This window comes from Vibrio sp. SS-MA-C1-2, assembly GCF_021513135.1.
Lineage (GTDB): Bacteria > Pseudomonadota > Gammaproteobacteria > Enterobacterales > Vibrionaceae.
In genome coordinates this window covers 519,045-576,715 of the sequence record NZ_CP090981.1, presented here as the reverse complement: position 1 = coordinate 576,715, position 57,671 = coordinate 519,045, and the positions used below count along the sequence as shown (strand labels likewise).

Annotated in this window: 42 protein-coding genes, 3 tRNA genes, 3 rRNA genes and 3 pseudogenes (2 of these 51 cut by a window edge); 20 read left to right on the top strand and 31 right to left on the bottom strand. The window is 41.8% G+C overall.

All coding sequences use genetic code 11. The features are described from left to right. Positions 1-776: pseudogene (locus L0B53_RS07210) on the bottom strand (YifB family Mg chelatase-like AAA ATPase); it reaches 765 nt to the left of the window's first position. A gap of 522 nt (positions 777-1,298) precedes the next feature. Here L0B53_RS07210 and ilvG point away from each other — a divergent pair. The 5 genes from ilvG to ilvA are packed head-to-tail and all read left to right on the top strand — an operon-like array spanning position 1,299 to position 7,601. Continuing rightward, the gene (ilvG, locus tag L0B53_RS07205) at positions 1,299-2,945 is read left to right on the top strand and encodes an acetolactate synthase 2 catalytic subunit (RefSeq protein ID WP_235061462.1); all 1,647 of its coding nucleotides are present in this window, start codon (positions 1,299-1,301) and stop codon (positions 2,943-2,945) included. Further along, a complete protein-coding gene (gene ilvM, locus L0B53_RS07200) occupies positions 2,945-3,190 on the top strand; it encodes an acetolactate synthase 2 small subunit (protein WP_235061461.1) in 246 nt (81 codons plus the stop codon). The genes ilvG and ilvM overlap by 1 nt, the downstream gene beginning before the upstream one ends. Before the next feature lie 12 nt (positions 3,191-3,202). Continuing rightward, positions 3,203-4,150 carry a branched-chain amino acid transaminase gene (locus tag L0B53_RS07195; RefSeq protein WP_235061460.1) on the top strand — a complete coding sequence of 316 codons (948 nt, stop codon included), beginning with the start codon at positions 3,203-3,205 and terminating at the stop codon, positions 4,148-4,150. A 39-nt stretch (positions 4,151-4,189) separates the two neighbouring features. Continuing rightward, positions 4,190-6,031, top strand: a complete 1,842-nt coding sequence (ilvD, locus tag L0B53_RS07190; protein ID WP_235061459.1) for a dihydroxy-acid dehydratase — start codon at positions 4,190-4,192, stop codon at positions 6,029-6,031. A gap of 4 nt (positions 6,032-6,035) precedes the next feature. Next, on the top strand, positions 6,036-7,601 hold the full coding sequence (gene ilvA / locus L0B53_RS07185) for a threonine ammonia-lyase, biosynthetic (RefSeq protein WP_235061458.1): 1,566 nt from the start codon (positions 6,036-6,038) through the stop codon (positions 7,599-7,601). A gap of 84 nt (positions 7,602-7,685) precedes the next feature. Here the strand turns inward: ilvA and glmU are convergent, their stop codons facing one another. The 18 genes and pseudogenes from glmU to rpmH form a co-directional block, all read right to left on the bottom strand. Beyond that, entirely contained in the window at positions 7,686-9,053 is a 1,368-nt protein-coding gene (glmU, locus tag L0B53_RS07180; RefSeq protein ID WP_235061457.1) for a bifunctional UDP-N-acetylglucosamine diphosphorylase/glucosamine-1-phosphate N-acetyltransferase GlmU, read from the bottom strand. A gap of 220 nt (positions 9,054-9,273) precedes the next feature. Continuing rightward, positions 9,274-9,696, bottom strand: a complete 423-nt coding sequence (locus L0B53_RS07175; RefSeq protein WP_235061456.1) for a F0F1 ATP synthase subunit epsilon — start codon at positions 9,694-9,696, stop codon at positions 9,274-9,276. 18 nt (positions 9,697-9,714) lie between these two features. After that, positions 9,715-11,118: a F0F1 ATP synthase subunit beta gene (gene atpD / locus L0B53_RS07170; RefSeq protein WP_235061455.1), complete on the bottom strand. Its 1,404-nt coding sequence runs from the start codon at positions 11,116-11,118 to the stop codon at positions 9,715-9,717. Positions 11,119-11,154: 36 nt separating this feature from the next. After that, positions 11,155-12,021 carry a F0F1 ATP synthase subunit gamma gene (gene atpG, locus L0B53_RS07165; protein ID WP_235061454.1) on the bottom strand — a complete coding sequence of 289 codons (867 nt, stop codon included), beginning with the start codon at positions 12,019-12,021 and terminating at the stop codon, positions 11,155-11,157. A 46-nt stretch (positions 12,022-12,067) separates the two neighbouring features. Continuing rightward, a complete protein-coding gene (gene atpA / locus L0B53_RS07160) occupies positions 12,068-13,609 on the bottom strand; it encodes a F0F1 ATP synthase subunit alpha (protein ID WP_235061453.1) in 1,542 nt (513 codons plus the stop codon). A 16-nt stretch (positions 13,610-13,625) separates the two neighbouring features. Then, positions 13,626-14,159 carry a F0F1 ATP synthase subunit delta gene (gene atpH / locus L0B53_RS07155; RefSeq protein ID WP_235061452.1) on the bottom strand — a complete coding sequence of 178 codons (534 nt, stop codon included), beginning with the start codon at positions 14,157-14,159 and terminating at the stop codon, positions 13,626-13,628. 17 nt (positions 14,160-14,176) lie between these two features. Beyond that, positions 14,177-14,647, bottom strand: a complete 471-nt coding sequence (gene atpF / locus L0B53_RS07150) for a F0F1 ATP synthase subunit B (RefSeq protein WP_235061451.1) — start codon at positions 14,645-14,647, stop codon at positions 14,177-14,179. A gap of 59 nt (positions 14,648-14,706) precedes the next feature. After that, positions 14,707-14,940: a F0F1 ATP synthase subunit C gene (atpE, locus tag L0B53_RS07145; RefSeq protein ID WP_235061450.1), complete on the bottom strand. Its 234-nt coding sequence runs from the start codon at positions 14,938-14,940 to the stop codon at positions 14,707-14,709. A 57-nt stretch (positions 14,941-14,997) separates the two neighbouring features. Continuing rightward, complete coding sequence (atpB, locus tag L0B53_RS07140) at positions 14,998-15,777, bottom strand: F0F1 ATP synthase subunit A (RefSeq protein WP_235061449.1); 780 nt, start codon at positions 15,775-15,777, stop codon at positions 14,998-15,000. Positions 15,778-15,785: 8 nt separating this feature from the next. Next, the gene (locus L0B53_RS07135; protein WP_235061448.1) at positions 15,786-16,160 is read right to left on the bottom strand and encodes an ATP synthase subunit I; all 375 of its coding nucleotides are present in this window, start codon (positions 16,158-16,160) and stop codon (positions 15,786-15,788) included. Between the two features lie 562 nt (positions 16,161-16,722). Then, entirely contained in the window at positions 16,723-17,343 is a 621-nt protein-coding gene (gene rsmG / locus L0B53_RS07130) for a 16S rRNA (guanine(527)-N(7))-methyltransferase RsmG (protein WP_235061447.1), read from the bottom strand. Then, positions 17,344-19,233, bottom strand: a complete 1,890-nt coding sequence (mnmG, locus tag L0B53_RS07125; RefSeq protein WP_235061446.1) for a tRNA uridine-5-carboxymethylaminomethyl(34) synthesis enzyme MnmG — start codon at positions 19,231-19,233, stop codon at positions 17,344-17,346. A gap of 435 nt (positions 19,234-19,668) precedes the next feature. Further along, on the bottom strand, positions 19,669-20,112 hold the full coding sequence (gene mioC / locus L0B53_RS07120) for an FMN-binding protein MioC (protein WP_235061445.1): 444 nt from the start codon (positions 20,110-20,112) through the stop codon (positions 19,669-19,671). Positions 20,113-20,372: 260 nt separating this feature from the next. Continuing rightward, positions 20,373-21,740 carry a tRNA uridine-5-carboxymethylaminomethyl(34) synthesis GTPase MnmE gene (gene mnmE, locus L0B53_RS07115; RefSeq protein WP_235061444.1) on the bottom strand — a complete coding sequence of 456 codons (1,368 nt, stop codon included), beginning with the start codon at positions 21,738-21,740 and terminating at the stop codon, positions 20,373-20,375. A gap of 218 nt (positions 21,741-21,958) precedes the next feature. Further along, entirely contained in the window at positions 21,959-23,569 is a 1,611-nt protein-coding gene (gene yidC, locus L0B53_RS07110; RefSeq protein WP_235061443.1) for a membrane protein insertase YidC, read from the bottom strand. A 2-nt stretch (positions 23,570-23,571) separates the two neighbouring features. After that, positions 23,572-23,832, bottom strand: a complete 261-nt coding sequence (gene yidD / locus L0B53_RS07105) for a membrane protein insertion efficiency factor YidD (RefSeq protein ID WP_235061442.1) — start codon at positions 23,830-23,832, stop codon at positions 23,572-23,574. Then, a pseudogene (gene rnpA / locus L0B53_RS07100) lies at positions 23,799-24,121 on the bottom strand (ribonuclease P protein component). The gene yidD and the pseudogene rnpA overlap by 34 nt, the downstream one beginning before the upstream one ends. Positions 24,122-24,174: 53 nt before the next feature. Next, positions 24,175-24,309: a 50S ribosomal protein L34 gene (rpmH, locus tag L0B53_RS07095; RefSeq protein ID WP_235061441.1), complete on the bottom strand. Its 135-nt coding sequence runs from the start codon at positions 24,307-24,309 to the stop codon at positions 24,175-24,177. Between the two features lie 497 nt (positions 24,310-24,806). Here rpmH and dnaA point away from each other — a divergent pair, with 497 nt between their 5' ends. From dnaA to gyrB, 4 genes are read left to right on the top strand one after another with little or no spacing between them, the layout of a single operon-like run. Continuing rightward, complete coding sequence (dnaA, locus tag L0B53_RS07090; RefSeq protein ID WP_235061440.1) at positions 24,807-26,207, top strand: chromosomal replication initiator protein DnaA; 1,401 nt, start codon at positions 24,807-24,809, stop codon at positions 26,205-26,207. Positions 26,208-26,209: 2 nt separating this feature from the next. Next, positions 26,210-27,310, top strand: coding sequence for a DNA polymerase III subunit beta (gene dnaN, locus L0B53_RS07085; protein ID WP_235061439.1), 1,101 nt, complete (start codon positions 26,210-26,212; stop codon positions 27,308-27,310). An 18-nt stretch (positions 27,311-27,328) separates the two neighbouring features. Next, the gene (gene recF, locus L0B53_RS07080; protein ID WP_235061438.1) at positions 27,329-28,423 is read left to right on the top strand and encodes a DNA replication/repair protein RecF; all 1,095 of its coding nucleotides are present in this window, start codon (positions 27,329-27,331) and stop codon (positions 28,421-28,423) included. A gap of 4 nt (positions 28,424-28,427) precedes the next feature. After that, positions 28,428-30,848 carry a DNA topoisomerase (ATP-hydrolyzing) subunit B gene (gene gyrB / locus L0B53_RS07075; RefSeq protein WP_235061437.1) on the top strand — a complete coding sequence of 807 codons (2,421 nt, stop codon included), beginning with the start codon at positions 28,428-28,430 and terminating at the stop codon, positions 30,846-30,848. Between the two features lie 168 nt (positions 30,849-31,016). Here gyrB and glyS read toward each other — a convergent pair whose 3' ends face one another. The 3 genes from glyS to tusA all read right to left on the bottom strand — a co-directional run bounded on the left by glyS (position 31,017) and on the right by tusA (position 34,487). Beyond that, the gene (glyS, locus tag L0B53_RS07070; protein WP_235061436.1) at positions 31,017-33,083 is read right to left on the bottom strand and encodes a glycine--tRNA ligase subunit beta; all 2,067 of its coding nucleotides are present in this window, start codon (positions 33,081-33,083) and stop codon (positions 31,017-31,019) included. Between the two features lies 1 nt (position 33,084). Next, entirely contained in the window at positions 33,085-34,002 is a 918-nt protein-coding gene (gene glyQ, locus L0B53_RS07065) for a glycine--tRNA ligase subunit alpha (protein ID WP_235062193.1), read from the bottom strand. A gap of 242 nt (positions 34,003-34,244) precedes the next feature. Further along, positions 34,245-34,487 carry a sulfurtransferase TusA gene (tusA, locus tag L0B53_RS07060; protein WP_235061435.1) on the bottom strand — a complete coding sequence of 81 codons (243 nt, stop codon included), beginning with the start codon at positions 34,485-34,487 and terminating at the stop codon, positions 34,245-34,247. A gap of 267 nt (positions 34,488-34,754) precedes the next feature. On the opposite strand from tusA, the gene L0B53_RS07055 reads away from it, so the two are divergent. Next, complete coding sequence (locus L0B53_RS07055) at positions 34,755-35,678, top strand: LysR family transcriptional regulator (RefSeq protein ID WP_235061434.1); 924 nt, start codon at positions 34,755-34,757, stop codon at positions 35,676-35,678. A 106-nt stretch (positions 35,679-35,784) separates the two neighbouring features. Here L0B53_RS07055 and L0B53_RS07050 read toward each other — a convergent pair whose 3' ends face one another. The 3 genes from L0B53_RS07050 to fadB form a co-directional block, all read right to left on the bottom strand. Further along, positions 35,785-36,765, bottom strand: coding sequence for an MDR family oxidoreductase (locus L0B53_RS07050; protein WP_235061433.1), 981 nt, complete (start codon positions 36,763-36,765; stop codon positions 35,785-35,787). Between the two features lie 330 nt (positions 36,766-37,095). Continuing rightward, positions 37,096-38,259, bottom strand: a complete 1,164-nt coding sequence (gene fadA, locus L0B53_RS07045; protein WP_235061432.1) for an acetyl-CoA C-acyltransferase FadA — start codon at positions 38,257-38,259, stop codon at positions 37,096-37,098. A gap of 2 nt (positions 38,260-38,261) precedes the next feature. After that, positions 38,262-40,457, bottom strand: coding sequence for a fatty acid oxidation complex subunit alpha FadB (gene fadB, locus L0B53_RS07040; RefSeq protein WP_235061431.1), 2,196 nt, complete (start codon positions 40,455-40,457; stop codon positions 38,262-38,264). A gap of 266 nt (positions 40,458-40,723) precedes the next feature. Here fadB and L0B53_RS07035 point away from each other — a divergent pair, with 266 nt between their 5' ends. From L0B53_RS07035 to L0B53_RS06995, 9 genes are all read left to right on the top strand, one after another. Further along, positions 40,724-41,338 (top strand): YigZ family protein, encoded by a 615-nt coding sequence (locus L0B53_RS07035; RefSeq protein WP_235061430.1) that lies wholly within the window; start codon positions 40,724-40,726, stop codon positions 41,336-41,338. A gap of 46 nt (positions 41,339-41,384) precedes the next feature. Then, positions 41,385-42,842 (top strand): TrkH family potassium uptake protein, encoded by a 1,458-nt coding sequence (locus L0B53_RS07030; RefSeq protein WP_235061429.1) that lies wholly within the window; start codon positions 41,385-41,387, stop codon positions 42,840-42,842. Between the two features lie 4 nt (positions 42,843-42,846). Continuing rightward, positions 42,847-43,371, top strand: coding sequence for a menaquinone-dependent protoporphyrinogen IX dehydrogenase (gene hemG / locus L0B53_RS07025; protein ID WP_235061428.1), 525 nt, complete (start codon positions 42,847-42,849; stop codon positions 43,369-43,371). A 687-nt stretch (positions 43,372-44,058) separates the two neighbouring features. Then, positions 44,059-45,604 (top strand): 16S ribosomal RNA (locus tag L0B53_RS07020). A 71-nt stretch (positions 45,605-45,675) separates the two neighbouring features. After that, a tRNA-Ile gene (locus L0B53_RS07015) sits at positions 45,676-45,752 on the top strand. Positions 45,753-45,796: 44 nt separating this feature from the next. After that, positions 45,797-45,872: transfer RNA gene (locus L0B53_RS07010), tRNA-Ala, on the top strand. Between the two features lie 331 nt (positions 45,873-46,203). After that, positions 46,204-49,099: ribosomal RNA gene (locus L0B53_RS07005) — 23S ribosomal RNA — on the top strand. Between the two features lie 149 nt (positions 49,100-49,248). Next, a 5S ribosomal RNA gene (rrf, locus tag L0B53_RS07000) occupies positions 49,249-49,364 on the top strand. Together the 16S, 23S and 5S rRNA genes with 3 tRNA genes alongside form the textbook arrangement of a ribosomal RNA operon. A gap of 105 nt (positions 49,365-49,469) precedes the next feature. Further along, a tRNA-Asp gene (locus L0B53_RS06995) sits at positions 49,470-49,546 on the top strand. 431 nt (positions 49,547-49,977) lie between these two features. Here L0B53_RS06995 and L0B53_RS06990 read toward each other — a convergent pair. Together L0B53_RS06990 and L0B53_RS06985 are read right to left on the bottom strand one after the other, a co-directional pair. Beyond that, a pseudogene (locus L0B53_RS06990) lies at positions 49,978-50,529 on the bottom strand (LysR substrate-binding domain-containing protein); the annotation flags it as partial. A gap of 41 nt (positions 50,530-50,570) precedes the next feature. Beyond that, positions 50,571-50,849, bottom strand: coding sequence for a LysR family transcriptional regulator (locus L0B53_RS06985; RefSeq protein ID WP_235061427.1), 279 nt, complete (start codon positions 50,847-50,849; stop codon positions 50,571-50,573). Positions 50,850-50,987: 138 nt separating this feature from the next. Here L0B53_RS06985 and ilvC point away from each other — a divergent pair, with 138 nt between their 5' ends. Beyond that, positions 50,988-52,472 carry a ketol-acid reductoisomerase gene (gene ilvC / locus L0B53_RS06980; protein WP_235061426.1) on the top strand — a complete coding sequence of 495 codons (1,485 nt, stop codon included), beginning with the start codon at positions 50,988-50,990 and terminating at the stop codon, positions 52,470-52,472. A 164-nt stretch (positions 52,473-52,636) separates the two neighbouring features. Here ilvC and ubiK read toward each other — a convergent pair whose 3' ends face one another. The 4 genes from ubiK to L0B53_RS06960 form a co-directional block, all read right to left on the bottom strand. After that, a complete protein-coding gene (ubiK, locus tag L0B53_RS06975) occupies positions 52,637-52,897 on the bottom strand; it encodes a ubiquinone biosynthesis accessory factor UbiK (RefSeq protein WP_235061425.1) in 261 nt (86 codons plus the stop codon). Between the two features lie 171 nt (positions 52,898-53,068). Next, a complete protein-coding gene (locus L0B53_RS06970) occupies positions 53,069-56,134 on the bottom strand; it encodes a multidrug efflux RND transporter permease subunit (protein ID WP_235061424.1) in 3,066 nt (1,021 codons plus the stop codon). Positions 56,135-56,145: 11 nt separating this feature from the next. Then, complete coding sequence (locus L0B53_RS06965) at positions 56,146-57,252, bottom strand: efflux RND transporter periplasmic adaptor subunit (protein ID WP_235061423.1); 1,107 nt, start codon at positions 57,250-57,252, stop codon at positions 56,146-56,148. A 29-nt stretch (positions 57,253-57,281) separates the two neighbouring features. Then, positions 57,282-57,671 carry the 3' portion of a TetR/AcrR family transcriptional regulator gene (locus L0B53_RS06960; protein WP_235061422.1) on the bottom strand. 174 nt of this gene lie beyond the right edge of the window, so 390 of the gene's 564 nt are visible here — the last part of the coding sequence; its start codon lies off the right edge, out of view; it ends in the stop codon at positions 57,282-57,284.

Sequence of the window (57,671 nt, the reverse complement as noted above, 5' to 3'; positions counted from 1 at the left end):
GTTAATGAGGTCACCGCTGCAGTTTCTAACGCCTCTTTTTTACTCATATCAGGAAGAAGGTCGATCAATCGAGACGCTAACATGGTTTTTCCCGTTCCTGGTGGACCAATCAACAATAAGTTATGTCCACCCGCTGCGGCAATCTCTATTGCTCGTTTTCCTTGTTGCTGGCCAATAATATCCTGCATATCTTTATTATTATTCTTATTATTAGATTGGCTAGAGACAATACCCACATGGGAAGACTCAACCAACTGTAATTCCCCCTGTCCAGCAAGATAAGCCGCAACACTAATCAGATTAGAGGTCGACTTATGGTTATCTTTTGCCACTAAAGCAGCTTGAGCTCGATTATCATCAGGAACAATTAAACAGCGCTTGACTTGTTTTGCAGCCATCGCAGCAGGCAATACTCCTTTAATCCAGCGTACCTCCCCAGAAAGCGCTAACTCACCGATAAACTCATGATGAACTAATCGAGATGTTGGCAGTTGTCCTGAGGCTGCTAATATCCCTAACGCGATAGGAAGATCAAAACGTCCTCCCTCTTTGGGTAGGTCGGCAGGGGCAAGGTTGACGGTGATCCTTTTCGATGGAAACTCAAAATTTGAATTAACGATCGCACTACGAACACGATCTCTCGCTTCTTTGACGGTAGTTTCAGGCAGTCCAACTAAATTAAAAGCTGGCATCCCATTACTTAGATGAACTTCCACTGTAACCATTGGTGCCTCCACCCCCACACAGGCTCGGCTATAAACAATCGCTAATGACATTTATCCTCCCAGAAAAGCAGTAAAGTAATAGAAACAGCTAACTCTCACCAATAACGTCTACTTTTTCTCATTAATGATTCACAATCTATTCATAATTGTTATAAATATTATTTTTCAACTTCAAATACAATAAAAATCACCAACGATAAACCCACAATAAAAAACAACTGCAACACACTGTTATCATTTAATTTATAGCTAAAACCTCATTAATCATGCATAAAAAAAAACCAATAAAAAGTTTTTTTTCCTTGTCATGGGAGCCAACTCTGTGTTACCACTAATGTTATACAGTTGATTTACATAATTTTGACGGATTAATATGAAAATTTTCGCACAAACAGCTCTACTCCTGATTCGAGTCATCGTGGTGATAATTTCATCGCGATAGGGGTGCTGTGCGAAAATAAGAAATAACAGCGAAAACCCCCACTCTAAGAATGGGGGTTTTTTTGTATGGTCAAATGAGTCATCACAATGAAATAAAATAATGAGTACCAGATAAGGATATAGAGGTAAAAAATGAGAGGCGCAGATTTAGTAATTAAAGCACTACAGGAAGAAGGTATTTCTACTGTATTTGGCTATCCTGGCGGCGCAATTATGCCAATTTATGATGCGCTTTATGATGGAGGGATCGAGCATATTCTTACCCGCCACGAACAAGGTGCAGCGATGGCTGCGATTGGTTATGCACGAGCAAGTCAAACCGTTGGCGTCTGTTTAGCAACATCAGGCCCTGGCGCCACCAATTTAGTCACAGGTCTTGCTGATGCGCTTCTGGATTCCATACCTATGGTTGCCATTACAGGACAAGTTGCTGGCCCTCTTATTGGTACTGATGCGTTCCAAGAGATGGACGTTATCGGCATGTCCCTCTCTTGTACCAAGCATAATTATCTAGTCACAGATATTGATGAATTAGCACCGACGATTGCAGAAGCGTTTGAAGTTGCTAAATCAGGTCGTCCTGGCCCAGTCCTTGTTGATATCGCTAAAGATGTTCAAGTTGCTCCAGCTCCAGTAACGACACTTCCGACGTTTGAACCGGTACCAAAGCCAATTGCAGCCCCTGAATCGATTGAAGAAGCGAAACAACTATTAGCTGAAAGTCAAAAGCCAGTGCTTTATGTGGGTGGCGGAGTTCAACTCTCTTTTGCCACCGATACCGTTCGTAAGTTCTTGACTAATAATCCAATGCCATCAGTCAGTACATTAAAAGGCTTAGGTTCGATTGAGCGTCATGACCCTTATTATTTAGGCATGATCGGGATGCATGGCACTAAAGCAGCAAATTTGACAGTACAAGAAACCGATCTTCTTATTGTTGTTGGTGCGCGCTTTGATGACCGAGTCACAGGCAAATTAGATGAATTTGCTCCACATGCTAAAGTTATCCATATCGATATCGATGCTGCTGAATTTAATAAACTACGTACGGCAAATACCAGCTTACGCGGTGATCTTAATGTGGTTTTACCTCAACTCTCTCTAAATCATGATATCTCCCCTTGGTTACAACATGTTTCTGAAATTCGTCAAGAGTTTAAGTGGCGTTATGATCACCCTGGTGAGTTAATTTATGCGCCACTGCTACTAAAACAACTTTCAGATATGATGCCTGAAAACTCAATTATCTCTACTGATGTAGGCCAACATCAGATGTGGGCAGCTCAACATATTCAACCACGATCACCACAGAACTACCTAACATCCGCAGGACTTGGCACCATGGGCTTCGGTCTACCTGCCGCTATCGGTGCAAAAGTATCTCGACCAGAAGATCAATCAATTTTGATTACTGGTGATGGCTCATTTATGATGAACATTCAAGAGCTTGGAACAATAAAAAGGCGTCAAGTTCCCGTTAAAATGGTCTTGATTGATAACCAACGTTTAGGCATGGTAAGACAGTGGCAATCACTCTTCTTTGATGGTCGCCATAGTGAGACAATTCTTGATGATAATCCAGACTTTGTCACCTTAGCTTCAGCCTTTGATATTCCGGGTAAAACCATCACCAAAAAAGAAGAAGTTGAACCCGCATTAAAAGAGATGCTGGCAAGCGAGACTGCATATTTACTGCATGTCGCGATTTCAGAGGAAGAAAATGTATGGCCACTGGTTCCACCAGGTGCCGCAAATCAGAACATGTTGGAGGATGAATAATGCAACGTTATATTTTAGAGATTGCGGCTAATGACCGCCCCGTACTTTTAGAGCGTGTTTTACGTGTTATTCGTCACCGAGGATTTGCAATTAAGCAAGTTCTGGCAACACAGAATCAAGCGAGCAAAATAGCCGCAATTGAAATTATCGTAGAGAGTGATCGTCCAATTAGTTTAATTACTAATCAAATAGAAAAACTCTGGGACATCACAAACGTAAACGTATCAACACTACATAGTGCATAAGGAAGATTCACAATGGCAAAGACAGCAGATTATATTTGGTTTAATGGTGAAATGGTTCCATGGGACCAAGCAAATGTTCACGTTCTTACTCATGCAATGCACTACGGAACGTCTGTTTTTGAAGGTGTTCGTTGTTATAACACTCCAAATGGTCCCATCGTTTTCCGTCACCCTGAGCACGCAAAACGTTTAAAAAATTCAGCAAAAATCTATCGTTTTCCGATTCCATATACTGAAGAAGAGATCATGGAAGCAACCCGTGAAACCCTTCGTCAAAATAAATTAGAATCTGCTTATATTCGTCCTCTTGGTTTTGTTGGTAATGTAGGCTTAGGTGTTTGTCCTCCAGAAAATACAGCGATGGAACTGATTATTGCCGCTTTTCCTTGGGGAGCCTACTTAGGGGATGAAGCACTAGAAAACGGTGTTGATGCGATGATCTCAAGTTGGAATCGTGCCGCACCCAATACCATTCCTACTGCAGCAAAAGCAGGTGGTAATTACTTATCATCTCTACTTGTTGGTGGTGAAGCTCGTCGTCATGGTTATGATGAAGGTATTGCGCTTAGTGTTGATGGTTATCTTTCAGAGGGTGCCGGTGAAAATATTTTCGTTATTCAGAATGGCATTCTATTTACACCACCAGCAACCAGTGCAATCTTGCCAGGAATTACTCGTGACTCAATTATGGTTCTGGCTCGTGACATGGGTTATGAAGTTCGTGAAGAAAACATTGCTCGTGAAGCACTTTACCTTGCTGATGAAGTCTTTATGACAGGAACAGCAGCAGAGATCGTGCCGGTTCGTTCTATTGATAAAATTGAAGTAGGTTCAGGCAAGCGTGGACCAATAACAACAGAAGTTCAAGCCGCTTATTTTGGCCTATTTAATGGCACTACAGAAGATAAATGGGGTTGGTTAGATTACGTTTACCCTGAAAATAAGCCTGCTAATAAATAATTTTCGCTCTAATTGAGACAAAAATAAAGGAATATAGAGATGCCACAATATCGTTCAGCAACAACAACTCATGGTCGTAATATGGCTGGCGCACGTGCACTATGGCGTGCAACGGGTGTAAAAGATGAAGACTTCGGTAAACCCATTATCGCCGTAGTCAACTCATTCACACAATTTGTACCTGGTCACGTCCACCTAAAAGATTTAGGTCAACTCGTGGCAAAAGAGATTGAAGAAGCAGGCGGTATTGCCAAAGAGTTCAATACGATTGCCGTTGATGATGGTATCGCAATGGGCCATGGTGGCATGCTTTATTCGCTACCTTCTCGTGAGCTAATTGCGGATTCCGTTGAGTATATGGTAAACGCGCACTGTGCTGATGCGATGGTCTGTATCTCAAACTGCGACAAAATCACCCCGGGAATGTTGATGGCTTCTTTACGCCTAAATATTCCCGTAATCTTTGTTTCAGGCGGTCCAATGGAAGCGGGTAAAACCAAACTTTCAGACCAAATAATCAAGCTTGATCTTGTTGATGCGATGATTCAAGGTGCCGATCCTAGTGTTTCAGATGAGCAGAGTGAGCAAGTGGAGCGTTCAGCGTGTCCAACTTGTGGTTCATGTTCTGGTATGTTCACCGCAAACTCAATGAACTGCCTAACAGAAGCATTAGGTTTAAGTCAGCCAGGTAACGGATCTCTGCTTGCCACTCACGCTGACCGTGAAACACTTTTCATCAATGCTGGTAAACGTATCGTTGAATTAACGAAACGTTACTATGAGCAGGATGATGAAACAGCTTTACCTCGCAATATCGCCAATAAAGCGGCGTTTGAAAATGCGATGACTCTAGATGTCGCAATGGGTGGGTCAACCAATACCGTTCTTCATCTACTAGCTGCGGCACAAGAGGGAGAAATTGATTTCAATATGAGTGATATCGATGCACTCTCTCGCAATGTTCCAAACTTATGTAAAGTCGCCCCATCCACACCACTTTATCATATGGAAGATGTCCATCGTGCAGGGGGTATTTATGGCATCCTTGGCGAACTGAATCGTGCCGGTCTTCTTAATACTAATGTAAATAACGTATTGGGTCAGACAATCACAGAGACGTTAGCAGAATACGATATTACCGTCACTGAATCTCAAGAAATCAAAGACTTTTATCGTGCAGGTCCTGCAGGTATTCGTACCACTCAAGCATTCTCACAAAATTGTCGTTGGGATACGTTAGATGATGATCGTCAAAATGGTTGTATTCGTACAAAAGAGAATGCTTATAGTCAAGATGGTGGCTTAGCCGTACTTTCTGGCAATCTTGCTGTTGATGGTTGTATCGTTAAAACGGCAGGTGTTGATGATGACTGTTTAATCTTTACTGGTCCAGCCGTTGTATTTGAAAGCCAAGAAGATGCAGTATCAGGTATTTTAGATGGTCACGTTAAAGCAGGTGATGTTGTCGTCATTCGCTACGAAGGCCCTAAAGGTGGCCCAGGTATGCAAGAAATGCTTTATCCAACGACTTACCTAAAATCGATGGGCTTAGGTAAAGCTTGTGCATTGATTACTGATGGCCGTTTCTCTGGTGGTACAAGTGGACTTTCTATTGGTCACGTCTCTCCAGAAGCGGCTAGTGGCGGTGTCATCGCACTCGTGAAAACGGGCGATATCATTAAGATCAATATTCCAAATCGTTCAATTGAATTAGACGTTGCACAAGATGAGTTACAACAACGTGCTAACCAGTTAGATCAAAATGGTTGGAAACCGGTTAACCGTCAGCGTTTTGTTTCTTTAGCCCTAAAAGCCTATGCGAACCTAGCAACCAGCGCTGATAAAGGTGCAGTGAGAGACCGCAGTAAACTAGAAGGGTAATCTAATGGCACAATCCCAATCACCCAGCATTAATCAGCAGACGGAAGCACTATTAACCGGTGCCGATTACTTAAGAGAAGTTTTACGTGCACCGGTTTACGATGCAGCGATTGTTTCACCATTGCAAAAAATGGGGAAGTTATCGAGCCGCTTAGATAACAACATAGAGATTAAACGAGAGGACCGTCAACCGGTTCACTCCTTTAAACTACGTGGCGCTTATAGCATGATGGCACAGTTAACGTCTAAGCAAAAAGAAGCGGGCGTTATCGCGGCATCAGCAGGAAATCATGCGCAAGGCGTAGCACTTTCTGGTCATAAATTAGGAATTAAGGCAACGATTGTTATGCCATTAACCACCCCTGAAATTAAGACCAGTGCGGTGGCTGATTTTGGTGGCAACGTGATTCTTCATGGTGCTAACTTTGATGAAGCCAAAGCCAAAGCACAAGAGTTATCTGAGCTCCATGGCTATACTTTTATTCCTCCTTTTGATCACCCTAGGGTGATCGCTGGGCAAGGAACCATTGGCATGGAACTACTGCAACAAAACAGTCAGTTAGATTATATCTTCTTGCCTGTTGGCGGTGGCGGTTTAGCTGCTGGCGTTGCCGTTCTAATTAAGCAATTAATGCCTGAAATTAAAGTGATTGGGGTCGAGCCTGAAGATTCGGCCTGTTTGAAAGCAGCATTAGCGGTAGGAAGCCCGACCATTCTTGACCAGGTCAGTATGTTTGCCGATGGTGTTGCCGTAAAACAGATTGGCAGTGAAACCTTCCGATTATGTCAAAAGTACCTTGATGATGTCATTACCGTAAGCAGTGATGAAATCTGCTCAGCAGTCAAAGATATTTTTGAGGATACTCGCGCTATCGCAGAACCATCTGGAGCCTTGGCATTAGCGGGGTTAAAACGTTATACCGATATCCACCAGCTAAAAGATAAGAATCTCTCCTGTGTTCTCTCTGGCGCTAACTTGAACTTCCATGGTTTACGTTATGTCTCTGAGCGTTGTGAGCTTGGAGAGAAGCGTGAAGGTCTATTAGCGGTAACGATTCCGGAAAGACAAGGAGCATTCTTAGAGTTCTGTCAAATAATTGGCGGTCGTGCCGTCACTGAGTTTAACTACCGTCACTCCGATGATAGCCAAGCAAATATCTTTGTCGGTATTCGTCTTGCTGGTGGACAGAGCGAGCTGAACCAGATCATTACCGATCTGCAAGAGGCGGGCTACCCGGTTGCCGATCTGTCTGATGATGAGATGGCAAAGCTTCATATTCGCTATATGGTAGGTGGTCGTCCAGCAAAACCATTGCAAGAACGACTCTACAGCTTCGAATTCCCAGAATATCCTGGCGCGTTAGTGAAGTTTTTATCGACCTTAGGTAGTCACTGGAATATCAGCCTATTCAATTACCGTAATCACGGCGCAGACTATGGTCGCGTGTTGTGTGGTTTTGAACTACAAGAGCAAGATTTAATGCGCTTTTCTCGCCATTTAAAAGAGTTGGGATATCAATATAACGATGAGACAAATAGCTCATCTTATCAATTCTTTCTTGCCAAATAGCCATTAAAAATAGCGATACAAAAAAAGGGATAGTCAAATATCCCTTTTTCTTTATCTAAAATTTATTCATGAAAAATTAAATATTCATGATTTGATTTTAGTTGGACGCTTCCAATTCGCTACCGTTGTCGCTTTACGGGTACGAGTTAATACTAATTCATTCTCACCAACATCTTTAGTGATCGTGCTACCAGCTGCAATCGTTGAACCTTTACCGACAGTAACAGGTGCAACCAGCTGTGAATCAGAACCGACAAATACATCATCTTCTATAATGGTCTGGAACTTATTTGCCCCATCATAATTACACGTAATGGTACCTGCACCAATATTGACGCGCTCACCAATGGTCGCATCACCAATATAGGTTAAATGATTCGCTTTAGAGCCTTTACCTAACTTCGCTTTCTTCATCTCAACAAAGTTACCAACATGAGAATCACCCACCAGCTCAGCACCAGGACGAAGACGAGTAAATGGCCCTACCGTACAATCTTCACCGACCGTTGCACCTTCAATAATGCTATATGGACGCACCAGTGTATTGTCATCAATCTCACAATCTTTTAGCACAGATCCTGCTCCGATGATCACATTATCGCCGATCGTCACTTCACCTTCGATGATCACATTGATATCGATCTCGACATCTTGTCCACATTGAAGTTTTCCACGAAGATCAAAGCGAGAAGGATCTCTTAGCATGACACCCTGTTCTAATAATTTTTCGGCTTGTTGAGCTTGATAAGCTCGTTCTAGTTTTGCTAACTGAACACGATTATTCACCCCTTCCACTTCAACAGGGCTTTGTGGATGTACCGCATTAATCGCTTTACCGTCATTGTGTGCCATCTCAATGATATCAGTAAGGTAGAATTCACCTTGTGCATTATTATTATCTAATGCCGCTAACCAACGTTTTAAATCACCGCCGCTTGCCACTAATACACCGGTGTTGATCTCTTTAATCGCTAACTGTTCTGGACTAGCATCTTTTTGTTCAACGATGGCGACGACTTCACCGTCTTTACGAACAATACGACCATAGCCTGATGAATCATCCAGTACCACCGTTAGTAGACCAATGCCGCCGTCAGGTTGTGCCGCTAATAACTGCTCTAAAGTCTCTTCACTAATCAGTGGTACATCACCATAAAGCACTAACACTTGCTCATCATCAGCAAACTCAGGAGCGGCTTGCTTAACGGCATGTCCAGTACCTAATTGTTCTTTCTGTAAGATCCAATTAACCGATTCTTCCGCCAATGTTTGCTGCATTAATTCACCACCATGACCATAAACTAGGTGAATATTATCGGCTCCTAACTGGCTACATGTATCAATCACATGCTTCACCATTGGCTTACCCGCTAAGGTATGTAGCACTTTAGGCAACTGAGAGTACATACGAGTCCCTTTACCCGCTGCAAGAATAACAACACTAAAATTCATGGTGAGTCCTTTAACTAACTTTTCTGAAGTAAATAATGAATTTGATGATTGAGATAAATAGCCTCAATAATGATGAAGATAAGTATACGCTGTTTTTATCCAGATACAGAAGAGAGCGCAGACTGGAGAAGGAGGTTTTTCTATTTAAAGATAAATTATGCGATAAGAAAAACAAAAAGGCAGCCCCGAAGAGCTGCCTTTGACGTTACTTAGCAATAAATTATCGTCTGTTCTTAACCAGATCAATAACTTTCAACTGAGCAATCGCTTTAGCTAAATCACTAGCCGCCTGAGTGAAGTTAATATCATCATGCTGATTTTGAATCATCAATTCAGCTTGATTTTTTGCTTCCTCAGCCTTGGCTGCATCCAAATCTTCACCACGGATTGCGGTATCAGCTAGCACAGTAGTTGAGCTAGGCTGAACCTCCAAGATCCCACCAGAAAGGTAGATAATCTCTTCGTGTCCATGTTGTTTAACGATTCGAACCATCCCAGGCTTTATGGCGGTCAGCAGCGGAGTATGGCCAGAATAAATTCCTAGCTCACCTTCGCTACCTGTCACCTGAATTGTTTCAACCAGACCAGAAAACATCATTTTTTCTGCACTGACAACATCCAGATGGAAGGTTATCGCTGCCATGTCGCCTCCTACTCAGGTTTAAAGCTTCTTAGCGTTCTCTAATGCATCATCAATAGAGCCACAGTACATGAATGCCTGTTCAGGAATGTCATCGTACTCACCCGCTAATAGGCCACTAAAGCCATGGATGGTCTCTTTTAGTGATACATAAACACCAGGGTCGCCAGTAAATACTTCTGCTACGTGGTAAGGCTGAGTTAAGAAACGCTCAATCTTACGTGCACGAGATACAGCAAGCTTATCTTCTTCAGAAAGCTCATCCATACCTAGGATTGCAATAATATCTTTAAGTTCTTTATAACGCTGAAGTGTCTGTTGAACACCTTGAGCAACGTCATAATGCTCTTGACCAACAACCAATGGATCTAGCTGACGTGAAGTCGAATCTAGTGGATCGATTGCAGGATAAAGACCTAAAGATGCGATTGCACGAGAAAGTACAACCGTTGCATCCAAGTGAGCAAAGGTAGTTGCTGGAGATGGATCCGTTAAATCATCCGCAGGTACGTATACAGCCTGAACAGAGGTGATAGAACCGCTCTTCGTTGATGTAATACGTTCCTGAAGAACACCCATCTCTTCAGCTAGTGTAGGCTGATAACCTACCGCTGAAGGCATACGACCAAGAAGTGCAGATACTTCTGTTCCCGCTAGGGTATAACGATAAATATTATCGATAAACAGCAGTACGTCTTTGCCTTCATCACGGAAACGTTCAGCGATAGTCAAACCTGTCAGGGCAACACGTAAACGGTTTCCTGGTGGCTCGTTCATCTGACCATATACCATGGCAACTTTTGACAGTTCAGGGTTTTCAACGTTTACAACGCCAGCTTCCTGCATTTCGTAGTAGAAGTCGTTACCCTCACGAGTACGCTCACCAACACCTGCGAATACAGAAAGACCTGAGTGTTTTAGTGCGATGTTGTTGATAAGTTCCATCATGTTGACGGTTTTACCTACACCAGCACCACCGAATAGACCGATTTTACCACCCTTTGCGAATGGACAAATCAGATCGATTACTTTAACACCTGTCTCTAATAGTTCATTTGCATTTGACTGCTCTTCGTAACTCGGAGCTTCGCGGTGAATTGCATAGCGTTGTTTCTCGCCAATATCACCACATTCATCAATTGCATCACCTAGAACGTTCATAATACGTCCTAGAGTTTCAGTACCTACTGGTACTTCAATTGGGCGACCAGTATTTTCTACTGTTAAACCGCGACGTAAACCATCAGAAGAACCCATAGCGATTGCACGTATTACGCCACCGCCAAGTTGTTGCTGCACTTCTAATACTAATCTGTTTTCAACGTTAGCAACATTCAGGGCATCATATACTTGTGGTACTGATTCCTGTGGGAACTCTACGTCGACTACCGCACCGATGATCTGGACGATCTTACCTGTAGCCATCGTTAATCCTCTAAACTAAATTTATTAACCTTTGCATTAAACTGCAGCAGCACCAGAAACAATCTCAGACAGCTCTTGCGTAATCGCCGCTTGTCGTGCTTTGTTATAAACTAATTGCAGTTGATCTATTAAGTCTTCTGCATTATCTGTTGCTGCTTGCATCGCAATCATTCGAGCAGCTTGCTCACAAGAGAGGTTTTCCACCACTCCTTGGTAAACTTGAGACTCTATATAGCGAACCAATAGCTTATCTAAAAGCGCTTTTGGTTCAGGCTCATAGAGGTAATCCCAAGAGTGTTTACGATGCATCTCTTTGTCGTCAGACTTAACCAAAGGCAGTAGTTGATCGATCACTGGCTCTTGTACCATCGTATTTACAAAATGGTTGTAAACGATATACAAGCGATCCAGTTGGCCTTCATTATATTTCTCTAGCATTACGCCTACAGTACCGATCAAATCATCAAGAGCAGGTGTATCACCTAATCCTGACGTTTGAGCAGCCACTGAGCCGCCATAACTATTAAAGAACGACGTCGCTTTTGAACCAATTAGTGCTAGTTCAATGTCTGCATTAGCAGCTTTCTGCTCCTGCATACTTGTGAGGGCTTTTTTAAACAAGTTAATGTTTAAGCCACCACAAAGACCACGGTCAGTTGAAATAATAATGTAACCTACTCGCTTAACATCACGCTCTTCTAGGTATGGATGTTTATACTCTAGATTTGCGTTAGCGACATGACCGATCACGTTGCGCATTGTGGTCGCATAAGGACGGCTGGCTTCCATAGTATCTTGCGTTTTACGCATCTTAGAAGCAGCAACCATCTGCATTGCCGAAGTGATCTTCTGTGTATTTTGTACACTTCCGATCTTATTACGAATCTCTTTTGCGCCGGCCATTGTTACTCTCCGATTAAAGGGTGACCTAATTTAGGCCACCTACGCATTACCAGGTCTGGGTCTCTTTGAAATCGTCCATTAACGTAGTTAATTGAGTTTCGATTTCTCCGTTATAAGCACCCGTCTCATCGATTTGTTTAACCAAATCAGCGTATTTGCCCTTCGCATAAGAAAGTAACGCAGCTTCGAAGTCAGCTAGCTTATCTAGTTGAACATCAACTAAATAACCTTTTTCTGCAGCAAAGATAACCATTGACTGTTCAAATACAGACATTGGTGCATACTGCTTCTGCTTCATTAATTCTGTTACTTTCTGTCCATGGTCTAGCTGTTTCTTCGTTGCTTCATCAAGATCTGATGAGAACTGAGCAAACGCGGCAAGTTCACGATACTGAGCTAGTGCGGTACGGATACCACCAGATAGCTTTTTCATGATCTTAGTCTGCGCTGCACCACCAACACGAGAAACCGAAATACCCGGATCTACAGGAGGACGAATACCAGCATTGAATAGCTCAGTCTGTAAGAAGATCTGACCATCAGTAATCGAAATTACGTTGGTAGGTACGAATGCAGATACGTCACCAGCTTGAGTTTCGATAATAGGAAGCGCTGTTAAAGAACCAGTCTTACCTTTTACCGCACCGTTGGTAAACTTCTCAACATACTCTTCATTTACGCGAGCTGCACGCTCTAGTAGACGTGAGTGTAAGTAGAATACATCACCAGGGAATGCTTCACGACCAGGTGGACGACGAAGAAGTAGTGAGATTTGACGATATGCTACCGCTTGCTTAGATAGATCATCATAAACAATCAGTGCATCTTCACCACGGTCACGGAAGTACTCACCCATTGCACAACCAGAGTATGGTGCTAGGTATTGTAGAGCCGCTGATTCTGATGCTGATGCAACAACAACCGCTGTATTTTTCAGTGCATCATGCTCTTCAAGCTTACGTACAACGTTCGCAATCGTAGATGCTTTCTGACCAATCGCGACATAAACACATTTAATACCAGAATCTTTCTGGTTAATAATTGCATCGATCGCAAGGGCTGTTTTACCAGTCTGACGGTCACCGATGATTAATTCACGCTGGCCGCGGCCAATTGGAATCATTGCATCGACAGCTTTATAGCCAGTTTGTACTGGTTGATCTACCGATTTACGTGCGATTACACCAGGTGCAATCACTTCAACCGGAGAGAACGTATCGCTATCTACAGGACCTTTACCATCGATCGGAGCACCTAGTGTGTTTACAACACGACCAAGTAGACCAGGACCAACAGGAACCTCTAGAATACGTCCAGTACTTTTAACTTTCATGCCTTCACGAAGGTCGGCATATGGGCCCATTACAACAGCACCTACTGAGTCTGGCTCAAGGTTAAGTGCTAGAGCATAACGGTTGCCCTGAATTTCAATCATTTCCCCTTGCATAACATCTGCAAGGCCATGGATTCGAAGGATACCATCACTTACTGAAACGATAGTACCTTCATTGCGCGCCTCTGTAGCAACATTGAATTTTTCAATTCTCTGTTTGATCAGATCGCTAATTTCCGTGGAATTAAGTTGCATTGCTCCAATCCCCAAATCAAGATTGCAGTGCATCGTTCAGACGAGCTAGCTTAGTTCGTACTGAGTTATCGATGACCAAATCTCCGGCTCGAATAATAATCCCTGCTACCAGGGCTTCGTCTACACTGCAATTCAGCTTAATTTTACGCTCTAAGCGTTTTTCTAATTTCGCACCAATCTCTTTCTCTTGCGCTTTTGATAACGCAACAGCAGAAATTACATCGACATCCATTTCATGTTTTAACTCTTGCCATAGCAAGATAAACTGATCTGAGACTTCGGGTAGTGCTAAAAGACGCCCACTTTCAGCCATCACTTTAATAAAGTTCTGACCATGTTCGTTGAGTTGTTCACCACAAACACTAACAAATATTTCAGCCACTTTTTCAGGAGTTAACGCCCCATCTAAAAGCTGGTGAACCGTTTCGTTTTTGGCTACTTCTGCGGAAAAAGCTAGCATTTCTGCCCACTTATCCAACGATTTATTCTCAACGGCAAAATCAAAAGCTGCTTTAGCGTAAGGGCGTGCGATAGTAGTCATTTCCGACATGTTGCTTGCCCCTCGTATTAAAGTTCTGCAGTGACTTTATCAAGAATATCCTGATGCGTAGCGGCATTAACCTCACGCTCAATGATTTTCTCTGCACCGATAATGGCTAGTGTTGCAACTTGCTTACGCAAATCATCACGAGCTCGATTCTGTTCTGTTTCTATCTCAGCTTGGCCTTGAGTAATAATTTTTACTCGTTCAGCTTCAGCCTCATCTCGAGCTTCATCAATGATCTGAGCTTTACGCTTATTCGCCTGCTCTATAATGTCAGCAGCAGAGCGTTTTGCCTCTTTCATTTGATCAGAGGCGTTAGCTTGTGCCAGTTGCAAATCTTTTGTTGCTCGTTCAGCAGATGCTAAGCCGTCAGCGATATTTTTCTGACGTTCTTCAATAGCAGCAACTAACGGTGGCCATACATACTTCATGCAGAACCAGACAAAAATAACAAAAGCTAATGCTTGGCCAAGCAGAGTCGCGTTGATATTCACAGCGCAAATCCTCTTGTAATTAAAAACAAATAGCGTACGTTCAGTTCAAGTGTGGTTGATTAACCGGCAACAGCAAACATTACGTACAGACCTAGACCTACCGCGATCATAGGGATCGCATCTACAAGACCCATTACAATGAAGAATTGAGTACGTAGAAGAGGAATTAGATCAGGTTGGCGAGCAGCACCTTCAAGGAACTTACCACCTAACATACCAATACCAATCGCAGCACCGATTGCCGCAAGACCCATCATTAGACCAGCTGCCAAGTACAACAGTCCCATATCCATACTTTTACTCCAAATTTTTAACTAGTAAAAACGCATTGCGTTTAATTTAAATTTTAATTAATGATCTTCAGATGCTTGAGATAGATAAACTATCGTCAGTACCATAAAGATGAAAGCCTGCAAAGTTATGATCAGAATGTGGAAAATTGCCCACGGCACTGATAATAACCATTGTATACTCCAAGGTAATAGACCCGCGATCAAGATAAAGATCAATTCACCAGCATACATGTTTCCGAAGAGACGTAGACCAAGTGAAACAGGTTTAGACAGTAGAGTAACCCCTTCAAGGACCAAGTTAACAGGAATAAATACCCAGTGGTTAAACGGTTGTAGTGTCAGCTCTTTAATGAAGCCTCCCACACCTTTAATTTTAATGCTATAGATTATAATTAAAGCAAACACGCCTAACGCTAAAGACATCGTAATGTTAACATCAGCAGAAGGTACAACTCGCAGGTAAGGCACACCTAATAATTGAGCGGCATGAGGTAGAAAATCAACTGGAATTAAATCCATGAAGTTCATTAAGAAGATCCAGACAAAGACCGTCAACGCCAACGGCGCAACTAATTTACTACTTCCGTTGTAAATGTCTCTTACTGACCCTTCAACAAACTCAATGATCATTTCTACAAAACACTGAAGTTTACCCGGAACTCCACTGGTTGCAGTCACAGCAACACGGCGGAATAGCCAAATAAACAACGCACCTAACCCAACCGAAACAATGATTGAGTCCAGGTTAATAGCCCAAAAACCAGATCCCACTTGCAAATGCGTCAAGTGGTGAGAAATATACTCTTGCGAAGTAAGGACTTCTCCTGTTGCAGCCATTAGTTTTCCTAGTAACGGTTGTTGTAAAAAATAGATACTATCCACTGTGTAAATATTGAAAGTAGGTAAGTCACATACAGTGAGATAATATGAATATCCATGTATATATAAACCAATGCAAATAAAATAACCGTTAAGGCTATTTTTGCAAACACTCCCAAATACACATCCATGACTAATTGGTAAGCACTCTCGTCTTTTGCTTTATGGGCTAAAGAGATGAGACTTGCCACTAAGTACGGAATAATGTGAACAATACCCCCAACTATGGCGGAATAGCCTGTTACAGATCCCTTTGTTACAAACCAGATAGATGCTGTAACGATTGATATAACCAATTGAAAAGCTACAGTAATAAAAACGAGAGATCGCTCTCCAGACATACTCACCACACCTTAACAATTAATGTTATCAATTTGATTATCGTAGAAAGGTAACTTTGAACTTCCCTTGTTACAATAAAGTTTCCAATCAAATTATACATTTGAGTTACCTATTTGCAACTATTCCAGATGAATAATTATAGATAATACGTACATTTATATAGTAAAAACATTACTAAGCAATAATAATACCTTAATAATTAAGAGGTTATACATAATTGTAAGTAAAAATAACACGTTAATAATGAATAAATTATTTATCGATACTTACATATAAGCAATCAATGACAGAAACGCTTTTCTGTTTCTGTTCTCTTTTACTTTTGACTATATAAAAATAAATTAAATATAATTGGTAAATATTATTTTAATCTTACCGATAAAGGTTGCCAATCAATAAATATGAAAACATATCTGCCAAAAATAAACACCCAAAAAGAGGTGGTCATTATCAACATATGAAACTAGTTAAGTTCATCAATATAAAGGAATATATATTAATAAATCAAACTACCCATAAAATAGGGATATACACTTATGGGTAGTTTAATTAGGAGGAGAGTTAAGAGGCTTTAATCAAAACAAGATGTCTTTCACCATCAAGTTGAGGAACTTGTAGGTGGTCTATTTTTTCAACTTTACACCATGTTGGTAACTCATCGATCTCTTGCTGAGGATAAACCCCTTTTAGTGCTAAGAAACGACCATGCTCTTTTGTTGGTAAATGACGACACCAACCCACCATGTCACTCATTGAAGCGAATGCACGACTCAAGACTAAATCAAACCCTTCTTCACTCTCAAATTCTTCAACTCGACTCTGAACAGGAGTGACGTTTTTTAATCCTAGCTCATGTACAACTTGGCGGATAAAACGAATACGTTTTCCCAGACTATCCAATAAGGTAAATTGTTTATCTGGATTAATGATTGCCAGAGGTAAGCCTGGTAATCCAGGACCCGTACCAACATCGATGAAGGTATTACCATTAAGATATGGACTAACAACAATACTATCTACAATATGTTTAGTCAGCATCTCATTGGGATCACGAACGGAAGTTAGGTTATATGCCTTGTTCCATTTATGTAGCATCTCAACCAGAGCAACTAATTTATCTAGTTGCTCTTCTGTCACGGTTACCTCTGTTTGCTCAATCAGTGCTTTTAACTTCTGTTTCATTTACTCACCCTTTTTTAGTAAGCCTTGCTTTTTCAAATGAACAAGCAGAATAGAGATAGCGGCAGGCGTAATGCCTGAGATTCGAGAGGCAATCCCCATTGTTGCAGGTTTGGCATCAGTCAACTTAGCAATAACTTCATTCGATAAACCCTTAACTTGCTTATAATCTAAATCAACCGGTAACTTGGTTTTTTCATGGCGCAAAGATTTGGCAATTTCATCTTGTTGACGATCGATATACCCTTGATACTTAACTTGGATCTCGATCTGTTCTGCCGCTTGTCGATCCTCGATTCCAGGACCTAAACCATCAACTTTCATAAGATCGTTATAATTTGTCTCTGGACGACGAAGAAGATCTTCAATAGACGCTTCTCTTGCCATTGGTGTTTTTAGGTTTGGATTTAATTGTTCAGCTTGTTCACTACTAGGCTGGACATAAATGCTTTTTAAACGTTGTTGTTCTTGAGCAATGTTTTCCATCTTTTGGTTAAAACGTTGCCAACGAGCATCATCGACTAAACCTAATTCACGACCAAGTTCCGTTAAACGAATATCGGCATTATCTTCACGTAAAGTTAAACGGTATTCTGCACGAGAAGTAAACATTCGATAAGGTTCTTTGGTTCCAAGTGTTGATAGATCATCAACAAGTACCCCAAGATAAGCTTGGTCTCGACGTAAAGTGACACCTTCTAAATCAGATGCATAACGTGCCGCATTTAATCCTGCAAACAAACCTTGAGCAGCGGCTTCTTCGTAACCTGTAGTACCATTAATCTGGCCAGCAAAGAAAAGACCACTAATATACTTAGTTTCAAATGTTTGTTTTAAATCTCTTGGATCAAAGAAATCATATTCAATCGCATAACCTGGACGCATAATATTGGCATTTTCAAATCCTACCATTGAACGTACGATTTCTAATTGAACATCAAATGGTAAGCTGGTTGAGATCCCATTTGGGTAAAGCTCATGGGTCGTTAAGCCTTCAGGTTCAACAAATATTTGATGGCTGTTTTTATCGGCAAAACGCATCACTTTATCTTCAATAGAAGGACAGTAACGAGGACCAATACCTTCAATTACACCCGCATACATTGGACTTCTATCTAGATTATTGCGAATAATGTCATGGGTTTTTTCATTGGTATGAGTCACGTAACATGGGATCTGTTGAGGATGATCCTTCTGACTTCCCATATATGAAAATACAGGACAAGGATCATCACCATGTTGAGCTTTCATGACAGAGAAGTCGACAGTACGTGCATCAATACGAGGAGGTGTCCCTGTCTTTAAACGATCAACACGTAACGGTAGTTCTCGTAAACGTTGAGCAAGGGAGTTTGACGGTGGATCGCCAGCTCGACCACCGGCATAATTATTCATGCCAATATGAATTTGACCACCTAGGAAAGTACCTACGGTTAATACCACAGATTTAGCTCTAAATTTAAGCCCCATCTGAGTGATAACACCAACGACTTTATCGTTTTCAACAATAAGATCATCAGCAGCTTGCTGAAAGATCATTAAGTTAGGCTGGTTTTCTAATGCAGTACGAACAGCAGTTCGGTAGAGAGCTCGGTCAGCTTGAGCTCGAGTTGCGCGAACAGCTGGACCTTTAGATGAATTTAAGGTACGAAATTGAATGCCCCCTAAATCAATCGCTTTAGCCATTAGGCCACCAAGGGCGTCAACTTCTTTGACCAGATGACCTTTACCGATCCCACCAATTGCTGGGTTACAGGACATTTGCCCTAAGGTATCAATATTGTGGGTTAAAAGTAGGGTATTTTTTCCCATGCGTGCAGAAGCCATCGCTGCTTCAGTGCCGGCATGTCCACCACCAATAACAATGACATCAAATTGATCTTGGTAAAACATAATTTATCCTCTGGTATAAATTAGAAAGGAGACGATCGAGGTAAAAGAGGCGGCATTCTATCCTGTTTTAACTCAACTGAAAACCTACTTCGATCGTTAAGAAATCAGAAATATCTAATCTCTTAATATATATAAGATCTTTATATAGAGATCTTTTATTAGATCTATTATTAGTAAACCACGATCCTGTGGAAAAGCGATAAAAGATCCTAATGATCATGGTGTTATAGAGGATCATAATGTGTGTGTATTTTGGGATCTTTCTGGTGAATAGCTGGGATCAAAATAGAGGGTTATCAACAGGGGGTTGGAGGGGTAGATCTTATTAAAGGGATAACTAATGGTTGATCACCGGTTAGATCTATAGTTATCCACAGAAAAAAGATTAAAAAAAGTTCATTTGAGCATAACTTTTTTTATTAAATTCACTATTTTTTACTCGAAAATACCATTTTCAATCTGAGTATGGAGCCAAATTTCAGCTTCTTCTTCTGGGATTGGAGTGTTTAAAACATCAATTTCAGTTAATGGAGCGATTATATTTGCCCCTTTTTTACTTAATAATTGAGAAAATTGATGACCAGCTAAGCAAAATGTATCGTAACTGCTGTCTCCTATTGCAATGATGGTATAAGAGATATCAAGCTTCGTCTGGGCTTTTAATTGCTCAATAAATGGAAGAATATTGTCTGGATAATCACCCGCTCCATGGGTAGAACAGACAATTAACCAGATAGAATCGAGAGATATTTCAGTCAAATTAGGCTGATTGTGGATAGAAATTTGATGATTATTTTGCTCTAAAATTTCAGCAATATGATCACCAACATACTCTGATCCACCTAATGTACTGCCAGTAATAATCGATATTTTTGACATTCTTTTATCCTTTTTTCTTAAATTTAATGGTATTTATACCCAAAATAATTGGTGTTGTTAGTCGACGAAAAGTGATTGAGGCGACGAGATCTAGCCTTAATATTAATAGTATATAGACTCAACAGCTTTAAATTAATATAGATATATTATGATTCTAACACTGTTGATTTCAGTGATAAAAAAAGAGCCCTAGATATGGAAGTATCTAAGGCTCTATCATTTTCATGGCGAGTGAAGCGTTATATTTTATACGTGCTTTATTACTTACCGATACAGAATGATGAGAAAATACGGGTTAATAGATCATCAGAACTAAATTCCCCGGTAATTTCTCCCAATGCTTGTTGGGCCATCTTTAACTCTTCAGCTAGCAATTCTCCTGCCATGTAGCCTTCAAGCTGCTGTTGACCGATATCCAAGTGTTCCATTGCTAAAGAAAGGGCTTCTAAGTGGCGACGACGGGCCATAAAGCCTCCTTCAGACATTCCTGCATAACCCATACAAGACTTTAAGTGTTCACGAAGAGCATCAACACCATTACCTGTTTTGGCTGATAAACGGATTAGCGTATTACCTTGCTGTTCTTCTAAGCCTAATAATTCTTCGGTAATATCCGCTTTGTTACGGATCACGGTCATTCCGACATTAGTTGGCAGCTTATCGACAAATTCTGGCCAAATCTCTTCAGGTAAAGTCGCACTTGTTGTTGTACCATCCACCATAAATAAGACGCGATCAGCTTCGGCAATCTCTTGCCATGCTCGCTCGATTCCAATACGCTCAACCTCATCTGAGGCTTCTCGTAAGCCTGCAGTATCAATAATATGGATAGGCATGCCATCGATATGGATATGTTCTCTTAGCACGTCTCTGGTGGTTCCTGCTATCTGAGTCACAATCGCTGAATCTCGACCAGAAAGTGCATTGAGTAAGCTAGATTTACCTGCATTTGGCCGACCAGCAATCACAACTTTCATCCCTTCACGCATAATCGCGCCTTGATTCGCCTCTTTTTGTACCGCTAATAAGTTATCAATAATTTTTTGAAGTGCAGCTGCGACTTTGCCATCGGCAAGGAAGTCGATCTCTTCATCGGGAAAATCAATGGCGGCTTCAACATAGATGCGAAGATGGATAAGTGACTCCACCAGCTCATTCACTCGCTGTGAAAAGACACCTTGAAGAGATTTTAATGCTGATTTGGCTGCTTGCTCTGAACTTGCTTCTATCAAGTCAGCAATTGCCTCAGCTTGCGCTAAATCGAGTTTATCATTGAGATAAGCTTGCTCTGAAAATTCACCAGGTCGAGCGGTACGGATACCTGGGATCTCTAGAATACGTTTAATCAACATATCCATAATGACAGGACCGCCGTGACCTTGTAGCTCTAAAACATCTTCGCCTGTGAACGAATGAGGATTTGGGAAATAAAGCGCGATGCCTTGGTCAATAACGTCACCATTGGAAGCTTTAAAAGGCAAGTAATCGGCATAGCGTGGCTTTAACTCTTTCTCAACGACTTCGGCAATGACTTGTTTGACCAATGGACCTGAGACGCGAATGATGCCTACACCACCTTGTCCAGTTGCGGTTGCTTGGGCGACAATTGTTTCAATTTTTTCAATCATAAAATCACTCGTAACGGCTGATAAGGCTTATACCCTTCTTCGTTTGAAGTCGCTAGGTTGTTGATTGCGTGTATTCGCCTACTAGCAACTTCAATGACGTTAGGTATATTTCAGAATATAAATCGTAATGAAAGTGTAAAGTAAAACCACAAAAACAACAAAGGCGACATGACGTCGCCTTTGTATTTTTACAGCTCTAGCTGCCTAGCAAAGTAAAATTATGATTTACTATGTAAGCCTTTTTTCTCTAAAGAGCGATAAATTAGCGTCTGCTGAATTAAGCTCACAATGTTAGAGAATAGATAGTAAAGAACCAATCCTGATGGGAAGAACAGGAAGAAGAACGAGAACATGACTGGCATGAATGTCATGATCTTCTGCTGCATTGGATCTGTTACTGTTGTTGGGCTCATTTTCTGAATCATGAACATTGAGATACCCATTAATACTGGAAGTATGTAGTACGGGTCTTGTGCTGATAAATCAGTAATCCAGCCAACAAATGGTGCATGACGTAGCTCAACAGATTCCATTAATGCCCAGTAAAGTGCAATGAAGATCGGCATCTGTAGAACGATAGGTAAACAACCGCCTAATGGATTAACTTTTTCTTTCTTATACAGTGCCATCATTTCTTGGCTCATACGCTGACGGTCATCGCCAATACGCTCACGCATCTCTTGCAACTTAGGTTGCAACATACGCATTTTAGCCATTGAAGTGTACTGTGCTTTTGTTAGTGGGAACATAGCACCACGAACAATAAACGTTAAGATGATAATTGACACACCCCAGTTACTCACAAAACCATGGATAAAGTCTAGTAGCGAGTGCAGTGGTTTAGCGATGAACCATAACCAACCATAATCAACACTTAAGTCTAGGTTGTTTGCCGTTGCTGCCATCTGATCTTGTAGTTTAGGACCTGTCCACAATGTTGCTTCAATGCTTGTCGTTTGACCCGCTGCAATTGTGGTTGGGGCCATACGAACACCAATATAGCCTTGACCGTTAGATGTACGCGTATATAGGTTGCTCTCTGCATCGCCACGAGGGATCCAAGCTGAAGCAAAGTAGTGTTGTAGCATCGCTGCCCAACCTTCTTTTAAGCTGATAGAAAGGTTTTTATCTTCCATATCGCTATAGCTGTACTTCTTATAACGCGTGTCATCACTTGAGTAAGCGCCGCCATTATAAGTCGGCATCGTTAGTGAGCTGCCTTTGCTATCAATATTCTGCTTTAGCTGTGCATACATTTGAACTGTTGCTGATGCTGAAGATTGGTTATCGATAGTGTATTTAACGTCAACTGCATAGCTACCACGTTTGATGATAAACGTTTTAGTATAGTTAATGCCGTCTTTGCTATAAGTTAGTGGAACAGAGATCTGGTCTTTATCGCCTAAATCAAACTCTTTTGCAGAAACTGTGTAGTTAGCACGACCAGCATTTGTATCGATACCGTTAGCACCAATCAGTCCACTTTGTGCGATATAGTTATGAGTTGGGCCACCATCAAGTAAAACGAAAGGTTCATCAGAGCCTTTTGTTAATGGGTACTGTAATAATTTAGATGTAAGAACATCACCACCAACAGTATCGATAGTTAGTGATAAAACATCAGAATTAATGGTAATTAGATTACCTGATGTACTTGTTGTGGTAATTGGCTGTGAGTCTTGACCGGTATGGTTAGGAACTTCGCCATTAATTGTTTGAGTTTGCTCTGCTGTTTGAGTTTGCGGGTTTTTATCTGCTTGCCATTGTTGAAATAGCAAGAAAGATACGAACAGCAGTGCAATCAATAGAATTTTACGTTGGGATTCCATTGTTAGTGATCTCTGTTTTTAGGGTGCTTAGGTGGAGGAACCGGGTCAAACCCGCCTGTGTTTAAAGGATGGCATTTTAGTAGACGTTTGGAGAAAAGCCAACCACCTTTTAATACACCATGCATTTTTATGGCTTCGATCGCATATTGAGAGCAAGTTGGGGTGAATCGACAGCGTGGCCCGATAAGAGGACTAATAAAAAGTTGATAGCCTCGAACGAGCTTTATCGCTATCCACGCGAAAGGCGAATTAGACGACGCCATAACTTATCCAATAATTGAGTTAGCTCCTCATTAGATAGCTCATTGGCACTTTTTTTAGCAATAACGACAAAATCTTTATTAGGGAGTTTGTGTTGTTGATGACGAAAGCTTTCACGTGTAAGACGTTTAAAGCGATTTCTATCAACAGCTAATTTTATCTGCTTTTTAGGTACAGCCAAACCTAGACGCGAATGATCTAGTTGGTTTTCCTTAGCAAGGATAGTCAAGTGGGGAGAGCCAGCACGTTGAGGTTGCTGGAAGACTTTTTGAAATGCTCGGGAGTTAACAGACGTAACTCCCGAGAAAAAGCTAGCTTAATCACACAAATATTCTTTGTTGAGATTATTTAGACAGCTGCTGACGGCCTTTTGCTCGGCGTGCAGCTAGTACTTTACGACCATTCTTAGTCGCCATGCGCGCACGGAAGCCGTGAGAGCGCTTGCGCTTCAGAACAGAAGGTTGAAAAGTGCGTTTCATGATATCTACCTTAATGTACTGATCAGTAATTTTTTTAAATATGATGTGAACGAAAATATTCAGCACCCTTTAAAAAAGAGGCGGAATTGTAATCATTGCTGCTACTAGAGTCAAATCAAACTTGCATTAAATAGCCACATCGGGCGCGAATTATACATTCTTATCGATTTGGAGCAAGGATCTTATAAGATCAAATCTGATAAAAAGCCATTTTTATTGGAATTAGTTGTTTTTTTAACCAGCTATTTATTAATTTAAACTAATTAATATTTTTATTTTCTTAATGATTGCCGCTAAAATTAACAGTAGAAAAGTGTGATGTTTATAAAAATGTGGGTAAATAAGGACAATTATTGAAGATCCAATCCTTGTCTGTGCATTTTATGTGAATAACTTTGATCAAAAAGTCCATTTTAATGATCTTCTTGCTGGTGATCTTTAGCTGACAAGTATAGAATTGATTCCCTTTTTAAAATATTGATATGGTGGAGCCTTACGTGTCATCTTCGCTTTGGTTGCAGTGTCTTCAACGTCTTCAGGATGAGTTATCCGCAACAGAATTTAGTATGTGGGTTCGTCCGCTACAAGCGGAGCTTAATGATAAGACTTTGACGCTATTCGCTCCTAACCGGTTTGTACTTGATTGGGTTAGGGATAAGTATTTAGATAATATTAACCGTTTACTGAATGAATTCTGTGGTAACGATATCCCGTTACTCCGTTTTGAGGTGGGCAGTAAACCGGTATCTATTCCTGTTAGACCTGAAGTGCCTCAAGATATTCCTAGGTCTAATCAAAACATGAGTCGTAATCAGGCACCAGCCCAAGTACCAAGCTGGTATCAGGAGGAGAGTGCCCCACGTCCTTCTATTCCTCATCGTTCTAACGTTAATCCGAAGCATCAATTTGTTAATTTTGTTGAAGGTAAGTCGAACCAACTTGGCTTAGCTGCAGCGCGTCAGGTTTCTGATAATCCAGGGGCTGCATATAATCCATTGTTTCTTTATGGTGGAACCGGTTTAGGTAAAACACACTTACTTCATGCTGTTGGTAATGCGATTATGGAGCGTAAACCAGATGCTTGCGTGGTCTATATGCATTCTGAACGTTTTGTACAAGATATGGTAAAAGCATTACAAAATAACGCCATTGAAGAGTTCAAACGTTACTATCGTAGTGTCGATGCGTTATTGATCGATGATATTCAGTTTTTTGCTAATAAAGAGCGCTCTCAAGAAGAATTTTTCCATACCTTTAACGCACTTTTAGAGGGTAATCAGCAGATTATATTAACCTCGGATCGTTATCCTAAAGAGATCAATGGGGTTGAGGATCGTCTTAAATCTCGCTTTGGTTGGGGATTAACGGTGGCGATCGAACCGCCTGAATTAGAAACTCGAGTGGCGATCCTAATGAAAAAGGCTGAGGATCATGCAATTCGTCTGCCTGATGAAGTGGCATTTTTTATTGCGAAACGATTAAGATCGAATGTTCGAGAACTTGAAGGTGCATTAAACCGTGTTATCGCCAATGCTAACTTTACAGGACGCGCAATTACGATTGATTTTGTTCGTGAAGCGTTGCGAGATTTATTAGCACTGCAAGAAAAGCTAGTTACCATCGATAATATCCAGAAAACTGTCGCTGAATATTATAAAATTAAGATGGCTGATTTATTATCAAAGCGTCGTTCTCGATCTGTTGCTCGCCCCCGTCAAATGGCGATGGCCTTGTCGAAAGAGTTAACTAACCATAGCTTGCCTGAAATTGGGGATGCATTTGGTGGTCGAGATCATACAACGGTACTTCATGCTTGTCGCAAAATCGCTCAATTACGAGAAGAGAGTCACGACATCAAAGAAGATTATTCCAACTTAATTAGAACATTATCATCTTAAATATGAAATTTACTGTCGCACGCGAAAAATTATTAAAACCTCTTCAACAGGTCTCTGGCGCTCTTGGTGGTCGACCTGCATTGCCTATTTTAGGTAATCTATTGATGGTGGTAAAAGAGGGCACGCTCTCCTTAACTGGCACCGATCTAGAAGTTGAACTTGTCGGCCATATTGAACTGGAAGGTGAATACCAAGACGGTGCTACCACGGTTCCTGCAAGAAAGTTTCTTGATATCTGTCGAGGTCTTTCTGATAGCGCAGATATTGCCATCGTATTAGAAGATTCTCGTCTTCTTATTCGCTCTGGCCGAAGCCGTTACTCATTAACGACGTTACCGGCGACAGATTTTCCTAATGTTGAAGAGTGGGAGAGTATTGTTGAGTTTCCTGTCTCTCAAAACCAATTACGCCGCTTAATTGATTCCACACAGTTTTCAATGGCGCATCAAGATGTTCGTTATTTTTTAAATGGTATGCTGTTTGAAACCGAAGGCGACTGTTTACGCGCGGTTTCTACTGATGGTCACCGAATGGCCGTTGCTCATACTAACCTTGAAAGTGAAGTACCATCACAGCAAGTTATTTTGCCTCGTAAAGGGGTGCTTGAATTAGTTCGTCTGTTAGATAATGCTGATGCGATGATTACCCTGCAAATTGGTCATTCAAATTTAAGGGCTGTCGTTAATAACTTCACATTTACCTCTAAATTAGTCGATGGTCGTTTCCCAGACTATCGCCGAGTTGTTCCACAAAATACCAATAAACAGCTAATTGCAGGTTGTGAAGAGCTAAAAAAAGCCTTTTCTCGTGCAGCTATCCTGTCGAATGAGAAGTTTCGTGGTATTCGTCTTAATGTTTCAGAGCATCAATTACGTATTACCGCCAACAACCCAGAGCAAGAAGAAGCCGAAGAGTTTTTAGATATTGAATACCAAGGTGATGAATTAGAGATTGGTTTTAACGTCAATTATGTTTTAGATGTCTTAAATACGCTAAAATGTGACAAAGTACAGCTATCCTTAAGTGATGCAAACACCAGTACTTTGATTGAAGACTGTGATAACGATGATGCGCTTTATGTCGTTATGCCGATCCGTTTATAATCTCTACTTGAGTATCAAATGGCATTAACACGGCTACTGATTAAAGATTTTCGCAATATTGAGAGCTGTGATTTAGCGTTTTCTTCTCAATTTAACTTCTTAGTTGGGGCGAATGGCAGCGGAAAAACCAGTGTTCTTGAAGCCATTTACTACCTTGGACATGGTCGCTCTTTTCGTAGCCAGCTAACTAATCGTGTGATTCGTCATCAACAACCTGAGTTTATTCTTCATGGTAAAATGAGTGATCAACAGCAAGGTGAATTTCCAATTGGAATTCGTCGTGCTCGTGACGGAAGTACCGATGTTAAGTTAGGTGGTGAGAAAGGGCAGAAAATAGCGCAATTGGCTCAAGTTCTACCTTTACAGTTGATAACACCTGAAGGTTTCTCACTATTAACTGGCGGCCCTAAATTTAGGCGTGCATTTGTTGATTGGGGGGTGTTCCATGCTGAGCCTAGGTTCTATACTATATGGAGTCGGATTAAACGGTTAAATAAACAACGTAATGCGTTATTAAAAACCGGCACTCAATATAACCAATTAAAGTATTGGGATGATCAACTAGCGCCACTGGCTGAGCAAATATCTGTGTGGCGACAAGAGTATGTGGAAACCCTAAAAATTAAGGTATTGGAGCTGTGCCAAGCTTTTTTACCGGAAATAGAGCTCTCTTTAAGCTTCTCAAGAGGTTGGGATAAAGAGAGTGACTATCTTACTTATTTACAATCTGGTTTTGAGCGAGACCAACAGCTAGGGTATACCTTTGGTGGTCCGCATAAATCAGACTTAAAGATTAAAGTAGCAGGTATGCCTGTTGAAGATGTGTTATCTCGTGGACAGCTTAAATTATTAGTTTGTGCTCTTCGTTTAGCTCAAGGACTACACTTGACAGAGATAACCGGTAAGCAGTGTATTTACCTATTAGATGATTTTGCTTCTGAGCTTGATAATCATAAACGAGAACTGTTAGCCAGCGAGCTAAAGCAGATTCAAGCGCAAGTATTTGTTAGCTGTATCTCTTCTGATCATGTATCTGAAATGAATATAGAAAATAGCAAGATGTTTCACGTGGAACATGGCAAAATAGACCAAGGATTTTTAAAGCGAGAGTAACTCAATGTCCAATAATTATGATTCATCGAGTATCAAGGTCTTAAAAGGACTAGATGCCGTTCGTAAACGTCCGGGTATGTATATCGGCGACACAGATGATGGTACTGGTTTACACCATATGGTTTTTGAGGTTGTTGATAACTCTATCGACGAAGCTCTTGCTGGTCACTGTACAGATATCATCGTCACCATTCATGAAGATAACTCCGTATCTGTTCAAGATGACGGTCGTGGTATTCCGACGGATATTCACCCTGAAGAAGGGGTCTCTGCAGCTGAAGTTATTATGACGGTACTCCATGCTGGTGGTAAGTTTGATGATAACTCTTATAAAGTATCTGGCGGTTTGCACGGCGTTGGTGTTTCTGTTGTTAATGCCTTATCAAATAAGCTTGAGCTGACGATTAAACGCAATGGTGAAAAATTCCAGCAGTATTACTCACTGGGTGATCCACAAGCGCCACTTGCACCGATTGGTGAAATAGGTGATGAAACAGGTACCGCTATCCGTTTCTGGCCAAGTGAAGAGATCTTCTCTGATGTCACTTTCCATTACGAGATTTTAGCTAAGCGTTTAAGAGAGCTCTCTTTCTTAAACTCTGGCGTTTCTATCCGTTTAGTTGATAAGCGTGAAGAAGATAAGCAAGATCACTTCCAGTACCAAGGTGGTATTCAAGCGTTTGTTGAGCATCTAAACCGCAATAAAACGCCTATTCACCAAAAGATTTTCCATTTTAATACTGAGCGTGAAGATGGCATCAGTGTTGAAGTTGCTCTGCAGTGGAATGATGGTTTCCAAGAGGGAATTTACTGTTTTACCAATAATATTCCTCAGCGTGATGGTGGTTCTCACTTAGCGGGCTTCCGTTCAGCATTAACCCGTACTCTTAATTCTTTTATGGATAAAGAAGGGTTCTCGAAGAAAGCCAAAGCATCGACGTCAGGTGATGATGCGCGTGAAGGTTTGGTTGCCGTTGTGTCGGTCAAAGTGCCCGATCCTAAGTTCTCAAGTCAGACCAAAGATAAGTTAGTTTCATCAGAAGTGAAGCCTGCGGTTGAATCAACCATGGGTGAAAAATTGAGTGAGTTCCTATTAGAGAACCCAGGTGAAGCGAAGATTGTTTGTGGCAAAATTATTGATGCAGCCCGTGCTCGTGAAGCAGCTCGTAAAGCACGTGAAATGACACGTCGTAAAGGTGCATTAGATTTAGCAGGTCTTCCTGGTAAGCTTGCTGATTGTCAGGAAAAAGATCCTGCACTCTCTGAACTCTATATTGTGGAAGGGGACTCTGCTGGCGGATCAGCCAAGCAGGGGCGTAACCGTAAAAACCAAGCTATCTTGCCGTTAAAAGGTAAGATCCTAAATGTTGAAAAAGCGCGTTTTGATAAGATGCTCTCTTCACAAGAAGTGGCAACCTTAATCACCGCATTAGGTTGTGGTATTGGTCGTGATGAGTACAACCCAGATAAGCTTCGTTACCATAATATTATTATTATGACCGATGCCGATGTCGATGGTTCTCACATCCGTACGCTACTGTTGACTTTCTTTTATCGTCAAATGCCAGAGCTGATTGAACGTGGCTATATCTATATTGCACAGCCACCGCTTTACAAAGTGAAAAAAGGTAAGCAAGAGCAGTATATTAAAGATGATGAAGCGATGCTTGAATACCAAGTCGCTTTAGCTCTTGATAATGCATCACTGTTTGTTAATCCGGATGCTCCAGCACTATCTGGTACGGCTTTAGAGTCTCTAGTGACTCAATTTAATGCGACTAACAAACTGATTGAACGTATGTCTCGTCACTACCCATTAGCGATTCTGAATCAGCTAGCCAAATTACAGCGTGTAACGGCTGAAATGCTGGACGATAAAGATCAGATGAATGAGTGGACTAAAGCGCTGAGTGAACGATTGGTTGAGTCTCAAAGTGGTGAAAGTCACTACAGTTATGAGATTGCATTCAATGAAGAGAAGAATATCTACTTACCGAAGATTTTAGTTCGTACCCACGGTGTAGAGTATGAACACCTATTAAGCGGTGACTTCTTCCACTCAAGTGAGTACAACAAGGTGGCTTCTCTTGCTGAAGCGCTTGATGGCTTACTTGAAGAAGGTTCTTTTGTACAACGTGGTGAGCGTAAACAATCGGTCGCTAACTTTGATGATGCTGTTGCATGGCTGATTAAAGAGAGTAGTCGTGGTGTTTACCGTCAGCGTTATAAAGGACTGGGTGAGATGAACCCTGATCAATTATGGGAAACCACAATGGATCCAGAATCTCGTCGTATGATGCAGGTTACGATTAACGATGCGGTTGCAGCTGATGAGCTATTCTCAACCTTAATGGGTGATCAAGTAGAACCTCGCCGTAACTTTATCGAGCAAAATGCACTTCGTGTAGAAAACTTAGACGTTTAATCTAGTTTTTATCACAATAAAGAAATTAAAAAGATCGCTCTGGCGGTCTTTTTTTATACCGGCTATTTAACTATGTATTCTCCTTTAACTCAAAAATAGTCATAAAAAAGCCCAATGATAATATCTATCATTGGGCTCGATTTTCTCAGCATGTTTTCTTGTTAAAGATTATTTCTGTAGTAGAGAAATATCGGCAACATTTAAGAACTGCTCTCGAAGCTGGTTTAATAGCGTTAGACGGTTAGTTTTTACCGCTAAATCGTCTGCCATTACCATCACGTTATCAAAGAAAGCATCAACGTCGTTACGTAACTCAGAAAGTAGAGTGAGTGCTTGCTGATAATCGCCTGTTGTAAATAGTGGCTCTAGTTGAGCAACTTTTTCTGCAACGCTTGCTGCTAATTTGATCTCTTCGGCTTCAGTTAATAGAGAAGTATCAACTTGAGAAGATAATTCACCATCAAATTTCGCTAAGATATTACCAACTCGCTTATTGGCTGCGGCTAATGATTCTGCTGCCTCTAACTCTCTGAAGTGAGAAACGGCTTTAACACGCTTATCAAAATCAGATGGTTTAGTTGGACGACGAGAAAGTACCGCTTGAATTACATCAACACTGAAATTCTGATCTTGGTACCAAGCGCGGAATCGACCTAACATAAAGTCAATCACATCAGCTTCAACATTTTTGTTAGTCAGTTTGTCACCGAATAACGTTTTTGCTTTTGCGATAAGGTCAATCAGATCTAACTTGTATTCGTTTTCAACGATAATACGTAGTACACCTAATGCAGCACGACGTAGTGCAAAAGGATCTGACCCCTTCGGTGCTTGACCAATACCAAAGATACCGACTAAAGTATCGATCTTATCTGCCATAGCCACCGCTGATGATACCGCTGTAGAAGGTAAGTCATCACCCGCAAAACGAGGCATATACTGCTCGTTTAGTGCTAATGCAACTTCTTCTGCTTCACCATCATGACGTGCATAATGCATGCCCATCACGCCTTGAGTATCGGTGAATTCAAAGACCATTGACGTCATTAAATCACATTTTGCTAGTAAACCTGCGCGTTGTGATTTCTCAACATCTGCACCAATTTGCTCAGCAATATAACCAGCAAGCTCAGTTATACGATCAGTTTTATCTTTAATTGTGCCAAGTTGTTTCTGGAAGATCGCTGTCTCTAGCTCAGGTAGACGATCAACCAGTGGGCGCTTACGGTCAGTATTAAAGAAGAACTCTGCATCGGCAAGACGAGGACGTACAACTTTCTCGTTACCCTCGATAACTTGACGAGGATCTTTCGATTCAATGTTCGAAACAAAGATAAACTTAGGCACTAGATTGCCTTCTGCATCATAAACCGGGAAGTATTTCTGATCCCCTTTCATGGTGTAGACCAGTGCTTCAGAAGGAACGGTTAAGAACTCAGGTTCGAATGAAGCCGTTAGAACAACTGGCCATTCAACCAACGATGTCACTTCTTCAACTAATTCATCTTCAAGGTCAGCAATACCACCGACAGCATCTGCTGCTTTTTTAGAATCAGCAAGAATGATCGCTTTACGCGCTTCATAATCCGCCATCACTTTACCGCGTTGCTCTAAAAGCTCTGGGTATTGATCAGCGCTGTCGATTGTAAATTCAGGTTCGCCCATAAAGCGGTGACCACGAATTACACGATCAGAAGCAACACCTAAAATAGTTCCTTCGATCAGTTGCTCACCGAAAAGAACAGTTAGCGTTTTCACTGGACGAATAAATTGTGTCTCTTTATCGCCCCAGCGCATCGGCTTAGGAATTGGCAAGTTAGCAAGGGCTGTCGCTGCAATATCAATCACAAGATCTTGAACGGGCTTACCTTTCACTTCTTGTTTGAATAGTAACCACTCACCTTTGTCTGTTTTTAGACGGTCAGCATCAGCAATATCGATACCATTACCACGAGCCCAGCCTAGTGCTGCTTTCGTCGGTTGGCCTTCTGCATCAAATGCGGCGCTAATTGCAGGTCCACGTTTTTCAACGACTTTGTCTGCTTGGCCTTCTGCTAGATCAGCAATTTTAATCGCAAGGCGACGAGGAGAGGCGTACCACTTAACATCACCATATTCGACATTTGCACTGTCTAAACCTGCGGTAAAATTAGCAGCAAAGGCTTCAGCTAGTGTACGTAGTGATTTTGGTGGTAACTCTTCAGTACCCAGTTCAATTAAGAAATTCTTCGCCATCTTACTTCTCCTGTTTATCTTTACACATTGGGAAACCTAGGGCTTCACGTGATGCATAGTAAGCTTCCGCAACCGCTTTGGTTAGGTTACGAATACGCAGGATATAGCGTTGACGCTCAGTGACTGAAATCGCTTTACGTGCATCTAATAAGTTAAATGCATGACCGGCTTTTAGAATGCGTTCATAAGCAGGAAGAGAAAGCGGAGTTTCTAATTCAAGTAGCTCTTTACACTCTTTTTCACACTGATCGAAGAAGGTCAGTAGGAAATCAACATCAGCATGTTCAAAGTTGTAAGTTGACTGCTCAACTTCATTTTGATGGAAAATATCGCCGTAAGTCACTCGACCAAGAGGACCATCCGTCCAAACTAAGTCGTAAACAGAATCAACACCCTGGATATACATCGCAAGACGCTCGATACCGTAAGTAATTTCACCGGTTACTGGTTTACATTCTAGGCCGCCAACTTGCTGGAAGTAAGTAAACTGAGTCACTTCCATGCCGTTTAGCCAAACTTCCCAACCTAGACCCCATGCGCCTAATGTTGGATTCTCCCAGTTATCTTCAACGAAACGAATATCGTGGACAAGAGGATCAACACCTAGTACTTCTAATGAGCCTAGGTAAAGCTCTTGGATATTATCCGGTGATGGTTTGATGATCACCTGGAACTGATAATAGTGTTGTAGTCGGTTAGGGTTCTCACCATAACGACCATCTGTTGGACGACGAGATGGCTGAACATAAGCTGCAGCAATAGGCTCAGGACCTAGTGCTCTCAGACATGTCATAGGATGAGAGGTGCCAGCACCAACCTCCATATCTAGAGGTTGAACAATAGTACAACCCTGTTGGGCCCAATAATCCTGCAGCGCGAGGATCATGCCTTGAAACGTTTTAATATCGAATTTTTGCATCATTAGGTTCGCGAAATGGTGTGTGGTTAATAAATTTTTTATGTAACTAACGAGTATACCTTGCTCGGTGACAATGGAGTAGTAGAAGGGCTAAATAATCGACTAAAATAGTGAGAGAATAGTGATTTGAACGCTATTTTATCGTTATATTGCCAACTTTAGATAAATGCTGGAAAAAAACTAGCGCTCTCAGCTAAAAGAGTCATCAATTTTGGGGAATCATACTTAGCTCTTTGAAGCAATTAAGCGCCTTTTTGGATCAAAAACTGAAAAGGTGATGTTTCAACCTGAGAATCAATTAATGTGTGATCCATAAAACGACAGAAACTTGGAATATCTCGGACTGTTGAAGGATCATCTGCAGTGATTAATAATGTTTCACCATCTGTCATTTTACGGACTGTTTTTCGTACCATCATCACAGGTTCCGGACAGCGGAGTCCAATAGCATCTAAAGTTTGAGTTGGTTCTGAGTTTAAGCTCATTGTGTCACCGTCGGTAAAGTGGAGTCATAAAGACAATATAATACGGATTCTTGCCCGAGATTTAAACCATCGTTAATATATATCCTAAAATCGTTTGATATTACGATGTATCTCTTTCTTACTTGAAGTTGCTCGGTTGTTGGCTGAGAATACCTATACTTATGGGCACCCTCATTGGCCGCCTACTAGCAACTCCAACTACTTTGGGTGTAGAGATCATTGACGAAACCGTTCAAATAAAATCGATTTAATCAAAAAGAGGGAAAGATGGATATAGAAGAGGTTTATCGTAAAGACTTGAACCTGCTGGTGGCATTAAAAGTGCTTCTAGAAGAGAACAGTGTGACAGCGGCGGCGTATCGACTTAATTTAAGTCAATCTGCGATGAGCCGAGTGTTGTCTCGACTGCGTACTCTATTATCCGATCCGATATTTACCCGTCAAGGGAGTCAGTTAGTTCCAACAGAAAAGGCGTTACTTCTGAGTCAGCAACTCAATGAACCATTAGAAGCATTGCGCACGTTATTAACGCCCAATACTTTTGCACCTGAATCCTGTGAAGATTTCTTTACGATTGCAGCTAGTGATTATGCGATCCAAACTATTTTACCAATCGCATTAAAAGAGATTTATCAGCAAGCACCACATATATCGTTACGTTTTATCCCTTTGCAGCAAGAGCGGATGCTAGAACAGTTAACTCACGATAAAGTTGATATGGCAGTTTGTCACCCTATTGGTGATATATCTCCGCTTCAGCGTCTTAGTTTAGGGGAGGTTGGTGTACTCTGTTTGGTCGCAAAAGACCATCCATTGGTAGATGAACCAATTACGATTGAGAGTTACCTATCTTTACCTCAAGCAATGATCGCAATTAGTGATGGAGTCAAACAACAGATAGATAATCATTTTCTCGATCAGAAACCGCGCCTTATGTTGCGAGCCTCTTACCTTGAAGCCGCCATGGCGTTAGTGGATAAAATGCCTTTGATTATTACTGTCCCTGCTGATTTAGCCTATCTTTATGCGGAGCGTTATCAGCTTGTGATAAAAGCTTTACCGATAGATTTTAAACCGTTCGATTATTCACTGCTTTGGCACCCGAGAAGTGAGCACTCTGCTCCTCATATTTGGTTGCGGGAGTTAATTCAAAAGTTGTGTAGTGAAATGATAGAACAAGGACGATATTAATGACTAGGTTCTCTCTTTGATGCTCAAAATAAAAAAGCGAACCTCAGGCTCGCTTTTTATTTATAGATCTTAAGTTATGACAATAAAGGTATGACTTTAGTCATGATTAAAGCTTGATCACTGTACGGCCCGTTACTTGGCCTTTAATGATTTTTGCTGCTGCTTCAGGCGCTTGTTCTAGAGAAATCTCATTACATGCTTGTTGGTAATATTGCTCAGGAAGAAGCTCAACCAGACGATCCCATGCAGCCATACGTTTCTCACGTGGACACATCACTGAATCCACACCTTGTAGGCGAACATTACGTAGAATAAATGGCATTACGGTGGTAGGGAGATCGAAGCCACCAGCTAGACCACAAATCGCAACAGCGCCATTATAGTTTACTTGAGAAAGTACTTTAGCGAGCACCTTGCTACCAACGGTATCGATAGCGCCAGCCCAAAGTTGTTTATCTAGTGGGCGAGCAGGTTCTTCAAACTCACTACGTTCAATGACACGAGATGCACCCAGTTTAGTCAATAATGGGCCATTTTCTTCAACGCGACCAGAAACAGCAGCGACGGTATAACCAAGTTTAGCGAGTAGAGATACGGCAACAGACCCGACACCACCACTAGCACCCGTTACCAGAACTTCGCCATCTTCAGGTTTGATATCAGCATCAATAAGAGCTTGAACACAAAGCATTGCCGTTAGGCCAGCAGTTCCTACCATCATCGCTTTTTTGCCATCAAAATTAGCGGGCATTGGTACTAACCAGTCACCTTTTAAACGAGCTTTCTCAGCCATGCCACCCCAATGAGTTTCACCCACGCCCCAGCCCGTTAGAACAACCTCATCACCAACTTGATAACGGTCATCTTGAGACTCTAAAACTTTACCTACTAAATCGATTCCTGGCACCATCGGGAAGTTACGGATAATACGCCCAGCACCTGTAATCGCTAAACCATCTTTGTAGTTAAGTGAGGTGTAATCGACCGCCACTAATACATCACCTTCAGGTAGTGTTGTTTCATCAATAGTTTGAACAGAAGCTTGAGTGATTTTATCTTGTTGTTCTAGAACGAGGGCTTTAAACATGGGGTAACTCCCTAATGGTATAACGGAAAATATACCCTTCAATTATTTGGGTATAAGATTTTGTAAAAACCAAAATATATCCAAAATAAGAAGGAGATATTTAAGGATTCAACTGATTATATTAAGTGTAGTATGAGAATAGCTATGAACAAAATGAAACTTTATCATTTTATACATGATTTTTATGCATGTTGTAGGTGGTGAAGTACTTTATTCTTAGCCAATAAAATAGGTAACAGTCCATCGGTTTGATGAACTGCTACGCTATTACTATTTTAGGTTGATCTGAATATTGCTTTTTTCATATTATTATTAATAAATTGAAAATAATTAATCACGTTCAAAAATGGTTGCGATTCCCTGACCTAAACCGATACACATGGTTGCTAGACCTAACTTAGCATCTTTGCGTTCCATAATATTGATTAAGCTCGTGGCGATACGGCTACCTGAACAACCTAATGGGTGACCAAGCGCGATAGCCCCACCATTAAGATTGACCTTTTCATCAAGTTGGTCGAGTAAACCTAAATCTTTTGCACAAGGAATAGATTGTGCAGCAAAGGCTTCATTAAGTTCAACAATATCGATATCTGCCATTGAAAGGCCAGCTCGCTGCAACGCTTTTTTAGTCGCCGGAACCGGACCATATCCCATTAATGATGGATCACAACCTGAAACAGCCATCGAACGAACTCTTGCTCGAATCGGTAACCCGAGTGCTTTGGCTTTCTGTTCGCTCATTAATAACATTGCGGAAGCGCCATCAGATAACGCGGATGAACTTCCTGCAGTCACTGTTCCATTTACGGGATCAAAAACAGGGCGCAGTGTAGAGAGAGAGTCAACGGTTGTTTCTGGACGGATAACTTCATCATGTTCGACTAACGTTAAAGCACCGTCGGCATCATGACCTTGGATTGGAACAATCTCGTTAGCAAAATAACCCTCTTGAGTGGCAATATGAGCTCGTTGATGAGATCGCGCGGCAAATTCATCTTGCTGTTGACGACTAATTTGGTGGGTTTTCGCTAACATTTCAGCGGTTAATCCCATCATCCCTGCTGCTTTTGCGACAGACTTTGATAAACCAGAATGAAAATCAACCCCATGATTCATCGGGACATGCCCCATGTGTTCTACACCACCCACTAAGCAAATTTCAGCGTCATTAACCATAATTGCTCTTGTAGCATCATGGATTGCCTGCATAGAAGAACCACAAAGTCGATTAACCGTTACCGCTGCAACCGATTTTGGTAATCCAGCTAATAATGCGGCATTTCTACCAATATTAAATCCCTGCTCTAACGTTTGTTGTACACAACCCCAATAGATATCTTCTATCTGATTAGGATCAACCGCTGGATTTCTGGCTAATAGCGCTTTCATTAATTCCGCCGAGAGATCTTCAGCTCTAACATGACGAAACGCACCGCCTTTTGAACGTCCCATTGGAGTGCGAACACAATCAACAATAACAACATTATTCATCACTATTTACTCCCTGTCATTTGGTTAGAAGAAGTATGATTATCAGTTGGGGTGTTATAGTAGCTCTCCCCAGCTAAGGCTTTAGCTTTTAATCCTTCTGGTGCTTGGTATATTTCACCTAAATGTTGATATTTTTGACTTAATTCGACAAAGTGAGTGAGTCCTATATCATCAAGGTAACGGAATACACCGCCTCTAAATGGTGGAAATCCTAAGCCGTAAACTAGTGCCATATCGGCTTCAGCAGGGGAGTTAATTATCCCTTCTTCAAAACAGCGAACAACCTCATTAATCATCGGAATCATCATTCGTTCAATAATGGTTTGAGAATTGAAATCCTGTTGTTGGGTGACAATTTCAGCACATAATGAGTAAGTGCTAGGATTAATCGTTTTAATTGGTTTCCCTTTGGCATCTTTACTGTGATCATAGAATCCAAAGCCATTTTTTTGACCAAAACGGGTATTATCAAACATAACATCAATGACATCGCGTCCTGATTTTGACATCCGAGAAGGATAGCCTTGCGCCATAATTTCTTGTGCGTGGTGTGCGGTATCAATACCCACGACATCCAATAAGAGAGCAGGGCCCATTGGCCAGCCAAATTCTTTTTCCATCACTTTATCGATTTGTTTAAAGTCACTACCTTCGCTCATTAATAGTGAAAATCCGGCAAAGTAAGGGAAAAGTACTCGGTTAACAAAGAACCCTGGGCAGTCATTGACGACTATGGGTGATTTACCCATTTTGGCTGCGTAAGCGACCACTTGATTAATCGTCTGCTCGGAGGTTTTTTCACCACGAATAATCTCAACTAATGGCATTTTATGAACAGGGTTGAAAAAGTGCATACCACAGAAGTTCTCAGGACGAGATAAGCTGGTGGCGAGATGATTAATAGGGATGGTTGAGGTATTGCTGGTGATCACCGTTTCCTTCGTCACATTCTTTTCTACATCAGCCAATACTGCCGCTTTAATTTTTGGATTTTCAATGACAGCTTCAACAACAATATCGCACCCTTCGATTCCTTCATAATGGAGAGTCGGAGTGATTGTCGCGATAATGGAAGCCATTTTTTTACTATCAATCCAACCACGCTTTTCAGATGCCGAGAGGATTTTTATGGCTTCTTGCATGCCTAAATCTAAGCTTGGTTGAACAATGTCTTTCATTAAGACAGGGACGCCTTTTAATGCTGATTGGTAGGCGATACCACCCCCCATGATCCCAGCACCAATAACTGCGGCTCTTTTACTCACTTTTCCTTGTTTTATTGCTTGCTTGGCTTTTGATTTGATTACTTGGTCATTAAGGAAAATACTCACAAGGGAGCGAGCGACGTCTGACTTTGCAAGCTGGACAAAATATCTATTTTCAATGTTTAAAGCTTCATCTCTTGAAGAGGTTGCGGCTTGCTCTATTGTAGTGACGGCTGCAATCGGTGCAGGATAGTGTTTCCCTGCTACTTTTGCCACCATACCTTTAGCAACATTGAAACTCATTGCTGCTTCAATTGGCGAGAGAGTTAAGGGCGATTTTTTCTGTTCTCGCTTAGCTTGCCAGTTTAGCTTTCCATCAATCGCTTGTTTTAATATTTTTAGGCTAGATTGATGAAGTTTTTCTGGTTCGACAACAGCATCGACCAACCCTAATTTTAATGTGTCATTGGCTTTTTTTATTTTTCCTGCGGTGATCATTTCCATTGCCGGATCGGCACCAATAAGGCGAGGCAGGCGCACTGTACCACCAAACCCTGGCATAATGCCTAACTTTGTTTCTGGTAGCCCAATCGTTGCCTTGGTATCAGCAACTCTATAATCTGTACTTAAAATACACTCACATCCACCACCTAAAGCGTGTCCATTGATTGCAGATAATGTAGGAACCGGGAGATCTTCTAACCGATTGAATATTTTATTCGCATAAGCTAGCCATTGAGAGAGTTCTTCTGGGGGTTTAGCAAACAATCCTAAGAATTCCGTAATATCCGCACCGACAATAAACGTTTGTTTGCTACTTGTTAACAGTAGTCCTGACAGTGATGTTTCCTGATATAGATGATCTAATGCAGCATCTAAGCTTTCTAATGTAGCGATATCGAGTTTATTGACAGATCCTGGACTATTAAAAGATAACTCAGCAATCCCTTCTTCTAAATAAGATACCGTTATCGTTTCACCTTGATAAATCATATTTCATCTCCTTGAATATTATTACTGGAGTGGGTGAGTCATGAACTGGCATGACCAGTAATAACAGTCTGAACCCGATAGTTGTTTTTTTCAACACCAATGTTAACAGCGAGTTAAATAAAACTGTTTTTATTTTACTTTGAGATTAAGCTATTAATGCTTTTTCTGGCCATGGTGTTTGAGAACGCTAGTGGGCTTAATAGAATACAAGCCTGTGATTGGGGAGTATGATAATATTTAGACTCATTATTATGAGTTAATTTTTTATGTCAGATACCCCTTATTTCATCCCAGCTCAAGACGTACTTTTTGAAGAAGAGATAAAAAAGAGTCGATTCCTTACTTATATTTCTCATACTGTCGGTATTAAAGAGGCGAAATCTTTTATCCAGCAGATTAAAGAGCGCCATCCAACAGCTCGTCATCATTGTTGGGGATTTATTGCGGGTAGACCTACTGACTCAATGAAGTGGGGCTTTAGTGATGATGGTGAGCCATCAGGTACCGCGGGAAAACCTATTTTAGCTCAGCTTTCTGGATCTGGTGTTGGTGAGTTGACGGCAGTGGTTGTTCGATATTCTGGGGGCATTAAATTGGGTACAGGTGGGCTCGTTAAAGCCTATGGTGGTGGTGTAAAACAAGGATTAGAACAATTAGAGACCAAGTTAAAGATCCCACAAGTCGAACTGGTCTTTTCTGCCGGTTATCACTATTCTAATTTGATTGAGCAACTGATTGAACAGTATCAAGGCTCAATGATAAATGTCGATTATGTCATAGATATTCATTTTACTCTGGCGATACCCGCAACAAAGGTTGATGATTTTATCCTTGAGCTCCATAATCGAAGCCGTGGCGAAATTAATATTGCTCAAGATTAACCGTCATAAATAATATTACTTAGGATGCTTACAGTATGGATACAAGATGCAAACCCGCTCGATAATTAGAATTATAGGTACATTATTGGCACTATTTAGTGTCACTATGCTAGCGCCTGCGTTGGTCGCTTTTATCTATCGAGATGGTGCAGGGCTTCCTTTCGTTTATACCTTCTTTTTGTTACTCCTCTGTGGTGGGATCTTATGGCTACCTAATCGTCATCATAAAAAAGAGTTAAAAGCTAAAGATGGCTTTTTAGTTGTTGTTCTTTTTTGGACGGTTATTGGTAGTGCGGGTTCATTACCTTTTTTCCTTTCAGAAAGCCCAGATATTTCTTTAACTGATTCCTTCTTTGAGTCTTTTTCAGGTTTAACAACCACTGGGGCTACAGTGCTGACTGGGCTTGATCATCTACCTAAAGCCATTTTATTTTATCGTCAATTATTGCAGTGGTTTGGCGGGATGGGGATTATTGTTTTAGCTGTTGCGATTCTACCCGTTTTAGGTATTGGGGGAATGCAGTTATATCGTGCAGAAATCCCAGGGCCAGTTAAAGATAATAAGGTCACTCCAAGAATAGCTGAAACAGCAAAAGCACTTTGGTATATTTACCTTGCATTAACGATTGCTTGTGCTGGTGCGTTTTGGTTTGCAGGTATGACGCCTTTTGATGCCATTAGCCATAGTTTTTCGACAATTGCGATTGGTGGGTTTTCAACTCATGACGCTAGTATGGGATATTTTAATAGTCCCACAATCAATATGATTACAGTGGTATTCTTATTAATTTCAAGCTGTAACTTTACCCTCCACTTTGCCGCATTTACTCATCGCGGTATCAATCTGCGATATTATTGGCGAGATCCTGAGTTAAGAGTCTTTTTTGTTTTCCAAATTGTACTCTTTTTGATTACCTTCTTAATGTTACTTAAACACAATAGCTATAGTTCGGAATGGATGACTATCGATCAGGCGCTGTTTCAAACCGTTTCTATCTCGACAACAGCAGGTTTTACGACGACGAGTTTTTCTGATTGGCCACTATTTTTGCCTGTACTATTAGTTTTCTCCTCTTTTATTGGTGGATGCGCTGGCTCGACTGGTGGTGGAATGAAGGTGATTCGTATCTATCTCCTTTTTCTACAAGGTGCGCGAGAATTAAAGCGATTGATTCATCCAAGGGCGATTTACACCATTAAAATTGGTGATAAGCCATTGTCACAGCGGGTAGTTGATGCTGTTTGGGGGTTCTTCTCTGCTTATGCTTTAGTTTTTGTCATCTGTATGTTGGCATTAGTCGCTACGGGAATAGATGAGTTAACGGCATTTTCAGCCGTGGTTGCGACATTAAATAATTTAGGTCCAGGGCTGGGTGGAGTTGCCGTTCATTTCGGAGAGGTGAATGATTCAGCAAAATGGATTTTGGTAATAGCAATGCTATTTGGTCGATTAGAAATATTTACATTATTGGTACTATTTACCCCTACTTTTTGGAGAACGTAACTCAATGGAAAAGGCTTTATTGCTCTACTCTAGTACTGACGGTCAAACGATTAAGATTATTAATCATATGAAAGCAACACTCTCAACAACGTTTGAATGTGAGGTTATCGATTTACATACAGCAACAAACCTGGACTTCTCTCTATATAGTAGAGTTATTGTAGGAGGTTCTATTCGATATGGTCATCTAAATAAAAAATTGTATCAATTTATCGAACAGTATCAACAAATCCTGACTGAAAAAGAGGCGGGTTTCTTCTGTGTTAATTTGACTGCACGTAAAAAGGGGAAGAATAAACCTGAGACCAATGCTTATATGCAGAAGTTTCTGCAAAAGTCACCATGGACGCCTAAATACCAATCGGTTATTGCTGGTGCTCTGTTTTATCCTCGCTATAGTTGGTTCGATCGTTTTATGATTCGTCTTATCATGAAAATTACAGGTGGAGAGACCGATACAACAAAAGAGGTTGAATATACCGACTGGAATGAAGTGACTCGCTTTGCTGATATGATAAAAAATAGCTAATTTGATGGTGTTTTAAACAAAAATAGATTGAGATGAATAAATTCTAGGCAATTGGTTATTTTCTTTTGTTTTTTTTCAAAAAAAGGTTGCCAAGATTGTTCATCTCTCTATAATGCGCATCCACCGACACAGATAACGAGCAAATAGAGCAAGTTAAACGATTCGGTAAGGTTTTAAAAAGATAACTTAATTAATGAAAAAAGCGGTTGACAGCAAGAGTTAGTTAAGTAAAATAGCCAACCTCTTAAGTGATAAGCCACTAAGCGTCAAAACGCGGTGTTTCATTCTTTGAGGAAAGTCAATAAGACGTTTTAGATTCGATTCAAATAGGAATTGAAAATAAATTAAAATTTCTTCTTGACTTAAAATTAGGGAGCTGTATTATACGCCTCCTTGCTTCGCAACTGTTAGCGATAACGACTGCGATGTCAATGCTCTTTAACAATTTAACTTATTCAATCTGTGTGGGCACTCGTTATCGAGAATCAACAAAAAGATTACTCAATGAACTGAGTGACCAATACAGTGTAAGACATAATTTATTATGAATTATACTGGCACAGTCAATTCACTATCATTCTGTTGGAATGGTAGTCGCTTTAAGATTACAGTCTAACTTTATTTATAAGGTTGGATTTAGTTTTGAAGTCAGTATTCGTTGAGCCGGTCGAAAGACCAAAAAAACTTTAATTGAAGAGTTTGATCATGGCTCAGATTGAACGCTGGCGGCAGGCCTAACACATGCAAGTCGAGCGGTAACAGAGAGTAGCTTGCTACTCTGCTGACGAGCGGCGGACGGGTGAGTAATGCTTGGGAAGTTGCCTTAATGAGGGGGATAACTATTGGAAACGATAGCTAATACCGCATAATTCTCTACGGAGCAAAGCAGGGGACCTTCGGGCCTTGCGCATTAAGATACGCCCAAGTGGGATTAGCTAGTTGGTGAGGTAATGGCTCACCAAGGCGACGATCCCTAGCTGGTCTGAGAGGATGATCAGCCACACTGGAACTGAGACACGGTCCAGACTCCTACGGGAGGCAGCAGTGGGGAATATTGCACAATGGGCGAAAGCCTGATGCAGCCATGCCGCGTGTATGAAGAAGGCCTTAGGGTTGTAAAGTACTTTCAGCAGTGAGGAAGGTGGTAAGCTTAATACGCTTGCCACTTGACGTTAGCTGCAGAAGAAGCACCGGCTAACTCCGTGCCAGCAGCCGCGGTAATACGGAGGGTGCGAGCGTTAATCGGAATTACTGGGCGTAAAGCGCATGCAGGCGGCCTATTAAGTCAGATGTGAAAGCCCGGAGCTCAACTCCGGAAGGTCATTTGAAACTGGTAGGCTAGAGTCTTGTAGAGGGGGGTAGAATTTCAGGTGTAGCGGTGAAATGCGTAGAGATCTGAAGGAATACCAGTGGCGAAGGCGGCCCCCTGGACAAAGACTGACGCTCAGATGCGAAAGCGTGGGTAGCAAACGGGATTAGATACCCCGGTAGTCCACGCCGTAAACGATGTCTACTTGAAGGTTGTGGCCTTGAGCCGTGGCTTTCGGAGCTAACGCGTTAAGTAGACCGCCTGGGGAGTACGGTCGCAAGATTAAAACTCAAATGAATTGACGGGGGCCCGCACAAGCGGTGGAGCATGTGGTTTAATTCGATGCAACGCGAAGAACCTTACCTACTCTTGACATCTACAGAAGCCAGCGGAGACGCAGGTGTGCCTTCGGGAACTGTAAGACAGGTGCTGCATGGCTGTCGTCAGCTCGTGTTGTGAAATGTTGGGTTAAGTCCCGCAACGAGCGCAACCCTTATCCTTGTTTGCCAGCACGTAATGGTGGGAACTCCAGGGAGACTGCCGGTGATAAACCGGAGGAAGGTGGGGACGACGTCAAGTCATCATGGCCCTTACGAGTAGGGCTACACACGTGCTACAATGGCGCATACAGAGGGCTGCAAGCTAGCGATAGTGAGCGAATCCCAAAAAGTGCGTCGTAGTCCGGATTGGAGTCTGCAACTCGACTCCATGAAGTCGGAATCGCTAGTAATCGTGGATCAGAATGCCACGGTGAATACGTTCCCGGGCCTTGTACACACCGCCCGTCACACCATGGGAGTGGGCTGCACCAGAAGTAGATAGCTTAACCTTTCGGGGAGGGCGTTTACCACGGTGTGGTTCATGACTGGGGTGAAGTCGTAACAAGGTAGCCCTAGGGGAACCTGGGGCTGGATCACCTCCTTAACGATTTGATATTTCGTGATGAGTACCCACACAGATTGAATTAAGTTAATAAAGTAAAGAGAGCATCTAATGGGTCTGTAGCTCAGGTGGTTAGAGCGCACCCCTGATAAGGGTGAGGTCGGTGGTTCGAGTCCACTCAGACCCACCACTTCTTCTTGAAGTGGTAGCAGTTAGATGAAAGCAATACTAGATGGGGCTATAGCTCAGCTGGGAGAGCGCCTGCCTTGCACGCAGGAGGTCTGCGGTTCGATCCCGCATAGCTCCACCACTTTTTAAGTGTTTTATCTAGAATATTTAAAAAGTGGTGTTTACCATCACTCGTCTTGAAAAAGACATGCTCTTTAACAATTTGGAAAGCTGACTAGTAAACTCGTTAGTGATTTTTAATCATTAATAAGTTGAAAAGTAATAATTGTTTATTCGAAAGAATAAACGAGTTCTCAACACAATACACATTCAAGTGTCTTGTATTCAAATTAACATCATTGATGTTAATTCTATATTGAGTCCGGCAAACGATAATTAACATTACCCTGTTGATTATCAACAATCAAAAACCTTGGTTGTTTGAACATACATAAGACCCTTTCGGGTTGTATGGTTAAGTGACTAAGCGTATACGGTGGATGCCTTGGCAGTCAGAGGCGATGAAGGACGTGCTAACCTGCGAAAAGGGTTGGTGAGCTGGTAAGAAGCGTTATTAACCAACCATGTCCGAATGGGGAAACCCACTTAGCATAAGCTAGGTATCCTATAGTGAATTCATAGCTATAGGAGGCAAACTCGGGGAACTGAAACATCTAAGTACCCGAAGGAAAAGAAATCAATTGAGATTCCGACAGTAGCGGCGAGCGAACTCGGATTAGCCCTTAAGCATAGTTAGAGTTAGGTGAACACGCTGGAAAGCGTGGCGATAGAGGGTGATAGCCCCGTAGCCGAAGAGTCTAATTAAGTGAAATCGAGTAGGACGGGACACGTGGTATCCTGTCTGAACATGGGGGGACCATCCTCCAAGGCTAAATACTCCTGACTGACCGATAGTGAACCAGTACCGTGAGGGAAAGGCGAAAAGAACCCCTGTGAGGGGAGTGAAATAGAACCTGAAACCGTATACGTACAAGCAGTGGGAGCCTCTTTTATGGGGTGACTGCGTACCTTTTGTATAATGGGTCAGCGACTTATATTCAGTGGCAAGGTTAACCGTTTAGGGGAGCCGTAGGGAAACCGAGTCTTAACTGGGCGACACAGTCTCTGGATATAGACCCGAAACCGAGTGATCTAGCCATGGGCAGGTTGAAGGTTGAGTAACATCAACTGGAGGACCGAACCGACTAATGTTGAAAAATTAGCGGATGACTTGTGGCTAGGGGTGAAAGGCCAATCAAACTCGGAGATAGCTGGTTCTCCCCGAAAGCTATTTAGGTAGCGCCTCGGACGAATACTACTGGGGGTAGAGCACTGTTAAGGCTAGGGGGTCATCCCGACTTACCAACCCTTTGCAAACTCCGAATACCAGTAAGTAATATCCGGGAGACACACGGCGGGTGCTAACGTCCGTCGTGGAGAGGGAAACAACCCAGACCGTCAGCTAAGGTCCCAAAGTTGTGATTAAGTGGGAAACGATGTGGGAAGGCTCAGACAGCCAGGATGTTGGCTTAGAAGCAGCCATCATTTAAAGAAAGCGTAATAGCTCACTGGTCGAGTCGGCCTGCGCGGAAGATGTAACGGGGCTAAATCACACACCGAAGCTACGGCAATATAGCTTTGCTATATTGGGTAGGGGAGCGTTCTGTAAGCGGTTGAAGGTGTATCGAGAGGTATGCTGGACGTATCAGAAGTGCGAATGCTGACATGAGTAACGATAAAGGGGGTGAAAAGCCCCCTCGCCGGAAGACCAAGGGTTCCTGTCCAACGTTAATCGGGGCAGGGTGAGTCGACCCCTAAGATGAGGCTGAGAAGCGTAATCGATGGGAAACGGGTTAATATTCCCGTACTTTTTACGACTGCGATGGGGGGACGGAGAAGGCTAGGTGGGCCTGGTGATGGTTATCCAGGTTCAAGTGCGTAGGCGGAAGGTTTAGGTAAATCCGGACCTTTTTTAACGCTGAGACACGATGTCGAGCTACTAAGGTAGTGAAGTCATTGATGCCATGCTTCCAGGAAAAGCCTCTAAGCTTCAGGTCGTAAGAAATCGTACCCCAAACCGACACAGGTGGTCGGGTAGAGAATACCAAGGCGCTTGAGAGAACTCGGGTGAAGGAACTAGGCAAAATGGTACCGTAACTTCGGGAGAAGGTACGCTGCCGGCGGTGATGGGACTTGCTCCCTAAGCTGCTGGCAGTCGCAGATACCAGGTGGCTGCAACTGTTTATTAAAAACACAGCACTGTGCAAAATCGAAAGATGACGTATACGGTGTGACGCCTGCCCGGTGCCGGAAGGTTAATTGATGGGGTTATCTTCGGAGAAGCTCTTGATCGAAGCCCCGGTAAACGGCGGCCGTAACTATAACGGTCCTAAGGTAGCGAAATTCCTTGTCGGGTAAGTTCCGACCTGCACGAATGGCGTAATGATGGCCACGCTGTCTCCACCCGAGACTCAGTGAAATTGAAATCGCAGTGAAGATGCTGTGTACCCGCGGCTAGACGGAAAGACCCCGTGAACCTTTACTACAGCTTGGCACTGAACATTGACCCTACATGTGTAGGATAGGTGGGAGACTTTGAAACCGCGTCGCCAGATGCGGTGGAGTCAACCTTGAAATACCACCCTTGTATGCTTGATGTTCTAACGTTGGTCCCTAATCGGGATTGCGGACAGTGCCTGGTGGGTAGTTTGACTGGGGCGGTCTCCTCCCAAAGAGTAACGGAGGAGCACGAAGGTGGGCTAATCACGGTCGGACATCGTGAGGTTAGTGCAATGGCATAAGCCCGCTTGACTGCGAGAATGACAATTCGAGCAGGTGCGAAAGCAGGTCATAGTGATCCGGTGGTTCTGAATGGAAGGGCCATCGCTCAACGGATAAAAGGTACTCCGGGGATAACAGGCTGATACCGCCCAAGAGTTCATATCGACGGCGGTGTTTGGCACCTCGATGTCGGCTCATCACATCCTGGGGCTGAAGTCGGTCCCAAGGGTATGGCTGTTCGCCATTTAAAGTGGTACGCGAGCTGGGTTTAGAACGTCGTGAGACAGTTCGGTCCCTATCTGCCGTGGGCGTTGGAAGATTGAAGGGGGCTGCTCCTAGTACGAGAGGACCGGAGTGGACGAACCACTGGTGTTCGGGTTGTCATGCCAATGGCATTGCCCGGTAGCTAAGTTCGGAATCGATAACCGCTGAAAGCATCTAAGCGGGAAGCGAGCCCTGAGATGAGTCTTCCCTGGCACTATAAGTGTCCTAAAGGGTTGTTCGAGACTAGAACGTTGATAGGCAGGGTGTGTAAGCGTAGCGATACGTTGAGCTAACCTGTACTAATTGCCCGTGAGGCTTAACCATACAACACCCAAAGGGTTTTGATGGACTCAAAAGAATACGACTCTACGAGTCAAAAGATACTTGAATGAAGTATTGAGAACATTATTACGAATTATCAGACTTTCCAAATTTCGTTAAACGCGAATATTCGCGGTTAACAACAAAATTTGCTTGGCGACCATAGCATTGTGGACCCACCTGACTCCATTCCGAACTCAGAAGTGAAACACAATCGCGCCGATGGTAGTGTGGGGTCTCCCCATGTGAGAGTAGGTCATCGCCAGGCTTCAAATTTATGCTTTAGATTGAAAAATCTAAACGCACGTCTTCTAACTTTGACACGTTAGCGACGATAAAAGTATTTAGCATCATGCGTAAGCAATTTGCTAAAGGAGCGGTAGTTCAGTTGGTTAGAATACCGGCCTGTCACGCCGGGGGTCGCGGGTTCGAGTCCCGTCCGCTCCGCCACTACACTAAGCCCAAGTCTCACGACTTGGGCTTTTTTACGTCTGTAGAAAATAACATATGAAGTTTATAATATGACTAATTACTTCACTTTATCTCGCCTAAACATTTTCTGATATTCAATGTTATATCGGCAATTAACAAAGTAACTGAAGCGATCGAGTAGTACGGTCGTTCAGTTGATTAGCTATTTATTTAAAACACAGCGGCCGTCACACCGGGGGCGCGGGTTCTTTTTTAAGGATCGTTAGTTCGCTCCGCAACCTTCATTGATAAACAGCAAAGTCCAAGTCTTACGACTTGGGCTTTTTTACGTCTGTAGAAAAGTGAAGCTAGATTGATGGTTCTGCGGCGGTCAATATTTTCGTTTAACCACTCAGTAATAATAAAATTAATACTTAAAAAATCAATTTTTACTGGTATTTGAGTTGTGGTTACTGATCAAATAGCGCTAAAAATGCAGTAATTAAAGGCTCTTTTTTACGTTGTTGTCTGCAACAGAGTCCAAGTTGTAAAGGTTCAACTGGTTCACCCACTATCTTTTTTATCTTATCTTTCATTGGGCTATTGTCGATAACGATATCTGGTGCAATGCCAATACCACATCCTAACGCAACCATACTGACAATCGCTTCATGTCCAGATACTTGTGCATAGATGGTTGGAATAATCTGCTGTTGATGGCACCATTTATCAATGCTCTCCCTCGCAGCTCCTCGTTCTGGCAAGATAAAAGGAATTTTTTCCCACCTCCCTGCTAATAGATCATCGGATTGATTATTCAGTAGTGCGACAGGAGTGATAACAGACATCGTTACAGATTCTATTGGAATAAATAGGCTGTTATGCGAGAGGTGCTCAGGCTTTGCCGCAATGGCAATATCGACGCTATTATCATTGACTTTATCAATCGATTGAGCGGGATCGCCAGTAATTAACTGGATCTCAATTTGAGGATAGTGATGATTAAATTTAGCCAGTATTTTGGGTAAATGGCTATAACTCGCTGTAACAGAACAGAAAAGTGTTAACTTGCCTTGTAGGTTTTTTTATCCTCTGCCTGATCCTGTATAAATTGATTCCAACGCTGAGTCATCTCAATAGCAACAGGAACTAACCTTTTCCCTATAATCGTGAGTTGCACTTGTCGATTATCCCTAATTAATAACTTCTCGCCAACATCTTGCTCAAGACGCTGAATTATTCGAGTTAATGCCGATGGACTAATGTGCATCTGTAGGGCGGTTTGGCTGTAACTTTTTGATTCAGAAAGGTGTAAAAATAGTTCGAGATGCTTTAAATTCATAGTGGTTGCATTTTTAGCAATAAGTTATTGTGAATATATCACTTTACGCAACATAAAGGCTAGGTTAGGATAATGTTAATTCAGTAACAAGCTGAAACCTTATAATTTTATCGTAGCTATTTAATAATGGAGTTTACTATGGCTAACTACTTTAACACTTTGAATTTACGTCAACAGTTAGAACAATTAGGTAAGTGTCGTTTCATGGATCGCACCGAGTTTGCGACAGAAGCTGATTACTTAAAAGGCAAGAAAGTTGTTATTGTAGGTTGTGGTGCACAAGGTCTTAACCAAGGTCTTAACATGCGTGATTCTGGTCTAGATATCTCTTATGCACTACGTCAAGCTGCTATCGATGAGCAACGTCAATCTTATAAAAATGCAAAAGAGAACGGCTTTGTTGTTGGTAGTTACGAAGATTTAATTCCACAAGCGGATCTTGTTGTTAACTTGACCCCTGACAAGCAGCACTCTGATGTGGTTGAAACTGTGATGCCTTTGATGAAAAAAGGTTCTGCTTTAGGTTATTCTCACGGCTTTAACATTGTTGAAGTGGGTCAAACGATTCGTGAAGATATCACTGTTGTTATGGTTGCGCCTAAGTGTCCTGGTACAGAAGTGCGTGAAGAGTATAAGCGTGGCTTTGGTGTTCCAACGCTGATTGCCGTTCACCCTGAGAACGATCCTCAACAAGAAGGTTGGGATATCGCAAAAGCTTGGGCTGCGGGTACTGGTGGTCACCGTGCGGGTTGTTTAGAGTCTTCTTTTGTAGCAGAAGTTAAATCTGACCTTATGGGTGAGCAAACGATTCTTTGTGGCATGTTACAAGCGGGTTCTATCGTCTGTTATGAGAAAATGATCGACGATGGTATTGCTCCTGAGTACGCAGGTAAATTACTGCAGTTCGGTTGGGAAGCAATTACAGAAGCATTGAAGTTTGGTGGTGTGACTCACATGATGGATCGTCTATCAAACCCTGCAAAAGTTCGTGCTTTTGATCTATCTGAAGAGCTTAAAGAACTAATGCGTCCTCTTTATAACAAGCACATGGATGACATCATTACTGGTGAATTCTCATCAACAATGATTGCTGACTGGAATAACGATGACATCAATCTATTCACATGGCGTGAAGAGACGGGTCAAACTGCATTTGAAAACTATCCAGAGTCTGATGTAGAGATCTCTGAGCAAGAGTTCTTCGATAACGGTATTGCGATGGTTGCAATGGTTAAAGCGGGTGTTGAGCTAGCGTTTGAAGCGATGACCGCATCGGGTATCATTGAAGAGTCTGCATACTATGAGTCTTTACATGAGCTACCGTTAATTGCTAATACCGTTGCTCGTAAGCGTCTATATGAGATGAATGTGGTTATCTCTGATACTGCTGAGTACGGTAACTACCTATTCGCTAACGTAGCAACACCAATGCTTCGTGACCTATTTATGCCAAATATCGGTACTGATGTGATTGGTAAAGGTCTAGGAAATGCAGATAACAGTGTTGATAATCGTAAACTGATTGAAGTGAACGAAAGTATTCGCAATCACCCTGTTGAGTGGATTGGTCAAGAGCTTCGTGGTTACATGACAGATATGAAAGATATTGCTGTAGGCAGCTAAGAACTAATCTTATTAGTTAAAATATAGAAAATGAAAAGGCTAAACATGATTGATGTTTAGCCTTTTTTATTATGCGATGGATGAAAAAAACCTCTGATAAGTTATCAATTGTATTGAGTTCTTATCAGAGGCTTTTTTGTTGCAGATGTCTCACACTGAAATTGTTATTCTGCACTTTTTCCAGCAATTTTTTCTTCAATCTCTGCTAGTTTTTTTTCTAGTTCGGTCACTTTCTGACGAGTACGAAGTAGAACTTGAGTCTGAACATCAAACTCTTCACGGTTAACTACATCTAATTTGCCCACTTGAGCTTGAATCACTTGGCGAACTTTTAGCTCAACATCATTACCTAAATCTTTTACGGGTTTTGGCATTGCTTCGTGGATCTGTTTAGCAACTTGCTCTAATTTTTTTGGATCAAACATAGAAATCTCCTCTGATATTGACGACTATTTTATGCAATAACCGCCCACTTGTCGTTAAATAGTTGCCGTTAAATTAGGTCGAGATAATGAAATATAATAATCTCTAGAAAAAAGAGGTGTTAAATTCGAATTTAACACCTCTTTGGTTACACTTTTAGTGGTTATTATGACTTACTTTGTCTCTTCATTTTCTTCAAACACTGGCAGTGGCTTATGCTCACTTGCTAAGTAACTGTAGATAACAGGCAGTACAAATAATGTAAACAATGTACCAATCGCTAATCCTGATACGATAACCACACCAATACTAAAGCGCTGAGCGGCACCCGCACCTGTCGCATACATCAATGGGATCAGACCTGCAATCATTGCTGCGGTTGTCATCAATATTGGGCGAAGACGAACCTTCGCAGCTTCCATGACGGCATCTAAACGATTCTTTCCGTGATGTAGTTGCTCTTCTTTTGCTACTTCACAAATCAAAATACCGTGTTTAGTAATTAGACCAACCAAGGTAATTAAACCAACCTGAGAATAGATGTTCATTGAGGCGGTACCCCAAGCAAGAACAATCAATGCACCACAAATCGCCAATGGTACAGAAACCATGATAACCAGTGGATCTCGGATTGATTCAAACTGAATCGCTAATACTAAGAAGATAATCGCAAGCGCTAAACCAAAGGTCGCGTATAGAGCGCTACCCTCTGTTACATATTGGCGAGATTCACCCATGTAGTCATGGCTATAGCCATTTGGTAACTTCTGGGCTGCGATATCTTCAAACCATGCCACAGCATCACCCATAGCAACACCTGGTGAAGGTACAGCACCAATAGTTGCTGAGTTTAATTGATTAAAATGTGGAAGAGAACGAGGTTCTGCTACAACGTCAATAGTCACTAAGTTACTCAATGGAACGGCAAATCCATCCGCAGCACGAACATAATAACTGTTCATTGACTCCGGGTTTAAACGATACTTACGTTCTACCTGAGGAATAACTTCATAAGATCGACCATTTAAATCGATACGGTTAACATAACCATCAGACATCATGGTACTTAATGTAATCCCGATATCCTGCATCGTAACGCCATAAGCACCCGCTTTATCTTTATCGATCTTAATTTTCATCGTTGCCGAATCGTAATTAAGGTCTAGATCTGAATAGACAAAGAGTGGGCTTGTTTTTACTTCTGTTAAAATATCAGATGTAATTTGGAACAAGCTTTCAAAGCTATTCGGAGTAGTGATAACAAATTGAATCGGTAGACCTGAGCCAGCACCAGGAAGTTCTGGCATCTGGAATGCCGTTACCTTCATTGCTGGAGTATCTTTAACTAGTTCACCTACTCGTTTTGTTACTTCAGCCTGACTTGCTTCACGTTCGCTCCAAGGAACCATCGATGCGATACCAAACGCTTGATTTGAGTTGGGTACGCCGGTAAATATCTGGGCATAACCAACTTCAGGTTGCGCTGATAACACATCACTCACAGAGTCCATGGTATTTTGCAGATAATCTAAGTTGGCATTTGATGGACCTGTTGCCATCAACATTACAGCACCTTTATCTTCTGATGGGGCTAATTCACTAGGGATAAACTTAAACAGAATTGGTAGTGATGCAAATACAAAGATAGAGAATGCAATAATAACAGGACGACGGTTCATTACCGCAGTGAGCATACGCGCATAACGGTTCGTCATCTTATCAAGGAAGTTGTGTACCGCTTTCTCAAACTTATTTGGTTCTGCATTTGCTTTAAGCATTTGAGAACACATCATTGGAGAGAGCGTTAACGCAACAATACCTGATACAAAAACTGCACCTGCAAGGGTTAATGCAAATTCTTTAAATAGTGAACCGGTTACCCCACCCATCATCGCGATTGGCGCATATACGGCACCTAATGTTAGGGTCATTGCAATAACAGGAACGGCTATCTCACGAGTACCGATAATCGCGGCTCTAAAGGGTGTTTCACCCAGTTTAATGTGTCGATCAACGTTCTCTAAAACAACGATAGCATCATCAACAACCAAACCGATAGCAAGTACCATCGCAAGCAGTGTCATTAAGTTCCATGAGAAACCCATCATCTGCATCACCATCGCAACACCAATCAGTGAAAGCGGAATAGTGACGATTGGGATGATAACAGCACGGAATGAACCCAAGAAGAGAGTGATAACCACAAGAACGATCAATGCCGCTTCTGCGATGGTTTTCATAACTTCATTAATTGACTCATTGATTGCAATCGTTGAGTCATACATTACATTCATATTGATGTTGCTTGGTAGATTTTTCTCTATTTGAGGTAACATATCCAAGACATCAGCTGCGATATTGATCGGGTTCGCACTTGGTGCCGCATTGATTGCTGCAACAACGGCTTCTTGACCATTCGCACGAGCACGATACACATCATGACTCTTTTCTAAGCTCACTTTAGCAATATCGCCAAGGCGAATAACATCACCATCTTTACTTTTAACGACAAGATTACTGAGTTCATCTGCAGATGAGACCTGAGAATCTAAACTGCCGTTATAAAGTACAAACTCACCAACCGCTTGACCCGTTGCTGACTGATAGTTGTTGGCATTCAGTACTGACATTACATCAGTTGCCGTCAGATCAAATGCCGCCATTTTGCCTGGGTCTAACCAAACACGAAGGGCATATTTCATACCGCCATAGATATCAACTTTAGATACGCCACTAACAGAGAAAAGTTGAGGATTGACAACTCGCTCTAAGTAATCGGTGATCTGGCTTGATACTAATTCATCACTGGTAAAGCCGATATAAAGTACCGCCGTTGTCGAACCGGTCGACATTGTAACGGTGGGATCTTCAGACTCTTTAGGTAGCTGAGAACGAACAGAGTTTGTTTTTGCCAAGATATCTGACAGTGCCGCATTCGGATCGGTGTTCAACTTCATATTGACGGTAATTGTTGACGTCCCCAATACCGATTGGGAGGTCATGTAATCAATATTATCTGCCTGAGCGACGGCTTGTTCCAAAGGTTGAGTAATAAACCCCTGAATTAAGTCAGCACTTGCACCGTAGTAGCTGGTCGTAACCGTGACGACGGTATTCGTCATCTCTGGGTACTCACGCACCTGCATTTTGAATAGAGCTTGCATACCAAGCAGAGCAATCAAGAAGCTGATGGAGATCGCTAATATCGGTCGTTTGATAAATACATCAGTAAAACGCATATCGCCTCCCGTTACAGCATCGGTGTTTCAGCTGGTGGTGTAGTTGCATCGCTTTCAACAATACGCACTTTTGCATCATTACTTAAACGAACTTGTCCCGTTGTCACAACCGTTTCGCCAACCTTTAAACCTTCAATGACGTGCGCAACAGAACCGATACGTTCACCTACCTTCACTACACGTTGAGAAACACGACGCTCGCCCTCTTTTTCAGAAACAACATAAACATTGTCGCCATAAAGGGTAAAGTTGATTGCCGTTTGAGGAATGACAACTTGCGAGTGAATAGTCGGTAAAATAACATTGGCGCGTGCGAACATACCTGAACGTAATTTGCCGTTATTATTTGGGATCTCAGCCTGTACTTGGATTAGACCGCTTTGGAAGTTAACGGCAGGTTCAATGGTGTTAATTGAACCGGTGAACATCATATCGGGGTATGAATCGACAACAATTTTAACTTGCTGGCCTAAATGAATCGCTGAGATTTTTGTTTGTGGAATGGTAAAGCGCAGGCGCATTACACTCGTATCTTCAAGACGCACAATATCTGTACCTGGCTGTAAATATTCACCTAAGAATACATTACGGATACCTACGATACCTGAAAATGGTGCTGCAATAGTACGACGGGCAATGGTTGCTTTAAGGGCTTCGATATCGGCAGCAAGAGAGTTGTAATCTGCTTCTGCTTCATCTAATGCTTCTTTAGAGATCGAGCCTTTTTTATAGAGACCTTGATAGCGTTGATATTTAGCTCGTGCAGCTGGTTTTCTTGCTTCAGCACTTTTTAAATTCGCTATTTCAACCGTTGAATCTAGCGTCACTAATTGTTGGTTAGCCTTTACTGTCGCACCAGACTCAAAGTCGATGCTATCAATAATACCGCTAGTTTCAGAGGTGAGTGTGACACCTTGATTTGGTTCAATAAAGCCGATCGCTTCAATGGTTGGAATCCAATCTGTTTTTGCTGTCTCAATAATGGTTACAGGGAACTCGGGTTCAGGCATATTCGCCATATATTCAGCAATTTTTTTCTGCTTAAACATATTGAAACCAATTACACTACCAAATAGCAGTAATACCACTAATAACATTACGAAGGTCCACTTCTTCATGGAATAAAACTCCTTAATTTAAATTTATTTTATTTAAGAATACTTTGCCAAGTGCTTTCAATAACTAAATCAAGCTCTGGTTCGGTAACCTCAACAATATTTTGAACCTGTTTTCTTGCAAGTGAAGCACTAGTTTCTAGGCTTAATGTCGCTAAAATTTCTATAGGAAGGGGTTTAAACAAGCCAAGCTCAAGACCTTCATTATAGAAATTTCTTACCTTATCGAAGTGTTGGATCTCAGTCTGTTTTCTTGTGGGCTTATTACCACATGGCAAGTTTTTAAACTGATTTCTGGTTAACATTGGTGATCGATTCGAATTAGTAAAATGCCAAGTATTTAGCCACATAGTGCGATACTGCATTTTTAATGAAAGATCATCAGTGACATTTTTCTGGACCTCGGTAGCAATGATTGCTAT

Excerpts from the sequence above, each read along its gene's own strand:
- L0B53_RS07175 (WP_235061456.1), bottom strand. The coding sequence starts at position 9,696 with ATGGCAGCGATAACCTTCCATCTGGATGTTGTCAGTGCAGAAAAAATG.
- L0B53_RS07035 (WP_235061430.1), top strand. The coding sequence starts at position 40,724 with ATGTCAGATACCCCTTATTTCATCCCAGCTCAAGACGTACTTTTTGAA.
- mioC (WP_235061445.1), bottom strand. The coding sequence starts at position 20,112 with ATGTCAAAAATATCGATTATTACTGGCAGTACATTAGGTGGATCAGAG.
- glyQ (WP_235062193.1), bottom strand. The coding sequence starts at position 34,002 with ATGCAAAAATTCGATATTAAAACGTTTCAAGGCATGATCCTCGCGCTG.
- rsmG (WP_235061447.1), bottom strand. The coding sequence starts at position 17,343 with ATGAAACAGAAGTTAAAAGCACTGATTGAGCAAACAGAGGTAACCGTG.
- yidC (WP_235061443.1), bottom strand. The coding sequence starts at position 23,569 with ATGGAATCCCAACGTAAAATTCTATTGATTGCACTGCTGTTCGTATCT.
- atpD (WP_235061455.1), bottom strand. The coding sequence starts at position 11,118 with ATGGCTACAGGTAAGATCGTCCAGATCATCGGTGCGGTAGTCGACGTA.
- fadB (WP_235061431.1), bottom strand. The coding sequence starts at position 40,457 with ATGATTTATCAAGGTGAAACGATAACGGTATCTTATTTAGAAGAAGGG.
- L0B53_RS06970 (WP_235061424.1), bottom strand. The coding sequence starts at position 56,134 with ATGCGTTTTACTGATGTATTTATCAAACGACCGATATTAGCGATCTCC.
- atpB (WP_235061449.1), bottom strand. The coding sequence starts at position 15,777 with ATGGCTGCAACAGGAGAAGTCCTTACTTCGCAAGAGTATATTTCTCAC.
- atpH (WP_235061452.1), bottom strand. The coding sequence starts at position 14,159 with ATGTCGGAAATGACTACTATCGCACGCCCTTACGCTAAAGCAGCTTTT.
- atpA (WP_235061453.1), bottom strand. The coding sequence starts at position 13,609 with ATGCAACTTAATTCCACGGAAATTAGCGATCTGATCAAACAGAGAATT.
- ilvM (WP_235061461.1), top strand. The coding sequence starts at position 2,945 with ATGCAACGTTATATTTTAGAGATTGCGGCTAATGACCGCCCCGTACTT.
- ubiK (WP_235061425.1), bottom strand. The coding sequence starts at position 52,897 with ATGTTTGATCCAAAAAAATTAGAGCAAGTTGCTAAACAGATCCACGAA.
- L0B53_RS07050 (WP_235061433.1), bottom strand. The coding sequence starts at position 36,765 with ATGTTTAAAGCCCTCGTTCTAGAACAACAAGATAAAATCACTCAAGCT.
- ilvD (WP_235061459.1), top strand. The coding sequence starts at position 4,190 with ATGCCACAATATCGTTCAGCAACAACAACTCATGGTCGTAATATGGCT.
- hemG (WP_235061428.1), top strand. The coding sequence starts at position 42,847 with ATGGAAAAGGCTTTATTGCTCTACTCTAGTACTGACGGTCAAACGATT.
- glyS (WP_235061436.1), bottom strand. The coding sequence starts at position 33,083 with ATGGCGAAGAATTTCTTAATTGAACTGGGTACTGAAGAGTTACCACCA.
- mnmG (WP_235061446.1), bottom strand. The coding sequence starts at position 19,233 with ATGTTTTACCAAGATCAATTTGATGTCATTGTTATTGGTGGTGGACAT.
- L0B53_RS06965 (WP_235061423.1), bottom strand. The coding sequence starts at position 57,252 with ATGAAGAAGTGGACCTTCGTAATGTTATTAGTGGTATTACTGCTATTT.
- L0B53_RS07135 (WP_235061448.1), bottom strand. The coding sequence starts at position 16,160 with ATGTCTGGAGAGCGATCTCTCGTTTTTATTACTGTAGCTTTTCAATTG.
- glmU (WP_235061457.1), bottom strand. The coding sequence starts at position 9,053 with ATGAATTTTAGTGTTGTTATTCTTGCAGCGGGTAAAGGGACTCGTATG.
- atpE (WP_235061450.1), bottom strand. The coding sequence starts at position 14,940 with ATGGATATGGGACTGTTGTACTTGGCAGCTGGTCTAATGATGGGTCTT.
- recF (WP_235061438.1), top strand. The coding sequence starts at position 27,329 with ATGGCATTAACACGGCTACTGATTAAAGATTTTCGCAATATTGAGAGC.
- mnmE (WP_235061444.1), bottom strand. The coding sequence starts at position 21,740 with ATGATTGAAAAAATTGAAACAATTGTCGCCCAAGCAACCGCAACTGGA.
- ilvC (WP_235061426.1), top strand. The coding sequence starts at position 50,988 with ATGGCTAACTACTTTAACACTTTGAATTTACGTCAACAGTTAGAACAA.
- L0B53_RS07030 (WP_235061429.1), top strand. The coding sequence starts at position 41,385 with ATGCAAACCCGCTCGATAATTAGAATTATAGGTACATTATTGGCACTA.
- L0B53_RS07055 (WP_235061434.1), top strand. The coding sequence starts at position 34,755 with ATGGATATAGAAGAGGTTTATCGTAAAGACTTGAACCTGCTGGTGGCA.
- dnaN (WP_235061439.1), top strand. The coding sequence starts at position 26,210 with ATGAAATTTACTGTCGCACGCGAAAAATTATTAAAACCTCTTCAACAG.
- yidD (WP_235061442.1), bottom strand. The coding sequence starts at position 23,832 with ATGGCGTCGTCTAATTCGCCTTTCGCGTGGATAGCGATAAAGCTCGTT.
- fadA (WP_235061432.1), bottom strand. The coding sequence starts at position 38,259 with ATGAATAATGTTGTTATTGTTGATTGTGTTCGCACTCCAATGGGACGT.
- gyrB (WP_235061437.1), top strand. The coding sequence starts at position 28,428 with ATGTCCAATAATTATGATTCATCGAGTATCAAGGTCTTAAAAGGACTA.
- L0B53_RS06985 (WP_235061427.1), bottom strand. The coding sequence starts at position 50,849 with ATGAATTTAAAGCATCTCGAACTATTTTTACACCTTTCTGAATCAAAA.
- ilvA (WP_235061458.1), top strand. The coding sequence starts at position 6,036 with ATGGCACAATCCCAATCACCCAGCATTAATCAGCAGACGGAAGCACTA.
- rpmH (WP_235061441.1), bottom strand. The coding sequence starts at position 24,309 with ATGAAACGCACTTTTCAACCTTCTGTTCTGAAGCGCAAGCGCTCTCAC.
- tusA (WP_235061435.1), bottom strand. The coding sequence starts at position 34,487 with ATGAGCTTAAACTCAGAACCAACTCAAACTTTAGATGCTATTGGACTC.
- ilvG (WP_235061462.1), top strand. The coding sequence starts at position 1,299 with ATGAGAGGCGCAGATTTAGTAATTAAAGCACTACAGGAAGAAGGTATT.
- atpG (WP_235061454.1), bottom strand. The coding sequence starts at position 12,021 with ATGGCCGGCGCAAAAGAGATTCGTAATAAGATCGGAAGTGTACAAAAT.
- L0B53_RS07195 (WP_235061460.1), top strand. The coding sequence starts at position 3,203 with ATGGCAAAGACAGCAGATTATATTTGGTTTAATGGTGAAATGGTTCCA.